The 56390-nt window shown below is 65.5% G+C and carries 55 protein-coding genes and 1 riboswitch (2 of these 56 cut by a window edge); of the genes, 30 read left to right on the forward strand and 25 right to left on the reverse strand.

Annotation, left to right across the window (positions count from 1 at the left end; genetic code table 11):
* The 5 genes from G572_RS25915 to G572_RS0110270 form a co-directional block, all read right to left on the reverse strand.
* Positions 1-139, reverse strand: the start of a protein-coding gene (locus G572_RS25915; protein WP_084650024.1) for a hypothetical protein. It extends 281 nt beyond the left edge of the window; 139 of the gene's 420 nt are visible here — the first part of the coding sequence; the start codon lies at positions 137-139; the stop codon falls past the left edge of the window.
* A gap of 425 nt (positions 140-564) precedes the next feature.
* A complete protein-coding gene (locus G572_RS0110260) occupies positions 565-1671 on the reverse strand; it encodes a serine hydrolase (RefSeq protein WP_029058398.1) in 1107 nt (368 codons plus the stop codon).
* Between the two features lie 46 nt (positions 1672-1717).
* Positions 1718-1891, reverse strand: a complete 174-nt coding sequence (locus G572_RS26655; RefSeq protein ID WP_245566196.1) for a carbonic anhydrase — start codon at positions 1889-1891, stop codon at positions 1718-1720.
* 4 nt (positions 1892-1895) lie between these two features.
* Complete coding sequence (locus G572_RS26660; protein WP_245566197.1) at positions 1896-2819, reverse strand: carbonic anhydrase; 924 nt, start codon at positions 2817-2819, stop codon at positions 1896-1898.
* 365 nt (positions 2820-3184) lie between these two features.
* Positions 3185-4528: an MFS transporter gene (locus G572_RS0110270; protein ID WP_029058399.1), complete on the reverse strand. Its 1344-nt coding sequence runs from the start codon at positions 4526-4528 to the stop codon at positions 3185-3187.
* A 214-nt stretch (positions 4529-4742) separates the two neighbouring features.
* On the opposite strand from G572_RS0110270, the gene G572_RS23390 reads away from it, so the two are divergent.
* The 12 genes from G572_RS23390 (at position 4743) to G572_RS0110330 (ending at position 14900) form a co-directional block, all read left to right on the forward strand.
* Positions 4743-6176, forward strand: a complete 1434-nt coding sequence (locus G572_RS23390) for a M20 family metallopeptidase (protein ID WP_051242153.1) — start codon at positions 4743-4745, stop codon at positions 6174-6176.
* Between the two features lie 365 nt (positions 6177-6541).
* Positions 6542-6742: a hypothetical protein gene (locus tag G572_RS0110280; protein WP_029058400.1), complete on the forward strand. Its 201-nt coding sequence runs from the start codon at positions 6542-6544 to the stop codon at positions 6740-6742.
* Positions 6739-7971 carry an FAD-binding domain-containing protein gene (locus tag G572_RS0110285; protein ID WP_029058401.1) on the forward strand — a complete coding sequence of 411 codons (1233 nt, stop codon included), beginning with the start codon at positions 6739-6741 and terminating at the stop codon, positions 7969-7971. The genes G572_RS0110280 and G572_RS0110285 overlap by 4 nt, the downstream gene beginning before the upstream one ends.
* 62 nt (positions 7972-8033) lie before the next feature.
* A riboswitch (TPP riboswitch) is annotated at positions 8034-8138 on the forward strand.
* A gap of 130 nt (positions 8139-8268) precedes the next feature.
* A complete protein-coding gene (gene thiD / locus G572_RS0110290) occupies positions 8269-9126 on the forward strand; it encodes a bifunctional hydroxymethylpyrimidine kinase/phosphomethylpyrimidine kinase (protein ID WP_051242155.1) in 858 nt (285 codons plus the stop codon).
* Positions 9123-10136 (forward strand): glycine oxidase ThiO, encoded by a 1014-nt coding sequence (gene thiO / locus G572_RS0110295; protein ID WP_029058403.1) that lies wholly within the window; start codon positions 9123-9125, stop codon positions 10134-10136. The genes thiD and thiO overlap by 4 nt, the downstream gene beginning before the upstream one ends.
* Positions 10105-10302, forward strand: a complete 198-nt coding sequence (thiS, locus tag G572_RS0110300) for a sulfur carrier protein ThiS (protein ID WP_029058404.1) — start codon at positions 10105-10107, stop codon at positions 10300-10302. Before thiO ends, thiS begins: the two co-directional genes overlap by 32 nt.
* Before the next feature lie 3 nt (positions 10303-10305).
* Positions 10306-11079, forward strand: a complete 774-nt coding sequence (locus tag G572_RS0110305) for a thiazole synthase (protein ID WP_029058405.1) — start codon at positions 10306-10308, stop codon at positions 11077-11079.
* Positions 11076-11675: a thiamine phosphate synthase gene (locus tag G572_RS0110310; RefSeq protein ID WP_029058406.1), complete on the forward strand. Its 600-nt coding sequence runs from the start codon at positions 11076-11078 to the stop codon at positions 11673-11675. The genes G572_RS0110305 and G572_RS0110310 overlap by 4 nt, the downstream gene beginning before the upstream one ends.
* A gap of 38 nt (positions 11676-11713) precedes the next feature.
* Positions 11714-12649 carry an ABC transporter substrate-binding protein gene (locus G572_RS0110315; protein ID WP_029058407.1) on the forward strand — a complete coding sequence of 312 codons (936 nt, stop codon included), beginning with the start codon at positions 11714-11716 and terminating at the stop codon, positions 12647-12649.
* Positions 12646-13341 carry a thiaminase II gene (tenA, locus tag G572_RS0110320; RefSeq protein WP_029058408.1) on the forward strand — a complete coding sequence of 232 codons (696 nt, stop codon included), beginning with the start codon at positions 12646-12648 and terminating at the stop codon, positions 13339-13341. Before G572_RS0110315 ends, tenA begins: the two co-directional genes overlap by 4 nt.
* 9 nt (positions 13342-13350) lie before the next feature.
* Positions 13351-14109 (forward strand): ABC transporter ATP-binding protein, encoded by a 759-nt coding sequence (locus G572_RS0110325; RefSeq protein WP_029058409.1) that lies wholly within the window; start codon positions 13351-13353, stop codon positions 14107-14109.
* Positions 14106-14900, forward strand: a complete 795-nt coding sequence (locus tag G572_RS0110330) for an ABC transporter permease (protein ID WP_051242157.1) — start codon at positions 14106-14108, stop codon at positions 14898-14900. The genes G572_RS0110325 and G572_RS0110330 overlap by 4 nt, the downstream gene beginning before the upstream one ends.
* 12 nt (positions 14901-14912) lie before the next feature.
* Here the strand turns inward: G572_RS0110330 and G572_RS0110335 are convergent, their stop codons facing one another.
* Positions 14913-15587 (reverse strand): thiamine diphosphokinase, encoded by a 675-nt coding sequence (locus tag G572_RS0110335; RefSeq protein WP_029058411.1) that lies wholly within the window; start codon positions 15585-15587, stop codon positions 14913-14915.
* Positions 15588-15680: 93 nt separating this feature from the next.
* Here G572_RS0110335 and G572_RS0110340 point away from each other — a divergent pair, with 93 nt between their 5' ends.
* Both G572_RS0110340 and G572_RS0110345 read left to right on the forward strand, forming a co-directional pair.
* A complete protein-coding gene (locus G572_RS0110340; RefSeq protein WP_029058412.1) occupies positions 15681-17024 on the forward strand; it encodes an NAD(P)H-dependent oxidoreductase in 1344 nt (447 codons plus the stop codon).
* A 366-nt stretch (positions 17025-17390) separates the two neighbouring features.
* On the forward strand, positions 17391-19562 hold the full coding sequence (locus G572_RS0110345) for a CHASE3 domain-containing protein (protein WP_156884551.1): 2172 nt from the start codon (positions 17391-17393) through the stop codon (positions 19560-19562).
* Between the two features lie 78 nt (positions 19563-19640).
* On the opposite strand, the gene G572_RS0110350 is transcribed toward G572_RS0110345, so the two are convergent.
* Positions 19641-21032: an L-serine ammonia-lyase gene (locus G572_RS0110350; RefSeq protein ID WP_029058414.1), complete on the reverse strand. Its 1392-nt coding sequence runs from the start codon at positions 21030-21032 to the stop codon at positions 19641-19643.
* Between the two features lie 123 nt (positions 21033-21155).
* A complete protein-coding gene (locus tag G572_RS23395) occupies positions 21156-21872 on the reverse strand; it encodes a GntR family transcriptional regulator (protein ID WP_037546600.1) in 717 nt (238 codons plus the stop codon).
* A 245-nt stretch (positions 21873-22117) separates the two neighbouring features.
* Here G572_RS23395 and kynU point away from each other — a divergent pair, with 245 nt between their 5' ends.
* The 8 genes from kynU (at position 22118) to G572_RS0110395 (ending at position 29616) form a co-directional block, all read left to right on the forward strand.
* The gene (gene kynU, locus G572_RS0110360; RefSeq protein WP_029058415.1) at positions 22118-23353 is read left to right on the forward strand and encodes a kynureninase; all 1236 of its coding nucleotides are present in this window, start codon (positions 22118-22120) and stop codon (positions 23351-23353) included.
* The gene (gene kynA, locus G572_RS0110365; RefSeq protein ID WP_051242161.1) at positions 23350-24216 is read left to right on the forward strand and encodes a tryptophan 2,3-dioxygenase; all 867 of its coding nucleotides are present in this window, start codon (positions 23350-23352) and stop codon (positions 24214-24216) included. Before kynU ends, kynA begins: the two co-directional genes overlap by 4 nt.
* Positions 24217-24259: 43 nt before the next feature.
* Positions 24260-24886 carry an arylformamidase gene (kynB, locus tag G572_RS0110370; RefSeq protein ID WP_029058417.1) on the forward strand — a complete coding sequence of 209 codons (627 nt, stop codon included), beginning with the start codon at positions 24260-24262 and terminating at the stop codon, positions 24884-24886.
* Positions 24887-24974: 88 nt separating this feature from the next.
* Entirely contained in the window at positions 24975-25745 is a 771-nt protein-coding gene (locus G572_RS0110375; RefSeq protein WP_029058418.1) for an ABC transporter ATP-binding protein, read from the forward strand.
* Positions 25742-26449 carry an ABC transporter ATP-binding protein gene (locus G572_RS0110380; protein WP_029058419.1) on the forward strand — a complete coding sequence of 236 codons (708 nt, stop codon included), beginning with the start codon at positions 25742-25744 and terminating at the stop codon, positions 26447-26449. Before G572_RS0110375 ends, G572_RS0110380 begins: the two co-directional genes overlap by 4 nt.
* Positions 26450-26454: 5 nt before the next feature.
* The gene (locus G572_RS0110385; protein ID WP_029058420.1) at positions 26455-27327 is read left to right on the forward strand and encodes a branched-chain amino acid ABC transporter permease; all 873 of its coding nucleotides are present in this window, start codon (positions 26455-26457) and stop codon (positions 27325-27327) included.
* 14 nt (positions 27328-27341) lie between these two features.
* Positions 27342-28298: a branched-chain amino acid ABC transporter permease gene (locus G572_RS0110390; RefSeq protein ID WP_029058421.1), complete on the forward strand. Its 957-nt coding sequence runs from the start codon at positions 27342-27344 to the stop codon at positions 28296-28298.
* A 118-nt stretch (positions 28299-28416) separates the two neighbouring features.
* Complete coding sequence (locus tag G572_RS0110395) at positions 28417-29616, forward strand: ABC transporter substrate-binding protein (RefSeq protein WP_029058422.1); 1200 nt, start codon at positions 28417-28419, stop codon at positions 29614-29616.
* Between the two features lie 130 nt (positions 29617-29746).
* Here the strand turns inward: G572_RS0110395 and rirA are convergent, their stop codons facing one another.
* On the reverse strand, positions 29747-30214 hold the full coding sequence (gene rirA, locus G572_RS0110400) for an iron-responsive transcriptional regulator RirA (protein ID WP_029058423.1): 468 nt from the start codon (positions 30212-30214) through the stop codon (positions 29747-29749).
* A 110-nt stretch (positions 30215-30324) separates the two neighbouring features.
* Positions 30325-30915 carry a TetR/AcrR family transcriptional regulator gene (locus G572_RS0110405; RefSeq protein WP_029058424.1) on the reverse strand — a complete coding sequence of 197 codons (591 nt, stop codon included), beginning with the start codon at positions 30913-30915 and terminating at the stop codon, positions 30325-30327.
* Between the two features lie 156 nt (positions 30916-31071).
* Here G572_RS0110405 and G572_RS23400 point away from each other — a divergent pair, with 156 nt between their 5' ends.
* From G572_RS23400 to G572_RS26665, 5 genes are all read left to right on the forward strand, one after another.
* A complete protein-coding gene (locus tag G572_RS23400; protein WP_051242163.1) occupies positions 31072-32298 on the forward strand; it encodes a YbfB/YjiJ family MFS transporter in 1227 nt (408 codons plus the stop codon).
* Positions 32299-32455: 157 nt separating this feature from the next.
* Positions 32456-33187, forward strand: a complete 732-nt coding sequence (locus tag G572_RS23405) for a TetR/AcrR family transcriptional regulator (RefSeq protein WP_245566198.1) — start codon at positions 32456-32458, stop codon at positions 33185-33187.
* Positions 33180-33974, forward strand: coding sequence for an enoyl-CoA hydratase/isomerase family protein (locus tag G572_RS0110420; RefSeq protein WP_029058425.1), 795 nt, complete (start codon positions 33180-33182; stop codon positions 33972-33974). The genes G572_RS23405 and G572_RS0110420 overlap by 8 nt, the downstream gene beginning before the upstream one ends.
* Before the next feature lies 1 nt (position 33975).
* The gene (locus G572_RS0110425; RefSeq protein ID WP_029058426.1) at positions 33976-35535 is read left to right on the forward strand and encodes an AMP-binding protein; all 1560 of its coding nucleotides are present in this window, start codon (positions 33976-33978) and stop codon (positions 35533-35535) included.
* Complete coding sequence (locus tag G572_RS26665; RefSeq protein WP_245566199.1) at positions 35532-36368, forward strand: MaoC/PaaZ C-terminal domain-containing protein; 837 nt, start codon at positions 35532-35534, stop codon at positions 36366-36368. The genes G572_RS0110425 and G572_RS26665 overlap by 4 nt, the downstream gene beginning before the upstream one ends.
* Positions 36369-36443: 75 nt before the next feature.
* Here the strand turns inward: G572_RS26665 and G572_RS0110440 are convergent, their stop codons facing one another.
* The 7 genes from G572_RS0110440 to G572_RS0110470 form a co-directional block, all read right to left on the reverse strand.
* Positions 36444-36656 carry a cold-shock protein gene (locus G572_RS0110440; protein ID WP_029058427.1) on the reverse strand — a complete coding sequence of 71 codons (213 nt, stop codon included), beginning with the start codon at positions 36654-36656 and terminating at the stop codon, positions 36444-36446.
* A gap of 269 nt (positions 36657-36925) precedes the next feature.
* On the reverse strand, positions 36926-37723 hold the full coding sequence (locus tag G572_RS0110445) for an alpha/beta fold hydrolase (protein ID WP_029058428.1): 798 nt from the start codon (positions 37721-37723) through the stop codon (positions 36926-36928).
* The gene (locus tag G572_RS0110450; RefSeq protein WP_029058429.1) at positions 37720-38778 is read right to left on the reverse strand and encodes a branched-chain amino acid ABC transporter permease; all 1059 of its coding nucleotides are present in this window, start codon (positions 38776-38778) and stop codon (positions 37720-37722) included. The genes G572_RS0110445 and G572_RS0110450 overlap by 4 nt, the downstream gene beginning before the upstream one ends.
* A 9-nt stretch (positions 38779-38787) precedes the next feature.
* Entirely contained in the window at positions 38788-39816 is a 1029-nt protein-coding gene (locus G572_RS0110455) for a branched-chain amino acid ABC transporter permease (protein ID WP_029058430.1), read from the reverse strand.
* A complete protein-coding gene (locus G572_RS0110460) occupies positions 39813-40538 on the reverse strand; it encodes an ABC transporter ATP-binding protein (RefSeq protein ID WP_029058431.1) in 726 nt (241 codons plus the stop codon). Before G572_RS0110460 ends, G572_RS0110455 begins: the two co-directional genes overlap by 4 nt.
* Entirely contained in the window at positions 40531-41364 is an 834-nt protein-coding gene (locus tag G572_RS0110465; protein ID WP_051242165.1) for an ABC transporter ATP-binding protein, read from the reverse strand. The genes G572_RS0110460 and G572_RS0110465 overlap by 8 nt, the downstream gene beginning before the upstream one ends.
* Positions 41365-41472: 108 nt before the next feature.
* A complete protein-coding gene (locus tag G572_RS0110470; RefSeq protein ID WP_029058433.1) occupies positions 41473-42654 on the reverse strand; it encodes a substrate-binding domain-containing protein in 1182 nt (393 codons plus the stop codon).
* A gap of 313 nt (positions 42655-42967) precedes the next feature.
* Between G572_RS0110470 and G572_RS0110475 the strand changes: the two genes are divergently transcribed.
* On the forward strand, positions 42968-43306 hold the full coding sequence (locus tag G572_RS0110475; RefSeq protein ID WP_029058434.1) for a BA14K family protein: 339 nt from the start codon (positions 42968-42970) through the stop codon (positions 43304-43306).
* A gap of 95 nt (positions 43307-43401) precedes the next feature.
* Here G572_RS0110475 and G572_RS25455 read toward each other — a convergent pair whose 3' ends face one another.
* The 3 genes from G572_RS25455 to G572_RS0110490 form a co-directional block, all read right to left on the reverse strand.
* Complete coding sequence (locus G572_RS25455; RefSeq protein WP_029058435.1) at positions 43402-44796, reverse strand: diguanylate cyclase; 1395 nt, start codon at positions 44794-44796, stop codon at positions 43402-43404.
* Positions 44797-45053: 257 nt separating this feature from the next.
* On the reverse strand, positions 45054-46286 hold the full coding sequence (locus G572_RS0110485; protein WP_029058436.1) for a TIGR03862 family flavoprotein: 1233 nt from the start codon (positions 46284-46286) through the stop codon (positions 45054-45056).
* Positions 46283-47083 (reverse strand): glycosyltransferase family 2 protein, encoded by an 801-nt coding sequence (locus G572_RS0110490; RefSeq protein WP_029058437.1) that lies wholly within the window; start codon positions 47081-47083, stop codon positions 46283-46285. Before G572_RS0110490 ends, G572_RS0110485 begins: the two co-directional genes overlap by 4 nt.
* A gap of 373 nt (positions 47084-47456) precedes the next feature.
* On the opposite strand from G572_RS0110490, the gene G572_RS0110495 reads away from it, so the two are divergent.
* Positions 47457-48665 (forward strand): porin, encoded by a 1209-nt coding sequence (locus G572_RS0110495; RefSeq protein ID WP_029058438.1) that lies wholly within the window; start codon positions 47457-47459, stop codon positions 48663-48665.
* A gap of 183 nt (positions 48666-48848) precedes the next feature.
* On the opposite strand, the gene G572_RS0110500 is transcribed toward G572_RS0110495, so the two are convergent.
* From G572_RS0110500 to G572_RS0110520, 5 genes are all read right to left on the reverse strand, one after another.
* Positions 48849-49943 (reverse strand): ABC transporter ATP-binding protein, encoded by a 1095-nt coding sequence (locus G572_RS0110500; protein WP_029058439.1) that lies wholly within the window; start codon positions 49941-49943, stop codon positions 48849-48851.
* 45 nt (positions 49944-49988) lie between these two features.
* Positions 49989-51680 (reverse strand): alpha-glucosidase, encoded by a 1692-nt coding sequence (locus G572_RS0110505; protein WP_051242167.1) that lies wholly within the window; start codon positions 51678-51680, stop codon positions 49989-49991.
* Positions 51681-51687: 7 nt separating this feature from the next.
* Positions 51688-52518, reverse strand: coding sequence for a carbohydrate ABC transporter permease (locus tag G572_RS0110510; RefSeq protein ID WP_029058441.1), 831 nt, complete (start codon positions 52516-52518; stop codon positions 51688-51690).
* The gene (locus G572_RS0110515; protein ID WP_051242169.1) at positions 52518-53477 is read right to left on the reverse strand and encodes a carbohydrate ABC transporter permease; all 960 of its coding nucleotides are present in this window, start codon (positions 53475-53477) and stop codon (positions 52518-52520) included. The genes G572_RS0110510 and G572_RS0110515 overlap by 1 nt, the downstream gene beginning before the upstream one ends.
* A gap of 143 nt (positions 53478-53620) precedes the next feature.
* Entirely contained in the window at positions 53621-54907 is a 1287-nt protein-coding gene (locus G572_RS0110520) for an ABC transporter substrate-binding protein (RefSeq protein ID WP_037546489.1), read from the reverse strand.
* Between the two features lie 704 nt (positions 54908-55611).
* Between G572_RS0110520 and G572_RS0110525 the strand changes: the two genes are divergently transcribed.
* Positions 55612-56390: the 5' portion of a substrate-binding domain-containing protein gene (locus tag G572_RS0110525; RefSeq protein ID WP_029058444.1), read on the forward strand. Its footprint extends 244 nt past the window's final position; 779 of the gene's 1023 nt are visible here — the first part of the coding sequence; it begins with the start codon at positions 55612-55614; its stop codon lies off the right edge, out of view.

Raw genomic sequence — 56390 nt, forward strand, 5'->3', positions numbered from 1 at the left:
CTCCGAGCGGCATCCCACCTGCAAGCTCTTCAAGCTTGGCGCGTTCCGCAAAAGTCAGGCGCAGCGAAAAGGGCGGGGGATATTTCGGCTCTTTCTCGGAAGCCGCTAACCTATTGAAATTACGGTCCAGAGGGTTCATCGTCGCACCTCAGACCATTAGTGTCTAAATGTCTGAGATGGCGTTCCCACTCCTCAAGCGCTTCAAAGAGAGAGTTTAAACTTTCTCCCTGTGGGTGCGCCATTTCTTCCCCTCTGCACGACTTAAGCGCTGAAAAACGCAGCCGATCGCCGCCTGAATTGCGGTCAATAGGAGAGCGTGAGGCGCAGGTGAGCAAGAAGCCTGGAAACGGCGGCGTTTGGCGTTGGAAGAGTTTGAATCGCTTTCGGTCGAGTGCTTGCGACACGAATGAGTTTCGGCCTGATATGGCGGGAGCGTGGCCCCTTGTCGCCATTCAGTGACGTTTTTCCGGATCGCAGACCCTGCCGTTCCCGTTCGGTCCATGAACCGCAGCCTCGTGCCTTGGTGCGATGTTCCCGGTGTGCCTGCAGGCGCTGCGCCGCAGCCTAGCGAGGGGCGAGCGTGGCAATCAGCCGATTTGCGACACGGGCCATTGCCGTTGCAGCGGAGAAGTCGAACTGGTTGATGGCGATGAACACGCCGACGCCGCGCGAGGGTGCAAAGGCAATGTAACTGAAGACGCCGTCGGTTCCACCTGCCTTCTGGATCACCAGCGGACGGTCGCCGTCCGGCATCATGATGACCCACCCGAGCCCCATCGCGTCCATATGCCCGGATTCATCCATGCCCGAGACCGGATCCAGTCCGTCCCGGATCAGCCAGGCGGCGTGGCTGAGGGCGCGGGCTTCGGCGCCCACCTGCCCGAAGCGATCGAGGTTCCAGTGAAGATATTTGACCATGTCGTTGGCCGTGGTGTGCAGCGACGAGGCACCGAAGCGGTTCGGGGTCGGCTCGCCCGGATCCATTTCGACGCCGTTCCAGTCATAGCCCGTCATGACATTGTCTCCCCGGGGCCGGGGAAATCCGGTGGCCTCAAGGCCGATCGGGTCGAGCACCGTCTCCTGAAGGAGGTCGGAATAGGATGTTCCGGACAGTCCCGAGAGCGCCATCGCCAGCACATCGAAGGCGACGTTGGAATAGAAGATGCCGGTCTGGGGGGTGAACAGCAACGGATCGCCCGCGAGGTTGGCCGCAAAGGATTCGTCGCTGTAGCGCGCGACGCCCGCGACGGGCACGAGTTCGCGCGGCAACCCGCTGGCGTGTGTGACGAGGTCGATCAGACGGATCTCGCGCCCCTCGCGCTCGGGCAAGGCCTCGATGATACCGACATGCGGTCCGGCGGGGTCGGTCAGAGCGGCATTGCCGGCGGCGACCGTATGGGCGAGCGCGAGGCCGGTAAAGGTCTTGCTGATGGAGCCGACGCCGATCTGTGTGTCGCCATCCGGTTCCCGACCGCTGCCTTTACTGACCTCGCCGAAGCCGAAGACCGCGGACTTTCCATCCCGCACTGCGGCGATGACCAGCCCCGGAACGCCGCTGTCGAGATGGAATATCTGGCCGGTGAACGCCACCGCCTCGTTTAGAATTGCATCTTCTGCGGATGTGGGAGTGGCGACCAGAAGCGCAACGGAAGCAGCAATGAACGGTTTCATCGTCAATCCGGGGTTTGAGTATGAGGGGCGATGCTATCGGGGCAATCTAGAGCATTGTCACCCTGCCTGTGGCTATTTCATAGATGCCGGCGACGGCGTTGAGTCTGCCGGCGGCATGGGCTTCCGACAGGATCGGCCCTTCTGTCTTTGCCAGTTCGGCGTTGCGCCGGGCGTTTTGGGCCGTCGACGCTGCCAGCAGGTCATCGGGTGCGCTGTCCATCACCTCATAGACGGCCGGTCGGATCGCGTTGACGAGACTGGGCAGGTTGCCCCGGGGGGAGTTCACGGTCGTTGATTGAAGCGATCGTGGCCTCAACGGCGCCGCACGCTGTATGGCCAAGCACCACGATGGTCTTGATGCCCAGTACAGCCACGCCGTATTCGAGTGTCGCCAGACCCTCTTCGCTGATGAAATTGCCCGCCACGCGAATGACGAACAGGTCTCCCGGTCCCTGATCGAAAATCAGTTCTGGCGCCACGCGGGACTCCGAGCAAGTGACAATGGCTGCGAAAGGCTGCTGCCCTTGGGCGCGGGCCGCACGTGTGACGGAATGATCCGTATTGATCGCCGCATTGTCGACATAGCGCGCATTGCCGTCCATCAGACGCTGCAGCGCCGCCTCAGGTGAGTCAGGCGCTGCTTTGAGCTCCCCGGCTTGTGCACATCGGAGCTGAGAAACTTGTCTCGACGGCAAGGCCCACGCCGCAGGATCAAGCGCTCGCGCAGCCTCAAGGAGCTCCCGTTCTGAGAAACCTATATAGGCTGTTTGCGTGCCTGCCGGCACGTAGATGTCGAAATCGGTTCGCTCAGGCATGAAGAATATGCTTTCCGTACAGCTAGCCGCGTGGTCGGAAAAGCGGAACGCCATACTCGGCGTGGAGTATGAAATTCTGCAGAAATCCGCAGGAGTGGAGCCCAGCTTCTGGACAGCTGCAAACTGGTGCTCTTGTACGATCTGCTGGCTTCCCAGGTCCAGAGTATGCATCTGCGACACCTGGCCGCCGCGACTGAGCTGATAGCACGCCATGGCAACCCAAGGCTGCATGGTCGCCTGTGCGGCGGCGTCCTCGATTGTCTTCGCGCGCAAGGCGTTGCCAAAGGCCGCGCCGTCCTGCGCCGCTGGGGACGCGTCAATCGGGACTGTCATGCGAGCTTGTTCCATATGAAGCGGTGACCGTCCTCTCAACCTATTCTGCGGCAACCGATATGGCGAGCATCGAGAAGGCCTCTTCTCGACGGGCGGAATGTGCACGTCCTGCGGTTGGTGTCGCAAGCGAACCGGCGGCTCCCGGCCCCCAAATTTCCGGTCACACACTTGCGGCCGTGCTGGCGCCGTCGTCGGCAGATTGAGGCTTTGGCCCTCCCGACTGGATCGAGAGCGCATGCTGGAATTTTGAGGACTATGGCGTAGATAGGGTTGCGATCTTCACCCGGTGCGGCGCGCCGTTTCTCCCTGGAAATTCCGATCCGGATCCCGCCTGACGCGGTGAGAAGTCGGCGCGAACCGCGCGGTCACGGTTTCTTCTCGGCCGTGACGGCCTCGGCGGCCAGTTCGACTTCCGCCGCCTCCATTTTCGCTTGTTCGTCCGCTTCGTCTTCGGCGGCGGCTTCGCGTTCGGCCTCCGCGTTCTCCGCCGCCCAGACGCCGGCGGCTTCCACCGCCACGGGCGAGGCGGTCGGCAGGACGCCGAGGTAGCTTTCCGTTTCCTCCGTGGGCACGACGGCGCGCTGCGTCATGCGATAGAGCGCATAAAGCGCGATGGCCGCGAAGGTGACGCCGAGCGACGGCCAGAAGGCGAAGGGGCCGAGCTCTTCCATCGCCCAGCCGGTCGCAAGCGGGCCGGCAATGGCGCCGAGCCCGAAGGTGAAGACCAGTCCGCCCGAGGCCGCCGGCATGTCTTCGGCCGAGAGCGTGTCGTTGGTATAGGCGAGGAACAGCGCATAGAGCGGCGTCGTCACCCCGCCGGCGAAGAAGGCGGCCGTCATCAGCGCCACCAGCCCGCCGCCGGTCACCCAGCCGAGCAGGCAGGCGGCCGCGCCCATGCAGGACGCGCCGAGGATCAGCTTGCGCCGGTCCATGCGGTCCGACAGCCAGCCGATCGGGTATTGCAGCACCAATGCGCCGGCAAAGAGCATGGCGACGAAAAGCGCGATCTGCGAGGCGGTCATGCCGATCTGCGAGCCGAAAACCGCGCCCATGCCCGATTGCGTCGCATAGACGCTGCCGAGCAGGAAAATGCCGACCGTTCCGAGCGGGGAGCCGGCGAACAGGCCCCTGAGCGACATCGGCCGCGCGACCTCCACCGCCGGCACATGGGCGACCGACAGCAGGATGGGTGCAAAGGAGACCGACACCAGGATCGAGGCGCCGATAAAAAGCACGGAGGTGCCGGCATCGCCCAGGGTCAGCAGGCCTTGCGCGCCGATGATGCCGAGCGTCTGCGCGATCATATAGGCCGAAAGCACCTTGCCCCGTGTCTCGTTGGTGGCGGCGTCGTTGAGCCAGCTTTCCGCCGCCACATAGATCCCCGACATGCAAAAGCCGACGAGCACCCGCAGCAGCGTCCAGGCGATGGGGTCGGTGAAAAGCGGAAAGGCGATCAGCCCGGCCGACATGAAGCTTCCAAGGGCCGCGAAAACCCGCACATGCCCGACGCGGCGGATCAGCGCCGGCGTGAAGCGCGCGCCCGACAGGAAGCCGGTGAAATAGCCCGAGGTCACGATGGCAAGCTCGGCCGCGGAAAAGCCCTCGATGCCGCCGCGCAGGCCGATCAGCGTGAAATGCATGCCGTTGCCAAGCATGATCAGCACAATGCCGAGCAGCAGCGCCCAGACCCCGGCCAGAACCTGAAACATCACCCGTCCTCGTCCCGTCCGTGACCGTTCCCTGCGCTCCCAGCCTTGACACAGGCGACGATGTGCAATCGTCAATACAGCGTCGCATTCCTGTCCGATTGCGACAATTCTGACGCTGCGTAAATTTCGGGCATTCCTCGACAATCTATCCAAGCGTCTGAAAACGCTTTAGCTTTGCCCGCAACCAGAGGAACGGGCAGGGAGACGCCGGAACATGACGACACGGAACGGGGCGGTGGAACGGGCTGCGCGCTACTTCGACGAGGGCAATTTTCGCAAGGATCTGGCGCGGCTCGTCGCCTTCGAGACGGAGAGCCAGAACCCGGCGCAGGCAGCCGAATTGCGCCGCTACATCGACGAGATGGCCAAGCCCTGGCTGGAGCGTCTCGGCTTCACTTGCGAGGTGCTGGAAAACCCCGATCCGCGCGGCGGCCCGCTGCTCTACGGCGAGCGCGTCGAGGATCCGGCGCTTGAGACCGTCTTCACCTATGGCCATGGCGATGTCATCCGCGCCCAGACCGAGCAGTGGCGCGAGGGCTTGCATCCCTTCGCGCTGGTGGAGGAGGGCGACAAGCTCTACGGGCGCGGCACGGCCGACAACAAGGGCCAGCACCTGATCAATCTCTCCGCGTTGGAAGCGGTGCTTGATGCGCGCGGATCGCTCGGCTTCAACGTCAAGATCGTTCTCGAAATGTCGGAGGAAACCGGCTCGCCCGGTCTCGCCAAGCTTTTTGCCGACAACCGCGAGCGCTTCGCCGCCGACGTGCTGATCGCCTCCGACGGGCCGCGTCTGGAACCCGACCGCGCGACGATGTTCATGGGGTCGCGCGGCGGCGTGAATTTCGATCTCAAGGTGCATTTGAGGGACGGCGCGCATCACTCCGGCAACTGGGGCGGGGCGCTGGCCGATCCGGCGACGATCCTGGCCCATGCGATTGCGGCCATCGTCGATCGGCGCGGCTCGATCCGCGTTCCCGAATGGCGGCCGACGAGCCTGACGCCGGAGATCCGCGCCACGCTCAAGGGCCTGCCGGTCGATGGCGGCGACGGGCCGAAGGTCGACCCCGACTGGGGCGAGCCGGACCTGACACCGGCGGAACGCGTCTTCGGCTGGAATTCCTTTGCCGTTCTGGCGATGACGAGCGGCGTGCCGGAGGCGCCGGTCAATGCGATCTCGGGCGAGGCCCGCGCCCACTGCCAGCTGCGCTATGTGGTCGGCACGGACCCGGACGACATTCTCCCCGGCCTGCGCCGCCATCTCGACCGCGAGGGCTTCGACATGGTGGAGATCACGCCGGCGGACCGGGTGTTCTTCCGCGCGACACGGCTCGATCCGGCGAACCCCTGGGTCGGCTTCGTCGCCGCCTCGCTGGAAAAGACCGCAGGCCAACCTCCGCATATCCTGCCCAATCTCGCCGGCTCGCTGCCCAACGACACGTTTTCCGAGGTGCTCGGCCTGCCGACGGTCTGGGTGCCGCATTCCTATCGCGGCTGCTCGCAGCATGCGCCGAACGAGCATGTCATCCAGTCCACCTGCCGCGAGGCGCTGCAACTGATGGCGGGGCTGTTCTGGGACATCGGCGAGCGGTCGATTTCGACCGGCCGAAGCAAAAGCGGCGAGCCTGTTGAACAGGGATGGAAAGAATGACGATTTCTCAATATGTTGCGCCGATCTGACACGATGACCCAGGTCGTCATCCCGGACGGAGCGTGAGCTGCGATCCGGGATCGGCGAGGCACGATGTTTCGGCTCTTGTCTTGCCAAGAAAACTGGATTGTGGCTCCCCGATACCGGGTCGCGGCTCGCGCCTTGCCCGGTATGACGCGGGAGTGGCGATACCCTCCGTAAGCCCGCCCGCAAGGTCTTGAGAGGCCTGTTCCGTCCGCCCGCGATAGCCGGCGCCTCGCCGCGTTGTGTGATCTCCGGTCGGCGATGGTCTGTGCCAAAGTGTCGCGGGCGCGAACCGCGTCGGTGCACCGGGCGTAAAAAACTCATCCAGACGGGAGGACAGGATGATTGATTTTCGCACCCCTTACGACCCGCGCGATCTGTCGCGCATGATGAGCCTTCAGGCCAGTTATCTTCGCCAGGACGGGCTTGTGATCGAAGCCCGCGCATTGGCGAAGCGCGCCGATGAATTCGGCGCCTATGCGATGCTCATGCAGGATCTCGGCACGTTGCCGGTCCGGTCGGAGACCGGCGCCCGCACGTGAGCAAGACGACCTTCCCCGCATCGCGGGCGGAGGCAACGGCGCGGCTGGCGGCGTTCCTTCCGCACGCCGGAAAAGACTACGCCCGGCTGCGCAATCACGACCCCGGTCCCGATGCGCCCTCGCATGTGTCGAAGCTTTCGCCCTACGTTCGCCACCGGGTCCTGACCGAGGCGGAGCTGGTCCGCGCCGCCGTCGACCGGCATGGTGAGGGGAGGGCTGAAAAATTCATTCAGGAAGTCTTCTGGCGCACCTACTGGAAGAGCTGGCTCGAGCTTCGCCCGGGCGTCTGGGACGCCTATTGCGCCGCGCGCGACCGTGTTCGGGCCGAAGTCACCGCCGACGCCGATCTCGCGGCGGATCTCGCCCGCGCGGAAGTCGGGCGCACCGGGATCGACTGTTTCGACCACTGGGTGCGGGAACTGGTCGAGACCGGCTATCTGCACAATCACGCGCGCATGTGGTTCGCCTCGATCTGGATTTTCACGCTGAGATTGCCGTGGGAACTGGGCGCCGATTTCTTCCTGCGCCATCTGCTCGACGGCGATCCGGCCTCCAACACCCTGTCCTGGCGCTGGGTCGGCGGGTTGCAGACGCGCGGCAAGACCTATCTGGCGCGCGCCGACAACATCGCGGCCCACACCGGCGGACGGTTCGACCCGCAAGGGCAGCTGGCGCAAGAGGCGCTTCCGCTCGACGGCCCGCTGCCACCCGTGCCGCGGCCGATTGCGCCCGGTCCAAGGCTCGGGAACGATGGCGGCCGGACCGGGCTTCTTGTCTTCGACGACGATGTCGACGTGCAAGAGCTGGCCGAACGCGTCATGCCGGTTGCGGTCGCCGGTGTTTCCAGCGCGGCGGCGCGCTCCGATGCGCCCGTGGCGTCGAATGTGCAGGACTTTGCCGCAGGCGTTCTGGACGATGCCCTGTCGCGTCTGTCGGTTCCCGGTGCGCGTGTGCATGAAACGGTCCTGACACCGGAGGGGATTGCGGAGACCGCCCGGCGCTGGGCGCGCGAACACAGGCTCGACCGCGTCGTCGCGCGCCATGTCCCGGTCGGGCCGGGGCGCATCATCGCGGATCGCATTGCCGGAGCGCTCCAGCCGGGCGGTGTCGCCTTCGTTCAGGACATGCGCGGCTACGATGCCCGCGCCTGGCCGCTCGCCACCACGGGCTTTTTTCCTTTCCGGAAACACATTCCGGATCTGGTCGCCGCGCTCGAGACCTCCGACTGAGCGCGGGGCAGCTCTGCGTTCGCACCGCTTGACCCGCCCGCGGCCGTCTCCTATCGTCGCCTTCGATTTCGTTGGGGTGCCCGTCGGGGCTGAGAGACGCGAAGCTGCGTCAACCCACTGAACCTGATCCGGGTCGTACCGGCGGAGGGAACGAATGAAGCGCCGTCAGGCGCATGGCCGCAATGTGACGCGGTCTTTCGGATCTCCCTTTTCGCCAGAAAACCCGCCCGGATCGCGACCTTTGGTTTGCGCGCGCACGGGCTCTGCCGTGTTCGACGCGGGGAGAGCGGGTGAGACATGGACGCGACGACACGCGACCGTAGGGCAGACACAGCGCGCGGCAAACCGGCAGCGCCGGCCATCGCGCTGACCGTCGCCGGTTCCGACAGCGGTGGCGGCGCAGGCATTCAGGCCGATCTCAAGGCGTTTTCCGCGCTTGGCGTTTATGGCGCCAGCGCGATCACGGCGATCACGGCGCAAAACACGCGGGCCGTCACCCATATTCACGACATTCCCCTCGATGTTGTCGCCGGCCAGATCGCCGCTGTGCTCGACGATCTCGACGTGGCGGCGGTGAAGATCGGCATGCTGTCCTCGCCGGAAATCGTCGAGACGGTCGCCGGGGCGCTTGTCGGCTACGACGGTCCGGTGGTGCTCGATCCGGTGATGGTCGCCAAGTCCGGCGCGCAATTGCTGCGGGACGAAGCCGTTGCCGCCGTGCGCGATATCCTGTTGCCGCGCGCAACGCTCGTGACGCCCAATCTGCCGGAGGCAGCCCTTTTGCTCGGCGAGGATCCGGCGAGTGACCTTGCAGCTGCCGAGTGCCAGGGCCGCGCGCTTGCAGCCCTCGGTCCGGCCGTCCTGATGAAGGGCGGACATGCGAAAGGCGCCGTTTGCACCGATCTTTTGATCGCCGGCGATCTTCCCTCGCTTCAACTCAAGGCGCGGCGGCTTGAAACGAAAAACACCCATGGCACCGGCTGCACCCTTTCGGCGGCGATTGCGGCGGGCCTCGCGAAGGGGGCAGGTCTCGCGCAGGCCGTGCGCGACGCTCACGCCTATCTGCATGGCGCGCTTTCCTGCGCCGATGAACTGAACGTGGGCTCCGGCCATGGCCCGGTGCATCACTTTTATCGCCAGTGGGAGCGCGCATGACTCAGGTCTCGGTCATCGGAGCCGGCGTCGTCGGCCTGACCTGCGCCACGGCTTTGACGGAAACCGGCCACGACGTCACGGTCTTCGACCGGGCAGACGGTCCGGGGCCGGCCTCCTGCTCCTGGTGGGCGGGCGGGATGCTCGCGCCCTGGTGCGAGGGCGAGAGCGCGGAAGAGCCGGTGGAACGGCTCGGCGCCGAGGCGCTCGACTGGTGGGCGGAGCGCGTCGACGGTGTCGCGCGCAACGGCAGTCTCGTGGTCGCGCCGGCGCGCGATGCGGCGGACCTGCGCCGGTTCGAGCGGCGGACACGAAACGCGGAGAAGATCGACGGCGAGCGGGTCGCGGAGCTGGAACCCGATCTCGCCGGCCGCTTCCGCCAGGCGCTGTTCTTTGCGCGCGAAGGCCACCTCGATCCGCGTGCCGCCCTTGCCGGACTGCGGCAGCGGCTGGCGGAGGCGGGCACGCAGGTTCGCTACGGCGAGGACCGCGATCCCGAAACCGCGCCGGGCGATATCGTCGTCGACTGTCGCGGGCTGTCGGCGCGCGGGGACGTCGCCGGGCTGCGCGGGGTCAAGGGCGAGATGCTGGTGCTGCGCACGGCGGAGGTGGCGCTGTCGCGCCCCGTGCGGCTGCTGCATCCGCGCATTCCGCTCTACATCGTGCCGCGCGGCGAGGGCGTCTTCATGGTCGGCGCGACGATGATCGAAAGCGACGAGCGCGACCGCATCTCCGCCCGCGCCATGCTGGAGCTTCTGGGCGGCGCCTATGCGCTGCATCCGGCCTTCGCGGAGGCCGAGATCCTGGAAATCGGCGTCGATGCGCGGCCCGCCTTTCCCGACAATCTGCCGCGCCTGACGCGTGAGGGGCGCGTCCTCCGTGCCAATGGCACCTATCGCCACGGCTTCCTGCTCGCGCCTTCGCTTGCCGCGCAGGCCACCGGGCTTGTCACCGACCCGTCCTCCCAACCGGAGTTTTTCCATGAGCATCATCGTCAACGGCGAACCGCATGACCTTGCGCCGTCTTCGCTGGCGGCGCTCCTGACCGATCTCGGCTATGGCGAGGCCATCGTCGCAACCGCTCTCAACGGCGATTTCGTGCCGGCGGAAGCGCGCGACGAAACGCCGGTCGCGCCCGGCGACCGCATCGAGATCCTCGCGCCGATGCAGGGAGGCTGAGCCATGCTCAAACTCTACGATCACACGGTCGAAAGCCGGCTGCTGCTCGGCACCGCGCTCTATCCCTCGCCTGCGATCATGGCAGACGCCATGCGCGCGGCGCGCTGCGACATCGTCACCGTGTCGCTGCGCCGGGAATCGGGGGCGGCACGCGCCGGGCAGGATTTCTGGGGCTTTATTCGGGATCTCGGCATCCGCGTGCTGCCCAACACCGCCGGCTGCCACACGGTCAAGGAGGCGGTGACCACGGCGCAAATGGCGCGCGAGGTCTTCGCCACGTCCTGGGTCAAGCTCGAGGTGATCAACGACGCCGACACGCTCCAGCCCGACGTCTTCGGTCTGGTCGAGGCGGCGCGGATCCTCGCCGATGACGGCTTCCAGGTGTTTCCCTATTGCACCGAGGATCTCGGCGTTGCCGAACGGCTGGTCGAGGCCGGCTGCGAGGTGCTGATGCCCTGGGGCGCGCCGATCGGCTCCGCGCGTGGCCTCAACAATGTCTACGGGTTGCGGTCGCTGCGCGCGCATTTTCCCGACATTCCGCTGATCGTCGATGCCGGTCTCGGGCTGCCGTCGCATGCGGCGGCCGCGATGGAGCTTGGTTATGACGCGGTGCTTCTCAACACGGCGGTCGCCAAGGCCGGCGACCCGGCGATGATGGCCGACGCCTTCGCCCGCGCGGTCGAGGCCGGCCGGCTGGCTTATGCAGCCGATCCGCTGGAGCCGCGCGACATGGCCGCTCCCTCCACCCCCGTTCTCGGCAAGGCGTTCCTGGAATGAAACTCGATCCCTTTTACCCCATCGTCGACAGTGCGGCCTGGGTCGCGCGCCTCGTCCCGCTCGGCGTGCGGCTGGTGCAATTGCGCATCAAGGACCGGCCCGAAGACGAGATCCGCGCCGAAGTCCGCGAGGCGGAAGCGCTTTGCCGCCGCCACGACTGCCTGCTGGTCGTCAACGATTTCTGGCAAATCGCCATCGAGGAAGGCTGCCGCTTCGTGCATTTGGGTCAGGAAGACCTGGCCGACGCCGACCTCGCCGCGATCCGCAAGGCGGGTCTGGGTCTGGGCGTCTCCAGCCACGACCATGCGGAACTGGAAACGGCGCTCGCCGCAACGCCCGACTACATCGCCCTCGGGCCGGTCTATCCCACCATCCTGAAGAAGATGAAATGGGCCGAGCAGGGCCTCGACAAGCTCACCGAATGGAAGGCGGCAATCGGGGATATCCCGCTCGTCGCCATCGGCGGCATGAGCGTGGAGCGCGCGCCCGGCGCGTTTGCCGCCGGCGCCGACATCGTCTCCGCCGTCACGGATATCACTCTCAACGAGGACCCGGAAGCGCGGGTCCGCGCCTGGCTTGACGCAACGCGCGTCTGACTCAATCGCTCTCAAGTTTCACGAAACGAGGCACGAAAATGCGAATTCTTGCACTGATTTTGTCGATAGTGATCAGCATGCCGGCCATGGCAGCCGACAAGATGACGCTGCTGCTCGACTGGTACGTCAACCCCGACCACGGTCCGGTGATCGTCGCGCAGGAGCTTGGCTATTTTGCCGATGCAGGCCTCGAGGTCGAGGTCATCGCCCCGGCCGACCCGTCCGCGCCGCCCAAGATGGTGGCCGCCGGCAAGGCGGATCTGGCCATCTCCTATCAGCCGCAGATCCACCTGCAGGTGGCGGAAGGCCTGCCGCTGAAGCGCGTCGGCACGCTGGTCGCCTCGCCGCTCAACTGCCTGATGGTCCGCGACGACGGTCCGGTCAAGACCATCGCCGACCTGAAGGGCCGCAAGGTCGGCTATTCGGTCGCCGGCGTCGAGGAGGCGCTGATGGTCGCCATTCTGGCAAAGCACGGGCTGACGATGGACGATATCGAGATGATCAACGTCAACTGGTCGCTGTCGCCGTCGGTGATGTCGGGTCAGGTCGACGCGGTCATCGGCGCCTACCGCAATGTCGAACTCAACCAGATGGAGATCGAGGGCGTGAAGGGCCGCTGCTTCTTCATCGAGGAAGAGGGCACGCCGACCTATGACGAACTGATCTATGTCGCCAATCCGGAGCTGATGGACACCGACATGATCGCCCGTTTCCTGGAGGCGACCGAGCGCGCGACCCAGTATATCGTCAACCACCCGGAAGAGAGCTTCCGCATCTATTCCGGCACGGCCAAGGAGCTGCAGGACGAGCTGAACGAGCGCGCCTGGTTCGACACGATCCCGCGCTTTGCGCTGCGTCCGGCCGCCCTCGACCATCGCCGCTACGCGCGCTTCGAGGCATTCCTGAAGGACGCGGGTCTGATCGAGACGGTCAAGCCGGTCTCCGACATCGCCATCGACGTGACCGCACCATGAGCGAGGCACCCGATTTCGGATCGCCGGTCTATGCCGCCTGGCGGGCGTCGGCCGGACCGGCATGGCCGGCCTATACCGGTCACGCCTTCGTCAAGGGCCTTGGCGACGGCACGCTGCCGCGCGATGCCTTCCTGCATTATCTCAAGCAGGACTACATCTTCCTGTTCCACTTCGCCCGCGCCTGGGCGCTGGCGGTGGTGAAGGCGGATACGATCGCGGAGGCGCGCCTGGCGGCGGCCATCGTCGACGGGCTGGTCAATACGGAGATGTCGCTGCATGTCGAGATCTGCGGAAGGGCCGGTATCGCGGAGGCGGATCTGCTCGCCGAGGAGGAAGCGCTGGAGAACCTCGCCTACACCCGCTACGTCACCGATGCCGGGCTTTCGGGCGATTTTCTCGATCTGATCGCAGCCCTTGCCCCTTGCGTGATGGGCTATGGCGAGATCGGCTTGCGGCTTCAGGAAACATCCGCGCCCGACACGCCCTATCGCGAGTGGATCGAGACCTACGCCGGTGACGACTATCAGGCGCTTTGCGCCAAGGTCGGCGCGCTGATCGAGACGGCGACGGTCGCCCGCCTCGGCGCGCGACCGCAGGACACGCCCCGCTTCGCGGCCATCGCCGCGCGTTTCCGCAACGCGACGCGGCTTGAGGTCGGCTTCTGGGGCATGGGGCTCCGGGGTCATGTGTGAGGGGCATCCGTGACAAAGGCTGAGACGCCCGTTTCCCCTGTCGGTTCCGCGCCCTCACTCCGGCTCGGCGGCGATTTTCGTCATGCCGGCCGACCGTTGTTTTCCGGCCTCGATCTGCCGGTGGCGGCGGGGCGCTGGACCTGTCTGCTCGGGCCGTCCGGTGTCGGCAAATCGACGATCCTGCGGCTTTTCGCCGATCTCGATACCGGCGGCAGTTTCGACGGCGAGATTTCGGCGAGCGACGGCGCGCCGGTTGCCGGCCGGGTCGCCTTCATGGCCCAGACGGATCTGCTCGCGCCCTGGCTCGATGTCATGGGCAATGTCACGCTCGGCAGCCGCTTGCGCGGCGAGCGGATCGACCGGGCGCGCGCCCGCGATCTCATCGAGCGCGTGGGCCTTGCCGATCACGTCGAAAAGGCGCCGGCGCGGCTTTCGGGCGGCATGCGGCAGCGCGTCGCGCTTGCCCGCGTCTTGATGGAAGACCGGCCCATCGTGCTGCTCGACGAGCCCTTCGCGGCGCTCGATGCGCGCACGCGTGCGGAAATGCAGGATCTCGCCTTCGACACGCTGAAGGGCCGCACGGTCTTGCTGGTGACACATGATCCGGCCGAAGCCGTGCGCCTTGGCCACCGGATCTTCATTCTCGCGGAATCCGGCCTGTCGGAGATCGAGGCGCCCGCGCTCGACCCCGTGCGCCCCGTCGAGGCGCAAGAGACAATGGACATGCAGGTGCGGTTGTTTCGCGCGCTGAGAGGAGAGCCGGCATGAGCGCGGGACGGGCATTCTCCGAGGAGGTGACGAGACTGCAGCGCGTACGCGATGCGGTGCTCGCCGCCGGTGTGGCGCTGGCGCTGTGGCAGGCGGTGGTCTGGGTGACCGCCGTGCCGCCCTTCATCCTGCCCGGTCCCTGGCGTGTGGCGGAAAGCCTTGTCGCCAATGCCGGGCTGATCGCGGAAAACGCGTGGGTCACCATCGCCGAAGTCATGATCGGGCTGGTGCTCGGTGCGGTCCTCGGCGCCGCGACCGCGCTGCATTTGATGATGTCGCCGCTGGCGCGCCGTCTGGCGCTGCCGATCATGGTGTTCAGCCAGGCGGTGCCGGTCTTCGCGCTGGCGCCGATCCTGACGCTGTGGTTCGGCTACGGCATGGCCTCCAAGATCGCGATGGCGCTGCTGATCATCTATTTCCCGGTGGTCTCGACCTTCTACGACGGGTTGCGCCGCACCGATCCGGGCTTGCTCGATCTCGCCCGCACCATGGGCGCGCCGCCCGCGCGCACACTCCTGTTCCTGAGGCTTCCGGCGGCACTTCCGGCTTTCGGGTCGGGCTTGCGGCTTGCGGCGGTCTACGCTCCCATCGGGGCTGTCATTGGCGAGTGGGTCGGCGCCTCCAAGGGGCTTGGCTACCTCATGCTGCTTGCCAACGGACGCGCCAAGACGGACCTGATGTTCGCCTCGCTCTTCGTGCTCGCGCTCTTTGCGGTGGTGCTCTATGCCGCCGTTTCCGCTTTCACGCGGCGCATGACGCGCTGGTCGAGCGAAACGACCGACGGGGCCTGAGCGTCCCGTCCGTCACGCGTTCGCGGCGGTTCCATCGGCGCCGGGGCGGGCCAGAAGCACCGCCGTGCCGGAGCGAAGCGACACGTTGACACCGGCGTCATTGCCGGCGGCAACGCGGTTGGACAGCGTCAGCGACTGGCCCATCGTCACGTTGCGGTCGATGAGCGGCCAGTCCACCCCGCCAAGGCTCAGGGCCGCCAGATCGGAAAAGGCGAGCACGGAAAACAGAGTGCCCGCCGGCAGGCCGACGGTCTGATTGCCTTGCATCAGCGGCCAGGCTTCCTCCGTGCCGCTGGTCATCATCACCGGCAGACCGCCGGCGTGCAGGCTGATGCCGTGCAGCAGATTGTGGACCGCGTGGTCGGAGCGCGGTCCGCCGAGCGCGCCGGCGATGACCAGACGGCTCGCACCGCGTGCCAGCGCTTCCGCGACGGCGAGTTCGCCGTCTGTCATGTCCTTGTCTTCCGGATGGGACTGGCGCGGAACATGCGCCCAGTCGCGGGCCAGCCGTTCGTCGCTGGAATCGAAGTCCCCCACCCACAGTTCCGGCGTGACCCCGAGTGCGGCCGCGTGGCGCATGCCGCCATCGGCGGCAATCACGCGGTGGCCGGCGATCTGCGCGGCGAGACGCGGGGTCGGCGTGATCTCTCCGCCAAGCAGGATGAGAAAGGGCGTGTCGTCTTGCATGTCGCGCCGTCGGGTCCGGTTTCGCTGTCAAATCGATCGTCGCCTTGTACCACGGCGATTTTTTCGCGCATTGTGCGATCAAGGGAGGACACAATGAATCTTTCGCACATGCTCGCAGACCGCGCCGAGGCAGGAAACCCGGTGCGTGTCGCCCTGATCGGCGCCGGCAAATTCGGCTCCATGTATCTGACCCAGGCGCGGCTTACGGCGGGCGTTCATGTCGCCGCCATCGTCGATCTCGATCCGACCCGCGCCCGCAGGACGCTTGCAACCTGCGGCTGGCCGCAGGAGCAGGGCAACGCGCCCTCGCTCGACGCGGCGATGGCCTCGGGCGCGACCTTCGTCACCGACGCGCTGGCGCCGGTGCTGGCCGACGGCCGCATCGACGTGGTGATCGAGGCGACCGGCGACCCGGCCGTCGGCATCCGCCATTGCCTTGCGATCATCGACGCCGGCAAGCATGTGGTGATGGTCAATGTCGAGGCGGACGTTCTGGCCGGCCCGCTTCTCGCCCGCAAGGCGAAGGCTGCCGGTGTCGTCTATTCGCTCGCCTGGGGCGACCAGCCGGCGCTGATTTGCGAGCATGTCGACTGGGCGCGGACCTGCGGCTTCAAGGTCGTCTGCGCCGGCAAGGGCACGCGCTATCTGCCGGGCTATCACCAGCTCACGCCCGATACGGTCTGGGATGTGCTGACGCAATATCTCGACATCACCGACCGCAGCATGATCAACCCGAAGATGTTCAATTCCTTCCTGGACGGCACCAAGTCCGGGATCGAGATGACGGCGGTCTGCAACGCGACCGGCCTGGTGCCGCAGCCGGACGGACTGGCGTTTCCCCCGGCAAGCCGGTTTGAACTCTCCTCCGTCTGCAAGCCGAAGGACGCCGGCGGCACGCTGGCGCTGTCGGGAACGACGGAGGTCGTCTCCTCGCTCACCCGTGCGGGCGAAAACGTGCCGCACCATCTGGCGATGGGCACCTTTGTCGTCATCGAGGGCGAGACGGATTACGCCCGCCAGTGCTTTCGCGAGTACCACATGCTTGAAGACGAGAGCGGGCGCTTCGCCACGCTTTACCGTCCGACCCACATGATCGGAATGGAACTCGGGCTTTCGGTCGCCTCGGCCGTGCTCAGGCGCGAGCCGACCGGCGTGCCGGGCGCTTTCGTGTCCGATGTGGTGGCAACCGCAAAGGGGCCGCTCAAGGCCGGCGACACGCTCGACGGCGAGGGCGGGGCAACCGTCTGGGGCAAGCAGCAACCGGCGGCGGTCTCGCTGGCAAAGGGGTTCCTGCCGCTCGGTCTGGCAAGCGGCGTGCGGCTCACCCGCGACATCGCGGAAGGCGAGATGCTCACCTGGGACAGCGTTGCCATCGACGCCGACGATCCGGCGGTCAGGATCCGCCGCGAGATGGAGGCGGCCTTTTCGCCGGCCTGAACCCGGGAAGCGGACCCGCACCGAGACGACGGGTGACGCGTGGGCAGGGCCCGCGCGCGCCTGTCTGCGACCGGGTGCCGTCGGGTTCGCGCAAACCGGGTGCGGTCCGGACTTCGCAGGCGCAGAAGGTGCGGTCTCTTTTCTCTCTTGGTGGTTTTCTATTGTTCGAAAGTAAAATTGAAAAGAAGTCATCGATAGAAATTACAATTACGCAGTTGCGATAATAATATCTGTTTGTTTTTTCCGTTTTTGGATTCTCCTATTCACTTGTTTTTTAGCGAATCGGGTGAATTTTGGCAATTGCGTTAAGTATCCCAGATATTGCGCGTGATATTTTTCGATTTCCTCCAGGAGGCGGAGCCTGAAATGAAGTGGTCGTCCATCAAGATGAAGCCCAAGATTTTGTTGGGGATGTCCTTTCCGATCCTTCTCTTGATCGTGATCGGTATCCTGTCGATCTCGAGCCTTGGAAAACTCAAGACGGCCTCCTCCTGGGTCGATCACACCTATGAGGTTATTGGGCAAGCCCAGAACGTCATCGCTTCGGCCGTGAATATGGAAACCGGCATGCGCGGTTATCTGCTTGCCGGCGAGGATGCGTTTCTGGAGCCTTACAGGGCCGGCGAAACGACGGCCTATGCACAGATCGACAGCCTTCAGGAGACGGTCTCGGACAATCCGGGGCAGGTCGCCAGACTCGCGGAGGTCGAAAACCTGCTGCGTGAGTGGCAGTCCGACGTCACCGAGCCGGCAATCGCCTTGCGCCGTGAGATCGGTGATTCAAAGACCATGAACGACATGGCGAAACAGGTCGGGCAGGCGCGCGGCAAGACGTATTTCGACACGTTCCGGGCGCAGATCGCGACCTTTATCGAGCGCGAACGCACGCTCCTTGCCGAACGCGAGGCGGAATTCGAGCGCCTGCTCGGCGAGCCGGTGGTCGCCGCCGGCAATGCGAAAGCAGCCATCGACTGGGTGACCCATACCTTCAAGGTGATCGGGGCGGCCAATGAGATCATCGCGGCCGCCGTCGACATGGAAACCGGCATGCGCGGCTATCTTCTCGCTGGCAAGGAAGCGTTTCTGGAGCCTTACGTGGCCGGATCGGCGCGGTTCGCCGAACTGACGTCGGCGCTGCGCGAGACGGTAAGCGACAATCCGCCCCAGGTCGCGCTTCTGCGCGAGGTCGAGACAACGGTCGCGAACTGGCGGAACGAGGTGGTGGAGCCGATGATCGCGTTGCGTCGTGAGATCGGCGATGCGCCGACGATGGATGACATGGCACGGCGTGTCGGCGAGGCGCGGGGCAAGGTCTATTTCGACCGGTTCCGAAAGTTGATGGCCGATTTCTCTGCGGAAGAAGAAGCGCTCAAGATCGCCCGCCAGCAGCAGAGCTCCGAGACCGAGGCCGACACGCGCATGCTGATCATCGGCGGCATCGCCATCGCGGTCGTGCTTGGCGGCGGTCTCGGCTTGCTGATCGGCGGCGGGATTTCCAGACCGGTCACCCGCATGACCGCGGCAATGGGCCGGTTGGCCGACGGCGACAAGACGGTGGAGATCCCCGGTGCCGACCGCGGGGACGAAGTGGGCGCCATGGCGGCGGCCGTTCTGGTGTTCAAGAACAACATGATCAAGACGGAGGAACTGGCGGCGCGCGACGCGGATGAGGTCCGGGCACGGGACGTGCGCGCGAAGCGGATCGACGAGATCACCTGGGTGTTCGACGTGGGGGTGTCGGAACTGCTCGGCGCGGTCGCCGGTGCCTCGACGGATATGGAAAGCACCGCCACGTCGATGTCCGGCATCGCCGACGACACCAACAACCGGGCGACCGCTGTCGCCAGCGCCGCCGAACTGGCATCGGCGAATGTCCAGACCGTGGCAAGCGCGACGGAGGAGTTGTCGAGCTCGATCCAGGAGATCGCACGCCAGGTCTCGCAGTCGGCCGAGATCGCCGGCCACGCCGTCGATCAGGCGTCCCAGACCGACGAACAGGTGAAGGGCCTGGCGTCGGCGGCCCAGCGGATTGGCGAGGTGGTCAGCCTGATTTCCGCCATTGCGGAACAGACCAACCTGCTGGCGCTGAACGCCACCATCGAGGCGGCGCGGGCAGGTGAAGCCGGCAAGGGCTTTGCCGTCGTCGCAGCGGAGGTCAAGGAACTGGCGAGCCAGACCGCCAAGGCGACGGACGATATCGCCCGGCAGATCGGCGGTATCCAGAGCGAGACCGACGGAGCCGTCGCTGCGATCCAGTCGATCGGGACCACGATCGCCGAGATCAACGAGATCGCCGCCGGCATTGCCTCGGCGGTGGAGGAGCAGACCTCCGCCACCCGCGAGATCGCGCGCAATGTCGAGGAAGCGGCGGCGGGGACCGGCCAGGTGACCTCGAACATCCTGCAGGTCACGCGCGCGGCGGGCGAAACCGGTGCGGCGGCGGTCAAGGTGACGGCGACCGCCGGCGAATTGAGCGACAAGTCCACACAGCTCAAGACGCGGGTCGAGACCTTCCTCGACGACGTGCGCAGCGCCTGAGTTCAGGCCTGCCGGCGGGACGGTCGGGCCGGTCGTCCCGTCGCACCCCGGACGGGCCGGTCGAGACCGGGTGCCGCCTCAGCACTCCACGACGTTGACCGCGAGGCCGCCCTTTGAGGTTTCCTTGTACTTGTCGGTCATGTCGAGGCCGGTCTGGCGCATGGTCTCGATGCAGCTGTCGAGCGGCACGAAATGGCTGCCGTCGCCGCGCAGCGCCAGCGAGGCGGCGGTCACCGCCTTGACCGCGCCGAGCGCATTGCGCTCGATGCAGGGCACCTGGACCAGCCCGCCGATGGGATCGCAGGTCATGCCGAGGTGATGTTCGAGCGCGATTTCGGCGGCGTTTTCCACCTGCTCGTTGCTGCCGCCAAGCGCTGCGCACAGGCCGGCCGCAGCCATCGCCGAGGCCGAGCCGACTTCGCCCTGGCAGCCGACCTCCGCACCCGAAATCGAGGCGTTGGCCTTGATGATGCCGCCGATGGCGGCAGCGACCAGCAGAAAGGTGCGAATGCCCGCCCGGCAGCCGTCGGGGCAATGGTCGAGGTAATAGCGGATGACGGCGGGAACCACGCCGGCGGCGCCGTTGGTGGGGGCGGTGACCAGTGTGCCGCCGGCGGCGTTTTCCTCGTTCACCGCCATGGCATAGACGCCGAGCCAGTCCATCACCGTGTGCTGGAAGGGGCGGTTCTTGCCGGCTTCCCCCAGGAGTTTCTCGTGGATCTGGCGGGCGCGGCGCTTCACCTTCAGTCCGCCCGGCAGTTCGCCCTCGCGCGCCAGGCCGCGCTGCAGGCAGGCGTTCATCGCGTCCCAGATCCGGTCGAGCTCCGCATCGAGGTCGAAGTCGATCCCCTGAGGCGCGCGGGCCGCCTCATTGGCGCGTTTCATGTCCGCGATCGCAAGCCCGCTGTCGGCCCCCATCTTCAGCATTTCCTTGGCCGATCCGAAGGGGTAGGGCGCGCCGGCTTCCTGCGTCTGGGTCATCAGGTCGTCCTGGGCGGCAAGCTCCTCCGCGCTGACGACGAAGCCGCCGCCGACGGAATAGAGCGTGTCCTCGGCGATCGCCTTGCCGTTGGCGTCGAGCGCGCGAAAGATCATGCCGTTGGCATGGCCGGCCAGCGGCGGGCCGTAGTCGAAGACGAGATCATTCGCCGGATCGAAGGCAATCGGTCCGATGCCGTCGACCTCCAGCGTGCAGTCGCGGGCGAGCCGCTCCATCTCCGCGTCGACGTCGTCGGGATCGATGGTCGCGGGGTCGTGGCCGGCAAGGCCCAGGCAGATCGCCCGGTCGCTGGCATGCCCCTTGCCGGTGAAGGCGAGCGATCCGTGCAGCGAAACCGCGATGCGCGCGGGCGCGAGGCCGCCGTCACGCAGCTCCTGCAAAAACCGTCCGGCGGCCACCATCGGTCCCATCGTGTGGGATGACGACGGCCCGATGCCGATCTTGAAGATGTCGAACACGCTGATGAACACGAACCCCTCCCGCTTCTGTCATCGCTGCCGCGCGATGGCGGCGGGCGGGATCATGGCGTGCGAATCGCGGCCCGTCATCCGTGCAGTGCGGCAATGACGCAAACAAAAGGATGCGTGACGTTTTCAGGGGCTTGAGGCGTCGTCCGGCCACAGGAACGCATAGATGGCGAGCGAGAAACCGATGTGCTCGCGCAGCAACGCCACGGCGGCCGCTGTGTCGCGGTCCAGCGTTGCCTCCATCATCCGGGTGTGATGGGCGAGGCCGAGCGTGCCCCTGACCAGTTCGGTAAAGGCTGTGCGCGCGGCCGTATCCAACTCGCGGTGGGCGGTCGGATCGAACAGCATGTGGCGGTGGTGACGGCGCAGCTGCTCGGTGATCTGGCGCTGAAAGCGGTTCAGGCAGGCGGAGGCGCCGGCCGACAGGAGCGCGTCGTGAAAGCTCTCGTGACGAAGCTCCCATTCGGCCATGGCGGAGGCGCCGACGCCGGGGCCGGGCACCGGCGTGCGGGCGAAGGCGTGATGGGCGGCGACGATGCGGCCCTCCCATTCCGCGTCGCCGGAGGCGATGGAGCGGGCAAGCAGGGCTTCCTCCGCGGCCTGGCGCCCGACCTGGAGATCGCGGATCGAGGACGCGGAGACGGGCGCGACCCGGTAGCCCCGGTTGCGCTCCGAGACGACCAGACCTTCCGCCTCCAGCCGCGACAGCGCCTCGCGCAGCGGCGTCCAGCCAAGGCCGTAGCGCTCGGTCAGCGTGGCGACAACCAGCGGCGAACCGGCGAGCAGCGCGGCGTTGAGAATGTCGGCCTTGAGCCGTTCGAAGGCCTCGTCTGTCTTTGCCATTCCCGGTGTCCCTTGCGGCGGTTTTGAACCCGCGATGCGGTCGCTGTTGCATCCGGCCGAAGCGATCGCGGCCGAAAATGTGCAGCAGAAAATATAATACAAGAAATTATATATAATATATTGAGCTCCGTCATCCTGCTTGCTAGGGTGACGGCACTTCATCCACCGCCGAAGGTCGCCCAAAGCGCTTCATCCGGCGGGAGGCGCCGCGCAGGCGGTGCGACCGAGTGACCAGGACGACCGACATGCTCACGACCCAGGGCGCGGATGCGCGCCGTCTCGACGAGAACGATCCGCTCGCCGCGAAGCGCGACCTTTTCACCATTCCCGACGGTGTTTTGTATCTCGACGGCAATTCGCTGGGCGTGTTGCCGGCCGCCGTGCCGGCGCATGTCCAGAAGGTCGTGCAGGAGGAATGGGGCACCAGCCTGATCCGGGCCTGGAACGATCATGACTGGATCGACCTGCCGCAGCGCGTCGGCGACAAGATCGCTCCGATCGTCGGCGCCGCGCCCGGCACGGTCACCGCCTGCGACAACACCTCCGTCAATGTGTTCAAGGTGCTGGCGGCCGCGCTTGCGCTGCGTCCGGACCGCAAGGTGATCCTTTCCGACAACGGCAATTTCCCGACCGATCTTTACATGGCCCAGGGGCTGCGCGATCTGCTGGATCGCGGACATGAGTTGAAGATCGTCGACCCCGAGGCGGTCGAGGGCGCGATCGACGAAAGCATCGCCGTCGTGATGCTGACACAGGTCGACTACAAGACCGGTCGCCTGCACGACATGGCGGCGCTGACGAAACGCGCGCATCAGGTTGGCGCGCTGGCCGTCTGGGATCTGGCCCATTCCGCCGGCGCTCTTCCTGTCGAGCTTGACGCCTGCGGTGCCGATTTCGCGGTCGGTTGCGGCTACAAGTATCTGAACGGCGGCCCCGGCGCGCCGGCGTTTCTCTATGTCGCAGCCGGCCTGCAGGACAAGGTCACGCCCCCGCTCACCGGCTGGATGGGCCATGAGGCGCCGTTCGCCTTCGATCTCGACTTTCGCGCCGACACCGGCATCGGGCGCATGCGGGTCGGCACGCCCCCGGTGCTCTCGCTCTCCGCGCTCGACAAGGCACTCGACGCCTTCGCCGATGTCGACATGGGCGTGTTGCGCAAGAAATCGATCAGCCTGAGCGAGTTGTTCCGGGCCGAGATCGAGCGCCGTTGCCCGGAACTGGAGCTTGCCAGCCCGCGCGACCCGCATGCGCGCGGCAGCCAGGTCTCCTTCCGCTTCGAGAACGGTTATGCCCTGATGCGGGCGCTGATCGCGCGCGGTGTCATCGGCGATTTCCGTGCGCCCGACGTCGTGCGTTTCGGCTTCACGCCGCTCTATCTGTCGCATGCCGATATTCTGGCCGCTTGCGACATTCTCGAGGACATCGTGAAGACCCGCGCCTGGGACACGCCCGAATTCCACAAGAAGGCCAAGGTGACATGAGCGATACATCCGGGCCGCGCGACAAGCTGTTGACACCCTTCGATCCGGAGACGGACGGGGCGGAGATGGAATTCGACGGGCGCATGTCCTATGGCGACTACCTGTGCCTCAACCGGATCCTGACGTCACAAAATCCCCTGTCCGAAGCGCACGACGAGATGCTGTTCATCATCCAGCATCAAACGTCGGAGCTTTGGATGAAGCTCGCGATCCACGAACTGGTCGCGGCGAAACGGCAGATTGCCTCCGACGACCTGCCGCCGGCCTTCAAGATGCTGACGCGGGTGGCGCGGATCTTCGAGCAGCTGACCGGGGCCTGGCAGGTTCTGCGCACGATGACGCCTTCCGAATACACCGACTTTCGCGAGGATCTCGGCCAGTCCTCCGGCTTCCAGTCGCATCAGTACCGGGCCATCGAGTTTCTCGCGGGAAACAAGAATGCCGCGATGTTGCGCCCGCACGAACATGTGCCGCGCGTCCATCACTGGCTCAATGAACTGCGGCTGGAAACCAGCATCTACGACGAGGCGATCCGGCTGTTGGCGCGCTCGGGCTTCACGATCGACGCGGAACACCTCGCACGGGATCCGGGCGAGCCCTATTCGAAGAACGCCAGCGTCCATGCCGCCTGGATCGAGGTCTACAAGGACCCGCGCCAGCACTGGCCGCTGTACGAGCTTGCCGAGAAGCTGGTCGACTTCGAGGACTATTTCCGGCGCTGGCGCTTCAACCATGTCACCACCGTGGAACGTGTCATCGGCTTCAAACGCGGCACGGGAGGCACCTCGGGCGTGAATTACCTGCGCCGGATGCTCGATGTTGTCCTTTTCCCGGAATTGTGGAATATCCGCGCCGATCTGTGACCCTGGATGGCGAAACCGCGCCGCCCGCACCTGAGGAGACACCGTGTCCCGTCTGATCGACATCACGCCGTCGCTTGCGCCGGGTGTCGCCGTCTTTCCGGGCGACGCGGCCTACCGGATCGAGCAGACCTTCGCCATCTCGCCGGACTGCCCGGTGAATGTCGCGAGCGTGTCGCTGTCCACGCACTGCGGCGCGCATGCCGACGCGCCGCTGCATTACGACGCGCAAGGCGCCGACATTGCCTCGTTGCCGCTTGAGGATTTCATCGGTCCGGCACGGCTGATCGATGCGCGGGGGGAGGGGCCGCTGTGTCAGCCCGGCGACATCGCCGACCGGCTCGACGGCGTTCCGCCGCGCGTGCTCCTGCGTCTCGCCGACGGACTGGATCCGGCGCGCTGGCCCGAGGGGTTTCGCGCGCTGGCGCCTGAAACGGTGGAGCTTCTGGCGGCGAGGGGCGTGCGGTTGATCGGCGTCGATGTGCCGTCGGTGGATCCGGAAACCTCCAAGGCGCTTCCGGCGCATATGGCGGTGCGCAAGCACGACATGCGCATTCTGGAGAATCTTGCGCTCCATATGGCGGATGACGGGGATTATGAGTTGATCGCGCCGCCATTGAAGTTAGAAGGACTTGATGCGGCGCCGGTGCGCGCCGTCTTGCGACCTCTCTGAAGAAGAGGCGCAAGGGGGGACACAACGAAGGCGGCGCAACGACAGACCGCCAGAACACACGAGGGAGGCGATGGGCTTGGGAGAGCTTATGCTGGAGGTGGACCGCCTGGTCATGGACTATGGCGGGTTTCGCGCGGTCGATCATTGCTCCTTTGAGGTGCATGAAGGGTCGATCACCGGACTGATCGGCCCGAACGGGGCCGGCAAGACCACATTGTTCAATCTCATTGCCGGAGCGTTTCCCCCGACCGAGGGGTCGATCCGCTATCTGGGCAAGACGATCACGAAGCTTTCCACCGACAAGCGGTTCCATCGCGGTCTGGTGCGGACCTTCCAGATTCCCCATGAGTTCCATCGCCTGACCGCGTTGGAGAACCTGATGATGGTGCCGCCGGCGCAGGCGGGCGAAAGCCTCGTCGCCAACTGGCTGAGCTATGGCCGGGTGCGCGAAACCGAGGCTCGCGTGCGGGCACGCGCCGAGGAGGCGCTGGATTTCCTGGAGCTTTCGCATCTGGCCAACGAGCGCGCCGGCAATCTGTCCGGCGGTCAGAAGAAGCTCCTGGAACTGGGCCGCACCATGATGACGGATGCGCGGCTGGTGCTCCTCGACGAGCCGGCCGCCGGCGTCAACCGCACGCTTTTGCGCAAGCTTGAGGAAAAGATCGCGATCCTGAACAGGGAGCGCGGCTACACCTTCATCCTGATCGAGCACGATATGGAAATGATTGAGAAACTCTGCGATCCGGTGATCTGCATGGCGGAGGGGCGGGTGCTGATCCAGGGCGATTTCGCAACCGTGCGCTCCGACCCCAGGGTGCTGGAAGCCTATCTGGGCGAGACGGTCGGAGACGCTGCATGAGCGACATTCTCGTGATGCGGGACCTGGTTGGCGGCTATGGCGATGCCAACGTCCTGCAAGGCGTGTCGATGCGCGCGGCCAAGGCGGAGATCGTCGTGATCGTCGGTCCCAACGGCGCCGGCAAGTCGACCGCGATGAAGGCGATCTTCGGCCTTCTCAAGGTGCGTGGCGGGTCGATCACCGTTGACGGCACCGAAATCACCGGCTGGGAGCCCAATCGCATCGTCGAGGCCGGCGTGTGCTACGTGCCGCAGGTCAGCAACGTCTTTCGCGAAATGACGGTGCACGAGAATCTGGAGATGGGGGCCTTCCTGCGCACCGGCGATCTGTCGGCTGCCTACGACCGGGTCTACACGCTGTTTCCCGACCTGAAGGAACGCCGCAAGGCGCTCGCCGGCAACCTGTCGGGCGGTCAGCGGCAGATGGTGGCCATGGGCCGCGCGCTGATGCTGGAGCCGAAGCTCCTGCTTCTCGACGAGCCGACGGCGGGCCTGTCGCCGCGCTACATGGAGCAGATCTTCCAGATCTGCCGGGACGTGCGCGACACCGGCGTCACCATCGTCCTGGTCGAGCAGCACGCCAAGCAGGCGCTGGCCTTCGCCGATCGCGGCTATGTGCTCGCCGCCGGCGCCAACCGCCACGAAGGCACCGGCGCGGATCTCCTCGCCGACCGCGACGTCGCAGACATGTTCCTCGGAGGGTGAGTGCGATGGGCGCGCTGGAAATCATCAACTTCTATCTCGTGCCGGGCATCGTGATCGGCTCGATCTATGCGCTGGGCGCGGTCGGCATCACGCTCGTCTTCTCCATCCTGCGCTATGCGCATCTGGCGCATGGCGATCTGGCGACGCTGGGCGCCTTCCTTGCGCTGGGCGCCGTGACGCTTGGCGGGGTCTCGCCCTATGTCGCGCTTCCGGTCGCCATGGTTCTGACGGCCGCGGCCGCCGTGATGATCGACAAGGCCTTCTACGCCTATCTGCGGGAACGGCCGAAAATCGTCACCGTGATGGCCTCGCTCGGCGTGGCGCTGATGGTGCGGGCCATTGTCCAGGTGGTGTGGGGCGTGGATTCGGAGACCTATACCCGCGGCATCGTGCGTCCCGACGTATGGTTCGGTATCCGCCTCCGCGACCGCGAGCTGATCACCATCTTCGCGATGATCGGCCTGGTGCTGGCGCTTCACGTCTTTCTCCAGCAAAGCAAGTGGGGCAAGGCAATGCGGGCGATGTCCGACAATCCGGATCTCGCGTTGCTGTCGGGCGTCGACAACAAGAAGGTCGTGATGCTGACCTGGATCATCGTCGGCGGCCTGTGCGCGGCCGCCGGCGTCTTCCTCGGGCTCAACTACGAGCTCAAGGCGATGATGGGCTGGACCATGCTGCTGCCGATGTTCGCCGCCGCCATCCTGGGCGGTGTCGGGCGCGTCGAGGGTGCGGTCCTGGGCGGGTTGATCGTCGGCATCGCGGAGGAGATGTCGACGCTGTTCCTGCCGACCGAATACAAGGCCGCGACGGCCTTTGCGATCCTGCTGCTCATGCTGCTTGTGCGCCCGACCGGGCTGCTCAAGGGCAAGGTTCTTTAGGGGGGACGGCTGACATGGAATGGATCGGTCTTGCCAATTATGCCGTCTTCATGGCGATTTTCATCTGCATTTATGCGTTGCTGTCGCTGGGGCTGAACATCCAGTGGGGCTTCACCGGCCTCTTCAACGCGGGCATCGCGGGGTTCTTCGCCGTCGGCGCCTATACCTCCGCAGTCCTGACGTCGCCGGCCGCCGAGGGACGGCTCGGCGGGTTCGACCTGCCGGTGCCGATTGGGTGGATCGGGGCGATGGTGGCCGCGGCCCTGATCGCCTGGCCGATCGGAAAGATCTGTCTGAGGTTCCGTTCCGATTATCTGGCCATCGCCACCATTGGCGTCGCCGAGATCATCCGTCTGGTGATCAAGTCGGAGGACTGGCTGACCAATTCGGCGCGGGGCATCACCGATATCCCGCGGCCTTTCGGCGATCTTCCCTACGTCTACTCGCAGCTCGCCTATCTCGCCATCGTCGCCAGCGTGTTGTTCGTCGCCTATCTGATGGTGGAACGCCAGATCGCAGCGCCCTGGGGGCGGATGATGCGCGCCATTCGCGACAATGAGGACGCCGCCCGCGCCATGGGCAAGGACGTGCCGTTCCGCCGGCTGGAGGCCTTTATCTTCGGCTCCGCGCTGATGGGACTGGGCGGGGCGCTGTTTGCCCATTTCAACCGCACGATCACGCCGGAGGCGATCGATCCGATGATCGCGACCTTCCTGGTGTGGATCATGTTGATCCTCGGCGGTTCGGGCAACAATCGCGGCGCGATCCTGGGTGTGGCCGTTGTCTGGATCATCTGGTCGATGTCGGAGATCGTCACCGACCAGCTGCCGCATGAATATGCGGTGAAGGCGAAATACATGCGCGTTTTCCTGATCGGGCTGATGCTGCAGCTGGTGCTGCGCTTCCGTCCCGAAGGGCTTTTGCCGGAGCCGCAGGGGACGCGCGCAGAGATGTCTGAAAAGTCGAAATGAAGCTTGTGGGGACGGCACGTTTCGGTTGAGACTGTCGCCTCAGACGGGACCGGAAAAACGGATCCCGGCAAGACGTGCGGCTCCAGGCCGCAGCGTGAATCATAAGTGGAGGTGAGTGATGAACAAGTTCCGTACCGCCCTGGCCGCGACGCTGCTCGGCGCGACGGCGATGGCCGCACCGGCACAGGCCGACGTGAAGATCGGTCTTCTGGGCGGGGTGTCCGGTCCGATCGCGGCAATGGCGCCTGCGATGATCGACAGTGCCCGCCTTGCCGTCCAGCAGGTGAACGACAACGGTGGCATTCTCGACGGCGAAAAGCTGGTCGCGGTGATCGGCGACAGCGCCTGCAATCCGCAGAACGGCACCGATGCGGCCACCAAGGCGGTCAACATCGAAAACGTTGTCGGCATTGTCGGTCCGCATTGCTCGGGCTCGGTTCTCGCCGCGGCCAACTCGGTCACCATTCCCGCCGGCGTCACCATCATCTCGCCGTCCGGAACCTCGCCGGAAATCTCCGGTCTCAACGACAATGACACCGTGTTCCGCACCGTGCCGTCCGACGACTTCCAGGGGCGCGCGCTTGCCCGCACGCTGCTCCTGCGCGACACGGCCAAGGTCGCCGTTGCCTATCTCAACAACGACTACGGCAAGGGCCTTGCCGAATCCTTCCGCGACGAGTTCGAGGGCAATGGCGGCGAGATCGCCGGCTTCGCAGCCCATGAGGGCGAGAAGGCTTCCTACCGTTCGAACCTGGCCGAGCTTGCCTCGGGCGGCGCCGACACGCTGGTGATCTTCGATTACGGCGACGGCTCCGGTCTCACCATGCTGCGCCAGGCGCTGGAAAACGGCTTCTTCACCAACTTCGTCGGCGGCGACGGCATGAAGTCGGATGCCCCGATCAAGGAGCTCGGCGCGGAAAACCTGACCACCTTCCTCTCCTCGGCTCCGGTGGGCGAAAAGTCGGATTCGCTTGAGATGTTCGGCAAGGCATTCGCCGAAATCGGCGGCGACCCGGCGGCGATCTTCGCCACGACCTCCTATGACGCGGCCTTCATGCTGGCGCTTGCCATCGAAAAGGCCGGCGGCGACAAGGCCAAGGTCTCCGCATCGCTGCGCGAGATTTCCAACGGCGAAGGCGAGCCGATCCGCGCTGGAGAATGGGCGAAGGCCAAGGAGCTGATCGCAGCCGGCACCGCCATCGACTACAAGGGCGCGGCCGGCGACCACAACTTCGACGACAAGGGCGACGTTCCGGGCACCTATGCCCTGTTCAAGGTCTCCGGCGACAACTTCGAGGTCGTGACGGAAATCCAGTAAGCCGCTGTCGCGCGCGCTGATTGAGCGCGAACGCAAAAAGAAGGCCGCCGGGACATCCCGGCGGCCTTTTCACTTCATCGCTTCGAACGCTGGTGTCCGGGCTCTCGCGCCGTCCAGCCGGTCGCCGCGTTTACGAAACGCGGGCGGCTGTGCCGTCCGTGGCCGCGTCGATGTTCAAAAGGAAGCGGATTTCGCCCCTGTCCTCTGCCAGCTCCGCGATCGTATGCGCGTCGAGCACATTCATGAAGGCTTCCAGCGCTTCATGCAGCAGGCCGTTGAAGCCGCAGGATGTGATCAGCGGACAGTCCTTGCGCCCCGATTCGAAGCATTCCGCCAGGAGAAAGCTTTCTTCCGCGGCGCGTACCACGGCGCCGACGGTGATCTCCTCGGCCGGCCGCGCCAGCATCAGCCCGCCGTTGCGCCCGCGAAGCGTGCGCACGAACCCGTTGCTGACCAGGACCTTGAGGATCTTGAACAGATGCGTTTCCGACATCTCGAAGCTGGCCGCGATGTCCGCGACCCGGCTGGGCTTGTCGGGATTTGCCGCACAATAGATCAGGGTGCGGACCGCGTAGTTGGTTTGCTGAGTAAGACGCATTTTCTAGATATGCGTCGCGACCGGGGCCGCGTCAACGGCGGGATGCGAAAATCCTGCAGGCAAGGCTCAGGTTTCGGTCGTTTTGCGGATCTTGCGCAACGCAGCTCCGGCTAGGCTGCCGGGTCCTGCCGCACGAGCACCCGGATCAGCGACGATGAGATCTCCCGCAATTGCGTGTCGTCCTGATGGACGCGTTCCATCACGGCCAGGCCGCGGGTGAAGGTCACCAGGAAGCGCGCCGTCTCGCGCGGTGGGAGCACCAGCCGGTCGGCAAGAAAGGGCTGTCGCAACGACGCCTCGATGGTGTCTTCCAGCTCCTGAAGCCAGGCGCGGATGCGCTCGCGCACCGCCGGGGCGGTTTCCTGGCTTTCGGCGGCGGTGCGTGTCGAAAGGCACCCGCGCGCCGGAGACCCGCACGCCAGGCCGGCCAGCACGTGATCGACGAAGGCTGAAAGCGCGGTGTGCGCGTCCGGCTGCTCCAGCGCGGCGCGAACCCCGCACAGGTAATCCCGGGCGTATTGCTCGAAGGCCGTCAGGAAGATCGCATCCTTGCTGCCGTAGGCATTGTACAGCGAGCCGCGATGCACCCCGGTTGCGAGCGCAAGGTCGATCATGGAGGTGGACGCCAGTCCCTTGTGACGAAACACGTCCAGCGCGCGTTGCATTACCGCGGCTTCATCGAATTGTCTGGTTCCGACCATGCGCATGGACCTCGGCCGACATTATTCTTGACAGTAATGTCAATCTTGACAGGATAGTCAAGGATGGCTGTTCCGGCAAGACCGCAGCTTGGCTGCCGCCGGGACGGGAGGAGGGAGCGGCGGCGGGGATCCCGGTGGACCCTGCGGGAGGGTACTATGGAAAATGCGGAGGCAAACGGTCGCGGCGCGGATGACGCGCGCATGGAGTTCGCGACCGCGATTGCGCTGTCTACCGGCGCCGCACTTGCCCTTGGTCTGTCGCGGTTTTCCTATGCCCTGCTGTTGCCGCCGATGCAGGCTGACCTCGCCTTGAGCTATGTCGAGGCGGGGGCGCTGAACACGGCGAATGGCGTCGGCTACATCGCCGGCGCGGTGACCGCGCCCTGGGCGGCGAGCCGGTGGGGCGCGAAACGGACCTTTCTCGCCGGCTTCCTTCTGAGTGCGCTGGCCTTGCTTGCAAGCGGCCTGTTTCCGGACTTCACGGTGCTGTTTCTGGTACGGACCTTCGGCGGTCTCGCCACGGCGCATACTTTCGTCATCGGGGCGTTTCTGGCGGCCGCGATCTGCCGCTCGCCCGACCCGGGGCGCAGGGGGACGATGGTGGGGATCTATGTCGCGGGCGTCGGGGTCGGGATCGTGCTGGCGGGGATCGCCGTGCCGCTGGCAACCGACGGCATTGCCGCGCGCTGGACCCACGGCTGGATCGCGCTCGGCGGTCTCGGGCTGGCGGGGCTGCCGGTCGCCGCCTGGGCCGTCCGCGACATTCGCGAACCGACGGGGGGCAGTTCACCGCTCCTCGCACTGCCGGCATTCCGCCGCATCGCGCCGACCTTCTTCGGCTATGGTCTCTTCGGCGCCGGTTACGTCGGCTACATGACCTTCATCATCGCCCTTCTTGGCAACCAGGGAACCTCCGACACGCAGATGTCCTCCTTCTGGATGGTTCTCGGGCTGGTCTCGGCGGTGTCCACGCTCATCTGGGGGCGGGTTCTCGGCGCGTTGAAGGGCGGGCTCGGTCCGACCATCGTCTTTGCCGTGGCCATGGTCGGCACCCTGGCCGTCCTGGTCTCTTCCGGGCCTGTCGCGATGTTCGTGTCGGCGGTGATCTTCGGCGGCAGCTTTCTCGCCGGACCGACGGCGATCACGATTGTCGCCCAGCGGCAACTGGCCCCCCGCGACTGGACGGCCGCGATCTCGCTGTTGACGCTCAGCTTCGCGCTCGGGCAAACCGTTGGGCCGCTCGTCGCCGGTGCCGTGTCGGATGCCACGGGGACGATATCGGCCGGCTTTTGGGTCTCGCCGGTCTGCCTGGGGGCAGCGGCCTGCATCAATGCCCTGCAGCGCCCCTCCGGCGATCGCGCAACGTCCCGCGCGCAAGCGTAGCACGGCGGAAACGCCATCCCTTCCGGTCCTTCTGGCGCGTGCATCCCGGGGAAAGGCGCTCCCCGCGCGGCCTGCCCAGGCCGGCAAACCCCTTGCGTCAGCCTCTCAAAACATGAATAGTGATTCATAATTCATGTTGGGAGGCGGCGGAGAGACGGTGAGCAATCCGAAGGAAACCGGTTCGCGACCGGAGAAGGGGGCGGCGGGCTCAAGCCGGAGCCGGGCGAAATCCGCCGTCGCGGCCCAGACAGCGGCTGCGGGCCGGCGGCCGGAGCCGGCGGCGCCCAAGCCGAAGACCGCGCGCGGCGAGGCGACCAGGCGCGCCATCCTGTCGGCGGCGGAAAGGGTCATCGGCGAGCAGGGCTTCAACGAGGCCTCCATCGGGTCGATCACCCGCGAGGCGGGCGTCGCGCAGGGCACATTCTACATCTATTTTGCCAGCAAGGACGATGTCTTCTCCGAGCTTGTCGCCGACATGGGGCGCATGCTGCGCCATGCGATCAGCGAGGCGACCGCGGGCATCGCCGACCGGCTGGACGCGGAGCGTGCCGGCCTGCACGCGTTCCTGACCTTCGTCGCCGCCCATCCCGAGCTTTACCGCATCGTTCAGGAGGCGCAATTCGTCGACCACAAGGCCTATCTCGCTTACTTTCGCACCTTTGCCGAAGGCTACCGCGAGGGGTTGGCGCTGGCGGCGGAAAACGGCGACATCCGCCCGGGCGACGCGGATATTCGCGCCTGGGCGCTGATGGGCATCGCGCGCTCGCTCGGCGAGTATTCCGTCGTCTTCGGCAGCGCTGCCTCGATCGATGAGATGGTCGATACAGCGCATGAGATGATCGTCCATGGCCTCGCTGCCGTTTCGGACCGGGGGGACGGCCATGCATGATCTTGCGCAATTGCGGGTCGAGGCGGGTGTCGCAACGCTGACCCTCGACCGGTCCGGACGCGGCAATGCCCTGGTGCCGGAACTGCTCGACGCCATGCGCGACTGCCTCGCGCGGGCGGCCCGCGCGGATGTGCATGTGCTTGTCCTGAACGCGAAGGGGCGTGCGTTCTCCGCCGGCGGCGATGTCGCGGGGTTTGCCGGACACGGCGCGGACACGCAAGCGCTTCTGGCCTATTCGGCGGACATCGTGGGCGCCCTCAACCGCACCATCCTCGATCTGCTCGCCTTTCCGGCACCGGTGGTGGCGGCCGTCAACGGCGCGGTGACCGGCGGGTCGGTGGGGTTCGTGCTTGCCTCAGACATTGCGGTGATGAGCGAGCGGGCGTTCCTGCAGCCGTACTACGGCGACATGGGGTTTGCCCCCGACGGTGGCTGGACAGCGCTTCTGCCCGAGCGCATCGGCGCCGCCAAGGCATTGGAAGTGCAGTATCTCAACACGCGGCTCGATGCGCGCGCCTGTCGCGATCTGGGGCTGGCGAGCCGGGTTGTGTCGCCCGAGGAGCTGGAGGGCGAGACCGATGCGCTGGTGAAGGTGATTGTCTCCAAGGACCCCGCAAGCCTGAAGGCAAGCCGCGCCAACGTCTGGTCGCCGTCGCGGCGGGCGCGGGTCGCCGCCGCGCTCGAGCGTGAGCGCGCCGGCTTCCTGCGGCTGATCGCGCGTCCCGAAACGGCCGCCCGCATGGCAGCCTTTCTGGCACCGGCGGCTTTTGCGGAGAAAGGACGCTGACATGGACTGGCTTACCGACATGGCGGCCCAGCGGGCGGAACTGACGCCGGACCGCCCGGCCTTCACCGATCACGCGAGCGGCTGGACGCTCACCTTCGCCGAGGTGAATGCGCGCGCGGACCGGATGGCGCGGGCCTTTGGCGCGCTCGGCCTCGGCGAGGGCGAGCGCGTCGCGGTGCTGTGCCACAATCATCCGGATTTCTTCGTTCTGTTGTTCGCGGCCCAGAAGTCGGGCGTGATCCTGCTTCCGCTCAACTGGCGGCAGCCGCCGCCGGAACTGGCGCCCGTGCTGGAGCAGGCCGGTGCCCGGATCTTGCTGCATGACGCGGCCACCCGCGAGGCGGCGGCAACCCTTTGTGACGGAACGTCGGTTCGTCGCCTCGGCTTTGCCGATGCATCGCGGGGAGCGGGGGAGGAGAGCCTTGGCGATGTGGCCGAAGGCCTTGCGCCGACTGCAGCTCCGGCCGCGTCCCGGCGGATCCCCGCCGAGGCGCCCTGGTATCTGCTTGCCACTTCCGGCACCACAGGTGCACCCAAGCTGGTGGTCCAGACACCGACGATGGCCTGGGCCAATGCGGTGAACTACAGCCAGGCGACAGGATTGTCCGGCGACGACACGGCGGTGAACTTCCTGCCGCTCTTCCACACCGCCGGCATCAACCTGATGACGCTGCCGCTTTTTCTCGCCGGCGGTCATTCCATCGTGTTGCGCAAGTTCGAGGCGGAAACCGTGCTGGACCTCGTGGGTCGTGGCCGGATCACCGCCTTCTTCGGCGTTCCGGCGATCTACCAGGCACTCGCGCTCGATCCGCGCTTTGAAACCGTCGATTTCGCGCCGCTGCGCTCGCTCGGCTGCGGCGGGGCGCCGATGCCCGCGCCCCTGCTGCGCACCTATCTGGCGCGCGGCGTGACCGTGTGCAACGGCATGGGCATGACCGAGACGGGGCCGACGGTGTTCCTGGCCGATGCCGCGCGCGCTCCGGAAAAGATCGGCTCCGTGGGCAAGGCGCAGATTCTTACCGAGGTGCGTCTGGTTTCGCCGAACGGCGCGGTCGTCGAAGGCGCCGGGGAGGGGGAACTGCAGATCCGCGGACCGGGCGTCACGCCAGGCTACTTCGAGAACCCCAAGGCGACCGCCGAGGCCTTCGCCGAGGGCGGATGGTTGCGCTCCGGCGACATCGCCCGTCGGGACGCCGACGGCTATTACGCCATCGTCGACCGGATCAAGGACATGTATATCTCGGGTGGCGAGAACGTCTATCCGGCGGAGGTCGAGAACGTGCTTGTCACCCATCCGGCGGTGCTCGATGCGGTGGTCCTCGGCGTTCCGGACGAGAAATGGGGGGAGGTTGGCGCCGCCTATCTGATCCCGCGCCCCGGCATGGGGATCGATGCCGCCGCGCTGGTCACCTGGTGCCGGGAACGGCTCGCCGGCTACAAGGTGCCCCGCCACATCGAAATCGTCGATGACCTGCCGCGCACCGCCGCCGGCAAGGTTCAAAAACACATCCTCAAGATGCAACACGCCGAGACCGGCAAGGAAGAAAGGCAGGGCCGATGACCGCGTCCCACGCAGACGACGCCGTGTGCGGCGAGCCCTCGGAAATCGTCGTTCGCTGGACACCGGTGCAGGTCGATTTCGACCGCTTTGCGGCACTGTCCGGCGATGACAATCCGATCCATGTCGACCCGGCGTTCTCCGCGCGCACCCGGTTTGGACGCACGGTGTCGCACGGCATGCTGCTCTATTCCAGGCTCTGGGCGCTGATCCGCACCCGATGGCCCGGTTGCCGGCACGCGCTGCAGGACCTGATGTTTCCCAATCCCGCCTATGCGGAGGAGGAACTGACGATCGCCGTTGTGCCGGGCGACACGGATGCCGATGACCTTGCGATCACGATCCGGCGGGTGGCGGATGACGCGGAGGTGCTGCGCGGACGGTGCCGTCTGGGGGATGCGCCGGGCGCTGGAGCAAACGGCCCCGAAACGTCCGCGCCCGACGGGCCGGACCGGGACACGCCGCAACAGGAGGCGCTGGCGGTCGGTCGGAGCGCGGAACTCATGCGGCTTTATCCGAGCGCGCAGGCCTCCGACTTTGCAGCACTTGCCAGGCTGGACAATGTGCCCGACACGGTGCCGGAACCGCTGATCGGCGGGATGTTTTCCTATCTGCTGGGCGTGAAGCTGCCGGGCTTCGGAACCAACTACCTCAAGCAGGAAATGACCTTTCATGCGCCGGCGGGCTTCGATGTTCCGTTGCGGGCGCGGGTCACGGTCACCCGGCTTCGCCCGGAAAAGCACCTCGTCGACCTGGAAACGGTCTGCGAGACGCTGGACGGGGAGGTCATCTGCACGGGGCGTGCGCTGGTCTACGTGGAAGACGTCGGCGCCTGAGGGCGGGACAGGCACAAAAAAACACCGCCGGCGGGCCGGCGGTGTTCTCGTCAGGGTCGACGTGCCGGGAAAGGCTCAGTCGAGCGCGAGCTGCGCGGCCTGGAGGCCACGGCCGCGACGATCTTCTTCCGTCACGAAGGTCAGCGTGGTGCCTTCAGCCGGAACGGCCATGCCCGAACGTTCGAAAGCGGTGATGTGAACGAACACGTCCTTGCCGCCTTCGGCCGGCGTGACGAAACCAAAACCACGATCATGGTTGAAGAACTTGAGGGTGCCTGTCTGGCGCATGGGAAACTCCTGTCCCGAGTCTTAGTTTAAAGAGCGCAAGTAAGCGCACTTGCTTGCGCGAGCGTGGCATTCAGAAACGGGAAAGGCAGTTCTGTCCGACAGAACCGGTCTTTTGGACCGGGTAAGGCGCCGCATACCGAAACTTTCTTAACCGGGGTTCGAATTTTCAAGCCCGCTTGTGAAGGACCAAAGTCCAACGACGGCATGGTAGTCGAAACGGGCCATTCCGGCAAGGGCATTGAGAATTGACGTAGGGTTTTCCGCGCGCGTTACTGGGCCTTGCAAAGCTCGGCAAGGAGCGCGTTGTACGCCTCCGGGGCCTCCAGATGGGGGGCGTGGCCCGCGCGCGGGACGGGAACGATGCGGCCCTGTTGCAGACGCTCAAGCTGCCATTCGGCGGCGTCTCCGGCGTAGAGCTGGCTCTGGCCTCCGGGCGTCAGGGTGACGGGGATGTCGATCCGGCCGACGAGGTGGCGAAAGTCCTGCGCGGTGAGCGATCCCCACATGGCGGCGAGCGCCGGCCCGTTCGCCTTGCGCATCTCGGCTTCCGCGAAGCCGACGAGCTGTTCCGGCGCGTCCGGCGCGAAGCTGCGGCGCGCGGTGGCGCCGACCAGACGCGGCCATTGGCTGAAGACCGCGCGGGCAAAGTCCCGGCTGCGCGCGGCATCGAGGCCCGAGCGCGTGCCATGCGCCCAGTCCGCGTCGTTCAGCACCTTCGGCGACATGTCCTCCACCACGAGATGGGCGAGACGGCTCGTGCCGTGGCGTTCGATCATCGACCAGGCGACCAGCGCACCCATCGACCAGCCGACCAGCACGACGTCGTCGAGGTCCTCCGCCGCAAGCAGCTGCTCGAGCGCATCGGCGGCCGCCCCGATGGTCAGGTCCCCGGTTTGGGCGCTTTCACCATGGCCGGGAAGGTCCGGGGCGATCACGCGGGTCTTGCGGCCGAGCGCCTCCATCTGCGGACGGAAGAAGCCGCCATGGCACGACCAGCCGTGCAGCAGCACGAGCGGGCGCGCGTCCAGCCTTCGGCTTCCGGCCACGCGCGGGTGAAGAAGGGTCATCCGCGGCTCCGCAGCCGGCCCACGACGCCATCGGGAAAGAAATAGACGGAGACGATGAAGAGCACGCCAAGCCACATCAGCCAGCGTTCCGGGGCGACGAGATCGGGAATGAGCGGCAGCATGCCGGTGGCGTGTTCGGCCGCCCCCATCAGGCTCTGCAGATAGGTCTGCGCGAGGATGAAGAGCGTGGCGCCGATCATCGCGCCATACATGGTGCCCATGCCGCCGATCACCACCATCAGCAGGATGTCGATCATGATCTCCATCGAGAGTGTCGTCGCCGGTCCGGTGTAGCGGATCCAGATCGCAAGCAGCGCGCCGGCAAGCGCGGCAACGCAGGCCGACAGGACGGTGGCGGCAGTGCGGTACCAGATCACCCGGTAGCCGATCGCCTCGGCGCGGAAGGCATTGTCGCGCACGGCCTTCAGCGTGCGGCCGAAGGGCGAGTTGACGATCCTGAGAAGCCCCAGGAAGAGCACCAGCGCGGAGACGAAGACGAGATAATAGGCGAGCAGCCGGCCGTCGATGCGCACGTCCAGGATGCGCATGTCGAGAAGCTTGAAGGCCGGTGTCAGCACGCGCGGGATACGATAGGTGAGCCCGTCCTCGCCGCCGGTGATCGTGGAAAGCTGCGAGACCAGCACGGCGAAGGCGCTGGCGACCGCCAGCGTCACCATGGCGAAGAAGATCGCCTTCACCCTGAGCGAGAACAGTCCGATGGCAAGCGCCAGCGCACCCGCCACCGCGGTGCCGCCGAGAACGCCGACGAGGATCGCGGTGAAGGAGGCCCCGAGCGCGGAGAGCGACAGCGCCACGCCATAGGCGCCGATGCCGAAGAACATCGTATGCGCGAAGGAGACGATCCCCGTGTAGCCGAGCAGCAGGTCGTAGCTTGCCACCAGCACGATGAAGATGCAGATGCGCGCCGCCGTATCGAGCGACTTGGTGCCGGGAAACAGGAAGGGCGCGAAGGCCAGCGCCAGCGCGATGACGATGAGAACGAGCGCCAGCGGTCGCGAGTTCGGGCGGTCGCCGGAAAGGAGCCTGTCGATCATGGATGCATCCTACTTCGCCTTGACGACGGGATAGAGCCCCTCGGGCCGCCACATCAGCACGCCGACCATCAGCGCGATGGTGGAGACGAGAGCGACCTTGGGGGCCAGGAACGTCATGTAGTTTGAGAGCAGGCCGACCAGCAGCGCACCGATGAAACAGCCCTCGATGGAACCGAGCCCGCCGATGATGACGACGATGAAAACCAGCACCATCAGGTCCGATCCCATATGCGCGGTGATCGTCTCGTTGTAGAGACCCCACATCACGCCGCCGAGGCCGGCGAGTGCCGACCCGACCATGAACACCACGAGGAACAACCGGCGGATGCGGTAGCCGAGCGCTTCGACCATCTCGCCGTTTTCGACGCCTGCACGCACCAGCAGGCCGACCTTGGTCGATCTCAGGACGTGACGCATGCCGAGGAACAGCACCAGGCCGATGGCGACGGCGAACAGGCGGTATTTCTCGATCACCGCATCGAAGACGATGACCGAGCCGCGCAGCGACTGCGGCCGGGCGACATGGATCGCGTCCGGCCCCCACACCACATGGATGAGCTGCTGGGCGACGATCAGCCCGCCCATGGTCACCAGGATCTGCTTCAGGTGATGACCGTAGACGGGTGCGACAATGACGCGCTCGAAGGCGAGGCCGAGCACGCCGGTCACTGCCATGGAGGCGAGGATCGCGAGAAAGACGGCGGCAAGGTTCATGATCACCGCCGGGTTTTCGGTCCAGCCGGCAAGCCAGGCCAGCACGGTGAAGCCGACGAAGGCGCCGACGGAGACGAAAGCGCCGTGGCCGAAGTTGATCACGTCCATCAGGCCGAAGACGACCGTCAGTCCCGAGGCCATGATGAAGATCATCAGACCCATGGCGAGCCCGGCCACCGTCAGCGTGAGCCATGTTGCGGGATCGGCGATGGCGATCAGCCCCGCCAGCGCCATGACGGGTGCAAGCAGCAAGGGTGCGGCCTTGCGCAGCCGGTCGCCGGCGGACGCCGCCACCAGCTTGGGTCGGATCGCGGTTTCGCTCATTGGTGCACCTCCAGGCTCAGTCCCATCAGCCGTTCCTGCATCCCGGCGTCGCCGGAAAGCTCGGCCATGTCGCCGGCATGCACGACGCGGCCGTCGTCCATCACCGACACCGTGTCGCCGAGCGCGGAGGCCATGGCGAAATTCTGTTCCACCAGCAGGATGGTCGTGTCCGTCTCCTTGAGTTCACCGAGCGCGCGCGTCATCGCCGTGACGATGGCCGGGGCAAGCCCCTTGCTCGGCTCGTCGATCAGGATCAGCCGGCGCGGTTCGATGATGGCGCGCGCAACCGCGAGCATCTGCTTCTGCCCGCCCGACAGGGTGCCGGCGGGTTTCTCCCAGAAGGTTGCGATTGGCGGGAACAGCGCCTTGATCCAGGACAGACGGGTCGCATCGAAGGCGCCCTGCGTTGCCGCAAGCTGCATGTTCTCGCCGACCGTGAGGTCGGAGAAGACCCCCATGTTCTCCGGCACATAGGCAATGCCGGCGCGCGAGATCGCAGGCGTCGGCGTCCCGCCGATCAAGCGCCCGTCGAAGCGGATCTCGCCCCGGCTTGGCTTGAGAAGCCCCATGATCGTGCGCAAGGTGGTGGACTTGCCCGCGCCGTTGCGGCCCAGAAGCACGCTGACCCCGCCGCGCGGGACCACGAGGTCGACACCTTGCAGGATGTGATAGGGGCCGATGTGGGTGTGGACGCCGGAAAGCGTCAGAAGCGGATCAGCCATGAGCGGTTTCCTCCGCGCCCGGTTTCGGTGCCGGTTCCGGTGCCTTGCCGAGATAGGCCTCCTGCACGATGGCCGAACGCATCACCTCGCCCGGGTCGCCGTCGGCGACGAGTTCGCCGTTGTGCAGCACGATGATGCGGTCGGCGAGGGAGCGGATCACGTCCATCTTGTGTTCCACCAGAAGGATGGTGCGGTCGCGGTCGCGCTTGAGGTCGCGGATCAGGTCGAGAATGACGGGAACCTCGTCGACACTCATGCCCGCGGTCGGCTCGTCGAACATCAGCACCTGGGGGCCGAGCGCGATCATCAGCGCGACTTCCAGCTTGCGCTGGTCGCCATGCGGCAGGGCGGAGACGGCAAGCTCGCGCTTTTGCAGGAGATTGACCTCCGACAGAACATGATCGGCGCGTTCCGTGAGTTCGACATGGCTGTCGGCGCGCGAGAACAGATCGAAGCCCCGGTTGGCGCGGGCCTGCACGACGAGGCGGACGTTCTCGCGTACGGTGAGGCTTGGAAACAGGTTGGTGAGCTGGAAGGCCCGTCCGATTCCGCGGGTGCAGCGTTCGGCGACACTCAGCCTGGTGATCGTTTCGCCGTTGAGGCGGACCTCTCCGGCACTTGCCTTCAACTGCCCGGAGATCAGGTTGAAATAGGTGGTCTTGCCGGCGCCGTTCGGCCCGACGATGGCGGTCAATGTGCCGCGCTGGAACGCGCAGGAAACATGATCGACCGCCACATGACCGCCAAAGCGGATCGTCAGGTCCCGGGTCTCGAGCACCGGTGGCTCGACGGGTGGCGCCTGGCCGGCAGGGTCTTCGCGCGTCACGGCTGCATCTCCGAAAGAGGGCGGAAAACGGCGGCGCGGCCGCCGTCTCACAGGCCAGAAGGCGGGAGAGGGAGGCGGCGCGTGTGCCGCCTCCCTCTCCGGGGGACGTCAGCGTCCGTTGCGCACCGGGATCGACATGTCCTCGATCTTCAGTTCGCGAACCAGCTCGGGAATGCCCCATTCGACGTCCGGATCGACCCGGATCTTGAAGTGGTACATCGACTGCAGCGCCTGATGGTCCTCGGCACGGAAGGTCATCGTGCCCTTGGGCGTTTCGAAGGACATGCCTTCCATCGCCGCGATCAGCTCTTCGGTGTCGGTCGAGCCGGCCTTGCGGATGCCCTCGACCACGGCAATCGCCGCCGACATGCCTCCGGCCGTGAAGAAATCCGGCGGCGACTGGAAGCGCTTGTCGTGTTCGGACACCAGCCAGTCGTTTGCCGGGTTCTCCGGGATCTCGTGGTAGTAATAGGTCGCGCCTTCCATCCCGGGCAGGGCCTTGTAGGCTTTCATCGCCGCCAGGATGTTGCCGCCGGTGGCGATCTCGATGCCGAGCCGGTCCGGCTCCATCGCCTTGATCTTGCCGATCGGGTTGTTGCCGCCGGCCCAGATGATGAAGAGGAACTTGCGGCCCTCGACATCCTTCATGGCCTCGAAGATGCGCTGGGCGCTGGCGGTGAAGTCCTGCGTGTCGGTCGGTGCGTATTCCTCGAAGGCAAGCGTTGCGCCGGTGCCGGCGAGCGCTTCCTTGAAGGCGGCGACGCCGTCGCGGCCGAAGGCATAGTCCTGCGCAAGCGTCGCGATGGTCACGCCCTCCTGGCCGAGCGCGACGGCATTGGCGATCGCGTCCTGCGAGGAATTGCGCGCGGTGCGGAAGATGTAGCGGTTCCAGTTTTCGCCGGTGATGCTGTCGGCGACCGCCGGCTCGACGATCAGGAGCTTGCCGTATTCCTCCGCGACCGGGAGCATCGCAAGCGCCACGCCCGACGACACGGGCCCGACCGCAATGTCGACCTCGTCGTCGCCATAGGCTTCGGCAAGGGCCGCGCGGGCGATGTCGGGCTTGAGCTGGGTATCCTTCTCGATCACGACGATCTTGCGACCGTCGATTTCCATCGTCCCGTCGGTGGCATATTCAAGTCCCATCATGAAGCCGGTGTGGGACTGTTTCGCATAGGCCTCGAGCGCGCCGGTCTTTCCGTAGACATGGGCGATCTTGATGTCGTCGGCCATGGCCGGCGCGCCCGCGAGCGCGGCCGCCACAACGGCGGCGGCGTAAAGATGTCTCATGATGTCTCCTCCCGTTCGACGTCCGGTCGGCGCTTGGCATGAGCGGGTCGCGGCGTCTGCCAATATATGACGCATGATTCATGTTTCATGTCAATTCGACCCGAGCGCGCCTCTGTCGCGCGTTCGCTCTCCCGCAAGCAGCCGAACACGGCGGACGGCGCCAGGTGGCTGCGTGCACCCGGTTTCGCCAATGCGGAGAAGCGTGATGGCTGTCACATCAAGCCCTGGCGCTTGCTTCTATCTTCAAGGCATAGGCGGACGACAGAGCCGCAGGGAAAAGTCGAACGGAAGCTCAGACAGAGGGAATGCAGTCATGATGAAGAAGATCGCAGTCACCGGTTTTGCAATTGCCCTGACCGCCGGCGCCATGCTCGCGACCGGCTCCTCCGATGCCGAAGCGAAGAAGTGGCATCACCAGAACGGCTGGGCCGCGGCGGGCGGCTTCGTTGCCGGCGCCGTGATCGGCTCGGCCCTGTCCCAGCCGCGCTATGTCGCTCCGGCGCCGCAGTATGCGCCCGCGCCTGCCTACTATGGCCGGCCCGCGCCCTGGTCGCCCGCCTGGTACCGCTATTGTTCGTCGAAGTATCGCAGCTTCAACCCGGACACCGGCTACTTCCGCACCTATTCCGGGAACTACAAGTTCTGCCGTTGATTCGCCGCAGCGAAGATCAGGCAAGGAAGGGCCGGTCAAACCGGCCCTTTTTGCGCAATTGCGAGGTCTGTTCGCGGGGAACCGCAGGCAAGCGGTCAGAGCCCGGCCGGCCGGGACACAGGATCGAGAAACCCGGAGACCGTGCGGTCGCGGCCATTGTCCTTGGCCCGGTAAAGCAGACGATCCGCCCGGGCGAAAGCGACGTCCATCGTTTCGCCATCGCGATATTCGGTCACGCCGAGCGACATGGTGAGCGCGACCTCGCAGCCCTCGACCGTGATCGGTGTGGCATTCAGCAGCTTGCGCATGCGCTCGGCGCGTTCGACCGTATCGCTTGGGGAGGTGTCGGGAAGGAGAACGAGAAATTCCTCACCGCCGAGGCGCCCGAGGAATTCGGTGTCGCGCAATTGCGATTTGATGCGTCGGCTGAATTCCTTCAGCACCTCGTCACCGGCGAAATGCCCGAGATCGTCGTTGACCTTCTTGAAGTTGTCGATGTCGAGGATCATCAGGCCGAGAGGCTTGCCGCGCGCCCTTGACCGGGCGCCGCAGTCGCGGGCGGCGGACAGGATGGCGCGTCGCGACATGGTTCCGGTCAGCTCATCGCGGTGCGCCAGTTCATAGAGCTCCGCCTGGCGCTCCTTCAGTTCGGTGATATCGACACGAAAGCCCACCGTTCCGCCGTTCGGCAGGCGCTTTTCCAGCACCCGCACCCAGCGTCCGTCCGGCAGAAGCTGTTCCACCGGACCGGTCGGGTTCGCGTGGGCCGCCAGGCGCTCCGCGATCCAGGCCTCTTCCTGCCCGATGGCTTCCGCATACTGACGGCAGCGCACGCCCTCGCGGATGATTTCCTCGAAGCTGCGGCCCGGCCGGATGACATGGGCCGATTCCGGATAGGTTTCGCGATACTGTTCGTTGCAGATCGTCAAGCGGTCGTGCTCATCGTAGAGCACGAAACCGTCGGGAAGCGTCTCGATCGCTTCCACCATCACCTTCCAGGCATCGCGCGCGGTTCGTTCTGCGTGTTCATGATGTATCTCGCGAACCGCCAGATGCGCCATGTCCTCCAGGGACTGCCGGTCGATTTCCGTGTCGCGGACGGGTGACCGGCTCGCAAGGCACAGGGTGCCGATGGTGTTTCCGGCTGCGTCGCGAAGCGCGGTCCCGGCAAAGAACTGCAGGCCGAGCGCGGCGAGATCGACAGCCGGGTCGGCGGCCGATCTGCCTTTGCCTGCATGCTGGATCAACGGTGTGCGGCTCTTCAGGACGGCCGCTGCAAGCGCCGGCGCGGCGGCGCGCAGCGGTTCACATAGACCGTTGGAAAGAAAGCTCAGGCCATCGCGTGGTTCCCGAAGCGTCAGGAAAGCGCATTCAACGGAGCAAAGCCGCTTGAGGAGCCGGAACAGTCGCGCCAGAGACGTGGCCGATGCATGGCCCTGCGCGCCCCCTGTTCGCTCAAAGGCCGATAGGGCGGTCTCTGTCAAAGGCATCAGCCTGGGAGGTGGGTTGCCAATAATCAAGATACCGGACCCCAACGAGCGAAATAAGAACAATCCCCAAAATACGCCGAGAAAAAACGGTAACGGCAGAATGTAAATGTTCGATCAATCTGGAGTGTATTTTTGTTGTAGTATTGAGTTAATTGGCTAAGATGATGACTCAATCGGTCATTATTACAATGAGAAAGTCTGCTTTTCGGCCGGTCTGGATTTCCCCTGCGCGAGGTTTTTCCTCTGGGGTGCCGCCGTCATGGGGGGCTTTCGGTGTGGTCCAGCCGGGTCAATATGGCGCTTGCGGCGGCCGTCCCTGTCGCGAAACAGGCCTGCAGCAGATAGCCGCCGGTCGGCGCTTCCCAATCGATCATTTCGCCGGCGACGAAGACGCCGGTCCGGTCCTTGAGCATATAGCCGTCGTCAATGCCGCTCCAGGCGATTCCGCCTGCCGAGGAAATGGCCCGCGCCATGCCGGCAACTCCGGTGACGGGAAGCGGCAGCGCCTTGATGCGGGCGGCCAGCGCTTCCGCGCCTTGCGGTCGTTCGCCGGCCTCGCGAAGCAGCGCAACGGCTGCCGGTGCGAGGCCGGTGGTCTTTCTGAGGTGATTTGACAGGGAGGTCTTTCCGCGCGGGCGCGCGAGCCTTGCCGCAAGCGTGCCGACGTCGAGGTCCGGGCGGAGGTCGAGCGTCAGCGTCGCAGGGGCAGATGTGTCCGCAAGTGCACGGCGGATGTCGGGACTGAGCGCGTAGACACCGCCGCCCTCCAGCCCGCTCGCCGTGATCATCGCCTCGCCGCGAAGGGTGCGGTCGCCGACGCTCAGCGCGATCCGCTTCAGGGGGACGCCTTGAAAGCGGTCGGCGAAATGTTGCGACCATTTCACCTCGATGCCGCAATTGGACGGGGAAAACGGGACCCTGGCGATCCCCGCGGCATCCGTCGCGGCACTCCAGGCTCCGTCGCTGCCAAGCCTTGCCCAGCTTGCGCCCCCGAGCGCCAGAAGCACGGCATCCGGCGCGGGATGCGTTTTCGGGCCCTGCGGCGTGTCGAACGACAATGCGCCATCGGCGCCAAAGCCCGTCCAGCGCCAGCGGGTGCGGATGGTGACGCCGTTGGCGGAAAGCCGCGCCAGCAGGGCGCGTAGGAGGGGCGAGGCTTTCATCTGGCGCGGAAACACGCGCCCGCTCGATCCGACGAAGGTCTCGATGCCGAGATCCTCGCACCAGGCCCTGAGTGCCTCCGGCGGGAAGGCCTCGATCGCTGCCCGGAGCCGCGGTTCCGCCTCCCGGTAGCGTGAGAGAAAGGCGTCCGCCGGTTCGCTGTGGGTCAGGTTCAGCCCGCCGCGCCCGGCCATCAGGAACTTGCGCCCCACCGACGGCATCCGCTCGTAGACGGTGACACCGACGCCCCGGGCCGACAGCCTGTCGGCGGCGATCAGGCCGGCGGGACCGCCTCCGACGATCGCGACATCTGCGGAAGAGGATGTCATTTGCTTGTGTCCTGTGTGTCGCTTTTCGCCAGCAGTTCGGCCTCATAGGCCTTGGCCAGGCGCAGAAAGCGCGTGTAGGCGAAATTCGTCGAGATCACGAGACCCCACCAGCCGTAAAGCGCGTAGCGGCGCAGCAGATAGGCCTTGAGGAACGCGAAGGGAAACTCGGTGACAAGCCGCCATCGGGCGATTCGCCGTCCGCGCGCCGCCATATCGTCCGCCTGCATGGTGGAGTAGCGGTTCATCTTCTCCACGTGAAAGGCGACGGAGCGAATCGAGCGATGTGCCATCGCCGCCTTTAGCTGGGCGACGTGCGCGCCTTCGGGCGGCCGCACCGTGTCGTGCACGGGCGATGCGGAGAAACGGCCTTTCGTGCGGTCGTAAAGCCGGATCTGGTTGTAGCCATAAGCGAAAGGCGCGGGACCGGCCTCATGCGCGAAGACATCCTTGATGCGAACCCGCCAGAACGGCGTCTTGAAAAGCGCGCCGCTTGCGGAAAGTGCCTGGATCTCCCGGCCGAGGGAATCGGTTGCCGCCTCGTCGGCGTCGAGATTGAACAGCCAGTCGTTGCTGCACTGGTCTTCCGCAAAGCGTTTTTGCGCGCCGTAGCCCGGCCATGGATTGACCAGGACGCGCGCACCGAGAGATTCTGCAACGCGTACCGTCTCATCCGTTGACCCGCTGTCGACAACGATCACCTCGTCGGCGAATGATTCGACGCTGCGAATGGCCCGCCCGATCCGGTCTTCCTCGTTGTGCGCTATTATAAAGACGGAGATTGGCGTGGCGGCGGTCATGCAAAGAGGCCCTTGTCGCTTGTCGAGGCAGCCGGAAACCGGCTTGCGCGCGATCCTTAGCGGGTTCTCCGGTCATGGTTCAAGCGAATGCGCCCGCCGCAGGGCCCAACGCCGCCATGCCCGCGAATTCGGGCGACAAAACCGGTTTTGGCGGAAAATCGCGCTTTCCCGGCGATAAGTGCTAACAAGGCCTTAACGGGGTGTGCCCACAAAGACACACTGTGTCCGTACAGTGCCTCTGGAAGGCATTTGCCGGTTGCGAGGCGCGCACCCCGTCGCTTAAAACAAACTCGAGCTCGCGGGGAAGCTTGCTCAATTCTTCATCTCCTCTTGGCCAACAGGGCCTTGCAGGAAACAACGACGAGGTCAGGAAATGAACATCAAGAGCATCCTGCTCGGCGCTTCCGCAGCTGCCCTGGCAGCCACGGGCGCACAGGCCGCCGACCTTCCGGTCGCTCCGGAGCCGGTCGACTACGTTCGCGTTTGCGACGCTTTCGGCACGGGCTTCTTCTACATCCCGGGTACCGAGACCTGCCTGAAGATCGGTGGCGGTGTCCGCGCTGAATTCCGCGTGTTCGACGTTCTCGACAACGGCGGTTCCGCTTGGGACAATCGTTCCGACGACAGCACCGGCATGCGTGCTCGCGGTTACATGAACTTCGACAGCCGCACCAACACCGAGTATGGCCTGCTGCGCACCTACGTGGCTGCGTACATCACGGTCGACAACTCGGGCGGCGCTGGCCTGACGCTTGACGAAGCCTTCATCCAGCTCGGCGGTTTCGTCGCTGGTCGCACCGGTTCGTACTTTGACTTCTACACCGGCGACAACTGGGGTTCGGTCCTGAACCAGGGCTTCGCGGATAACGGCGACGTCAACCTGTTCGCTTACACCTTCCAGTTCGGCAACGGCTTCTCGGCCTCGGCCTCGGTGGAAGTTGGTTCGGACCGTCGCGCCAACATCTTCGCTCTGGGCCTTCCGGCTGCGGGCTTCGGCTACGGCGGTGACAAGGTTCCGGATTTCGTCGCCAACCTGCGCGTCGACCAGGGCTGGGGTTCTGCTCAGCTGATGGGTGCCCTGCACCACGTCTATGGCGTCGCACCGGGCTTCGCTCCTGTGTCTACTGGCAAGGGCAAGCTTGGCTGGGCGATCGGCGCCGGCGCCACGTTCAACCTGCCGATGATCGCAGCTGGCGACAGCTTCTCGATCCAGGCCGCCTACTCGCAGGGCGCAGTCGGCTACGTGAACGCCAACTTCGCGAACGCCGCGTTCTCCGACGCGTCCTACACCGCAGCGGGTGGCCTGAAGCTCTCCAGCGCTTGGGGCATCGGTGCAGGCTTCACGCACTTCTGGACCCCGGCGATCTCCTCGTCGCTGACCGCGAACTACTCGCGTCTCGACCAGGCTGCCGGCGGTGCCGACTTCAACGAGATCAACGTTCAGGGTAACGTTGGCTGGCGTCCGGTTTCCGGCCTCTATGTCGGTGCCGAGCTCGAGTACCGCAACCGCGACTTCCGCGCGGCTGGCGCTGCTTCCGACGACGCTCTGGTCGGTATCCTCCGCGTGCAGCGCACGTTCTAATTCAATCCTCACGGATTGGATGAAAGCCCGGCGGGAAACCGCCGGGCTTTTTCTTTGCCGGGTCGCGCAAGCTTCGTTCGAATGGCTGCGTGACAGGACATGAAAAAGGGCCGTCCGGTATCCGGGCGGCCCTTTCGTCTGTGAACAACATGATGCTTGCCGGTTCAGCCGATGGCGGCGGTCTCAGGCGAGACGCCGAACGGCCTGTCCATCCGCGCCGAAGACATGGCAATCGCTGCCCTTCAATCCGATCCGCACAGTGCTGTCGATCGACTGCGGCGCGTCGCCGCCGGCACGCGCGGTAAGCAGGGTTCCGTCGGCAAGACGCACATAGAGAAAATGGCTTTCCCCCAGCTCCTCCACGACTTCCACGGTGCCGGAGATCGCCTGGTCCGTTTCTCCGTCGGCATGAAAGAGATGCTCCGGGCGGATGCCAAGCGTCACCCGGTCGCCGGCAGCGAGCGCGGTGGCGTTGACGGCCGCGAGCACCTCTCCGCCGCCGGGCAGCGCGAGCCTTGCCCCATCGTTGCGCGGTTCCAGCACGTCGCAGGCGATAAAATTCATCTGCGGCGAGCCGATGAAGCCGGCGACGAAGAGGTTCTGCGGATGATGGTAAAGGTCGAGCGGAGCGCCGACCTGTTCGACCTTGCCGGCGGAGAGCACCACGATCTTGTCGGCCAGCGTCATGGCCTCGACCTGATCGTGGGTGACATAGACCATTGTCGCGTTCATGCGCTCGTGCAGCTTGGCGATCTCGATGCGCATCTGGACCCGCAAGGAGGCATCGAGATTGGAGAGAGGTTCGTCGAACAGGAAAACCTTCGGGTTGCGCACGATGGCGCGTCCGATGGCGACCCGCTGGCGTTGTCCGCCCGAGAGCTGTTTGGGCAATCGCTCGAGAAGGTCCGCCAATTCCAGCGTTTCGGCCGCGGCCCGTACCTTGGTCTCGATGTCACCCTTGTCGGCCTTTGACAACTTCAGGCCGAAGGCCATGTTTTCGTAGACGGTCATATGAGGGTAGAGCGCGTAGGACTGGAACACCATCGCGATGCCGCGTTCCTTGGGCGTCTTTTCGGTAACATCCTCGCCGTCGATTTCCAGCGCGCCGGCGGTGATGTCCTCAAGCCCTGCGATCAGGCGCAGGAGTGTGGACTTGCCGCAGCCGGATGGCCCGACGAAGACCACGAACTCCCTGTCGCGGACGTGCAGGTCGATCCCGTGGATCGCCTCGACCCGTCCGAACGACTTGCGCACCTGCCTGAGAATGACCTCCGCCATATCCGTCCTCCGTTCCCCCTCCGCCACGGCGCTCGGGCGTTGTTGCTATCGCGTCCGCGAGCGGGAAATTTGCGCGAAAACCGCATCGAACGGTTCAAGGCGTAGCTGCGTTACATCGCCAGCCAGCTCGATTTCGCCGGTGAAATCGGGGGCGTCGAGGAGCCTGGCGCAAGAAAGACCGTCAAGCGCCGCGCGCGCCGGCGTCGGCCCGAGATTGAAGGCGCAAAGCATTTCTTGTCCGTCAAGGACACGCAGGAAGGCGAGGATCGGCTCCGGGGTATCGAGCAGAACAATGTCCCCGGACACCAGCGCCGGCTGATCGCGCCGCCAACTGAGAAACCGCCGGGTGCGGTGGAGCGACGATGCCGGATCGGCCTCCTGTCGGGTGACGGAGCGCGCGCGGTGTTCGTCGGGGATCGGCAGCCAGGCGGTGGCCCGGGAAAACCCCGTTTGCGGCGCGTTGTCGTCCCACGGCATGGGGGTCCGGCAGCCGTCGCGTCCGCGAAACTCCGGCCAGAATTCCTTGCCGTAGGGGTCCTGGATATGTTCGAAGGCGACCTCCGCTTCCTGCAGGCCCAGTTCCTCGCCCTGATAGAGGCAGGGCGTGCCGCGCAGGGAGGTGACAAGGGCGACGATCAGCGGCGCGAAGGCTTCGGGCGGATGCACTCCGCCCCAGCGCGTGACCACTCGGGGCACATCGTGGTTCGACACCGCCCAGCTCGGCCAGCCGTCGCCAATGCAGGATTCCATCGCGCGAATAGTGCGGCGGATATAGGCGGCGGAGGAATCGGTTGTCAGAAGGTCGAAGCCATAGGCCATGTGTAGCCGTTTTCCGGCTTGCGTGTAGGCGGCCGTCGTTGCGAATGGGTCGTGGTCTGAACCGATCTCGCCAACCATCGTCACATGGCGATAGCTGTCGGTCAGCGCGCGCAATCGCTCCAGGAAAACGAGGTTTTCGGGCCGGGTCTTGTCATGAACATGGTCTTGATAGGAGTAAGGATTGGACCGTTCGACGCCGGAGATCGGCTTTCCCGGCGGCAGCGGCGGATTGTCCCTGAGCGCCTTGTCGTGAAAATAGAAGTTCACGGTATCGAGGCGAAAGCCGTCGACGCCGCGCTCCAGCCAGAAACGGGCGGCATCGAGCACCGCATCCTGGACTTGCGCATTGTGAAAGTTGAGATCCGGCTGGCTCGTCAGAAAATTATGCAAATAGTACTGACGGCGGCGGGTGTCCCAGGCCCAGGCCGATCCGCCGAAGATCGACAGCCAGTTGTTGGGCGGGGTGCCATCCGCGCGTGGATCCGCCCAGACGTACCAGTCGGCACGGGCGTTGTCGCGACTTGCACGGCTTTGCTTGAACCAGGGATGCCGGTCTGAGGTGTGCGAAATGACGAGATCGATGATCACCTTGAGATCGCGATCATGCGCGGCGGCAATCAGCCGGTCGAAATCCTCCAGCGTTCCGAAGATCGGATCGACGTCGGTGAAATCCGACACGTCGTATCCGAAATCATCCATCGGGGACGGGTAGAAAGGCGAGATCCAGATGGCATCGACCCCGAGGCTCTCGACGTGGTCGAGCTTGGCGGTGATACCGGCCAGATCGCCGATGCCGTTTCCGTCGGTGTCGTAGAAGGAGCGCGGATAGATCTGGTAGATCACAGCGCCGCGCCACCAGTCGGGGTGGGTTGCGTGGCGCGGACCGGTTGCCGGCTCGGTGACGGACAGTGGAAGCATGAACGGACTATCCCTTGACGGCGCCGGCGGTAAGGCCGGAGACGATCTTGCGTTGGAAGATCAGCACGAGGACCACGAGCGGCACGGTGACAATGACGGAGGCGGCCATGATGTTGCCCCAGGGCAATTCATGCTGGCTGGCGCCGGTGATCAGCGCAATGGCGACCGGCACGGTGCGCATGTCATTGGAAAGCGTGAAGGTGAGGGCGAACAGGAACTCGTTCCACGCCGCGATGAAGGCGAGCAGGCCGGTGGTGACCAGCGCCGGCCACATCAGCGGCAGGAAGACGTGGCGCACGATCACAAGGGACGAGGCGCCGTCGACCACGGCAGCTTCCTCCAGCTCCTTCGGCAGGTCGCGCATGAAGGTGGTCAGCACCCAGACCGTGAACGGCAGGGTCAGGATCAGGTTCGAAAGCATCAGGCCGGGCAGCGAATTGTAGATCCCCAGAAGCCGGATCAGCTCGAACATGCCGGAGAGCACCGCCACTTGCGGAAACATGGAGACCGACAGGATGGTGAAGAGCAGCAAGCCGCGTCCGCGGAAACTGACACGCGCCAGCGCATAGGCGGCGGTGACCCCCAGAAACAGCGACAGCGCAACGACGACGCTCGCGACCACCACGGAATTCAGGATGTTGCGCGCAAACGGCTGCTCGGCGAAGACCGAGACATAGTTGGCCGGATTGAAGCTGCTCGGCCAGTAGGTGACGGTGAAGAGTTCCGAACCGAAGCGGAACGACGACAGGATCGCATAGTAGAACGGAAAGACGGAGAAGACGACGATGACGACGACCAGCGCGTAGAGGCCGAGCGTCTTGAGGGGGGAGCGGCGCATCATCTCGTCTCCCCGCCGAGCCGGACCTTGCCGAGCGTGATGGTCGCGATCGTGAGCGCCGCGATCACCAGGAACAAGAGGGTCGAGGCTGCGGAACCGTAGCCGACTTCCTGGAAATCGACGAGCTGCTGGCGTGCATAGACCGACATTGACATCGTGTCGGAGGAATTCGACGTTAGCACATAGATCAGATCGAAGATGCGAAGTGCGTCGAGGGCACGGAAGATCACCGCGACCATGATCGCCGGCTTGATCAGCGGCAGGGTGACCTTGAAGAACACCTTCACGGGATGAATGCCGTCGACCCTTGCGGCTTCGTAGCAGTCGGAGGGCAGCATTTGCAGCCCGGCGAGGATCAGGAGCGCCATGAAGGGGGTCGTCTTCCACACGTCGACCATGACGACCGCCCACATCGCGGTTTGCGGATCGGCCGTCCAGGCGACCGGCTGGGAGATCAGCCCGATGCCCATCAGGATGTCGTTCAGGACGCCGAACTGGTCGTGCAGCATCCAGCCCCACATCTTGGCGGAGACAATGGTGGGGATCGCCCAGGGAATGAGAACGGCGGCGCGCACGAGGGCGCGGCCCTTGAAGTTGGCGTTGAGCACCAGTGCGACAATCAGCCCGAGCGCGGTTTCGATGGAGACGGAGACGGCGGAAAACCAGATTGTGTTCCACACGGCATTCCACCATGAGGGATCGACGATCAACCCATAGGCCTCGCCGTCATAGACCGAATAGTAATTTTCCAGACCGATGAACTGTGTGGCGGAGAGGTCCGCCAGACTGGCGTCTGTGAAGCCGAACCAGATGGTGCGCACGAGCGGCCATCCGGCGACAAGGGCCAGCACCACGATCATCGGCGTCAGGAACAGCCAGGCGGATCTCAGCCGCGACCGCGACAGGCGCGAGCGCCGGGCGGGCGTGGCGGCAGCTGTGGTCAGGGCGATGTCGCTCATCGGCTTTGGATCCGGTTTGTCCGCGCGGGCACCGCAGGAGGTGTCGAACGGGGCCGCGCGGGACGCGGCGGCGGGGGCCGCCGGTGAGACGCGGGCAGGCGGTCGAACCGCCCGGCCCGGGTGTTCGGGAACGGCGGTGGGGCCTACCAGCCGCGCCGCTTGATCCGCTTCAACTCGCTTTCGAGATCCGCCATTGCCGTTGCGGCATCGCTCTTGCCGGACAGAACGTCGTGCGAGGCGTTCCAGAAGGCGTTCGACACGCGATTGTACTTTGTGCCGGTCACGCGGGACGGCCGGGCAACGGCATTGGTGAAGGTCTCGTAGAGATCGCCGAAGAAGGGCGCGGCGGCAAGCACGTCCTCGTCTTCATAAAGCGCCGCGATCGTCGGGTTGTAGGTGCCCTCGATGGCGCGACGCTTCTGCTCGGCCTCGCTCGTCAGATACATCACCAGGTCGGCGGCGATCTCCGGATGCGCGGAATACTTGGACACCGAAAGCTGCCAGCCGCCAAGCGTACCGGTGTTCTTGCCGTCCGGGCCGCCCCTGGGAAGGGCGGTGACCCCGATTTTTCCCTTCACCGGGCTGTCCGCGGAATTGCCAAGACCCCAGGCATAGGGCCAGTTGCGCATGAAGACGGCATTGCCGGACTGGAACACCCCGCGTGCCTCTTCCTCGGCATAGTTGAGCACGCCGTCGGGAGAAATCTCGCCCACCCAGGAGCCGGCGAGTTCGAATGCCGCGATGGCCTTGGGATTGTTGATGGTGATCTCGCCGTCGGCGCCGACGATCTCGCCGCCGCCGAAACTGTCGACCCACTCGAGCGCGTCGCAGGTCAGCCCCTCATAGGCCTTGCCCTGAAAGACGAAGCCCCAGAGCGTGTCCATGCCCGCCGCGCGTTCGGCATCCTGGATGTATTTTGCCGTTTCGGTGAGCTCCTGCCAGGTCGCGGGCACCGGCCGGCCGTGTTTTTCCAGGAGGTCCTTGCGGTAGTAGAGAAGCCCGGCGTCCGTGTACCAGGGCATGGCGACAAGCGATCCGCCAACCGTGTTGTTCTCCACGATCGGCGCGAAATGCGCCTCCTCCGCGCCCTGCGAATAGGCGGCGAGGTCAATGAAGTGATTGCCGAGAATGCCGGGCCAGATGACGTCGATCTGGAAGACGTCGATGTCGTCCGCGCCGGAGGCCAGAAGCTGCTGATACAGCGCGAGCCGTTCCGTCGTCGAGTTCGGCGTCGACACGATCTTGACCGTATTGCCGGTCTTTTCCGCCCAGGCGTCAGCGCCGGATTTGCACAATTCCAGCTCGATGCCGACCGCGCCGCAGGATATCGAGATCTCGGCGGCCTGCGCGCCGGCGTGGCCGAAGGCGAGGGGAGCGAGCAAGGGCACCGCAAGAGCGGTCGCGGCCACTAGGGAATTGCGCAGCATCATGGTCCTCCGGTTGGGTTGCGGTCCGGTTTCTCGCTTGCGCGGCCGGCTTCTTGTCTTCTTCCGCCTGTCTCATTCGCGCCGACGCGCGCCGCTCGAGTGCCGCACGAACGCAGGCGGGATGCGTCCGTGCCTGGCGAAATGGGGTCCGAAAAGGGGGCGGATAACGGTGCGGGTCATGCCATGCAGCCCCGTTTCGTTCGGGGCGTTTTGCCTGAGCGAACCGTCAGCATTCGCGCCCCTCCCAAAGCGCTTTGGAGAAAGAGCGTGCCGGATCGCTCGATGCGTGTCAAGAGAGTGAATTATACCTTCGGTTGTGCAGGGCGGAATGGCAGATTTGCGATGCATCATGAAAATCGCTGGATATCGGTCTTTCAAAGCCCTTAGGTTAGAGGAAGCAGGTGCCGGTGGACCGGGAAGTCGGGGGTTTTCAGGGCGGCGGTTGTGACGTTCCTCAGGAATACGCTTGTAAAACCTGCTTCGATATATGAGCGCTTCCAAAGCGCTTTGGGTTCAGGGGTGCCAAGACGTGCGATGCGGCGGTTGCGCGGGGGGGGGCTGTCACGCGCAGGGCTGTGACGGCCTTGCGGGCGTCGGCTTGCAACGGGGCGGGCCGTTAACGGGGCGTGCTGTCTGATCGAAGCGCCCCGGTTGCACACGCACCGGGGCGAAAAGGACGACAGCGCCTTGTCGAAAAGGAAGATCGGGTGAACTTGCGGGAACTCTCCGCCCATCTGGGCCTGTCCCAGACCACGGTGAGCCGGGCGCTCAACGGCTATGGCGATGTGGCGCCGGCCACCCGGCGCAAGGTGGTCGAGGCGGCCGAGCGGGTCGGCTATCGCCCGAATTCCGGCGCCCGGCGGCTGGCCACCGGGCGTTCCCAGGCGCTCGGCATCGCCTTTCCCGTCGACCGAAATCTTTTGCTCGACCCGCATTTCATCGAGTTTATCGCAGGCGTTGCCGCCCATGCGGGCGAGCAGGGATATGACCTCACCGTCAGCCCCACCACGGGAACGGAAGGCGAGGTCTATCGCCGGTTCGCCCGCATGCGCACGGCCGATGCCGTGATCCTGTCCGGCCCTGTGCTGGAGGATCCGCGCATCGCGCTCCTGCGTGGACTGCAGCTGCCGTTCGTCGTGCACGGACGCACGCAAACGCCGCTTCCCTATGCCTTTGTCGACATCGACAATCACGGCGCGTTTCGCCAGGCCTGCCAACTGCTCCTCGACCTCGGTCACCGGCGGATCGGGCTGATCAACGGCGATGAAAGCCAGACCTTCGCTCGCGACCGGCGTGCGGGCTGGTCATCTGCACTGATGGCTGCGGGGCTGGTGGCTGCAACGGACGGCCTTGCGCGCGCCGGCGCGATGACGGAGGAAAACGGCTACCGCTTCGCCCGTGACCTGCTCGAAACGTCGCCACGGCCGACGGGGCTGATCTGCTCCAGCGTGCTGCTGGCGTTCGGTGCCTATCGCGCTGTCCGCGA

The organism is Stappia stellulata DSM 5886 (assembly GCF_000423705.1).
In the GTDB taxonomy this organism is placed as follows: domain Bacteria; phylum Pseudomonadota; class Alphaproteobacteria; order Rhizobiales; family Stappiaceae; genus Stappia; species Stappia stellulata.

Coding starts and splice junctions, on each gene's coding strand:
- G572_RS0110260 (WP_029058398.1), bottom strand. CDS start 1,671: ATGAAACCGTTCATTGCTGCTTCCGTTGCGCTTCTGGTCGCCACTCCC.
- G572_RS26655 (WP_245566196.1), bottom strand. CDS start 1,891: ATGGACAGCGCACCCGATGACCTGCTGGCAGCGTCGACGGCCCAAAAC.
- G572_RS26660 (WP_245566197.1), bottom strand. CDS start 2,819: ATGACAGTCCCGATTGACGCGTCCCCAGCGGCGCAGGACGGCGCGGCC.
- G572_RS0110270 (WP_029058399.1), bottom strand. CDS start 4,528: ATGTTTCAGGTTCTGGCCGGGGTCTGGGCGCTGCTGCTCGGCATTGTG.
- G572_RS23390 (WP_051242153.1), top strand. CDS start 4,743: ATGACGACACGGAACGGGGCGGTGGAACGGGCTGCGCGCTACTTCGAC.
- G572_RS0110280 (WP_029058400.1), top strand. CDS start 6,542: ATGATTGATTTTCGCACCCCTTACGACCCGCGCGATCTGTCGCGCATG.
- thiD (WP_051242155.1), top strand. CDS start 8,269: ATGGACGCGACGACACGCGACCGTAGGGCAGACACAGCGCGCGGCAAA.
- thiO (WP_029058403.1), top strand. CDS start 9,123: ATGACTCAGGTCTCGGTCATCGGAGCCGGCGTCGTCGGCCTGACCTGC.
- thiS (WP_029058404.1), top strand. CDS start 10,105: ATGAGCATCATCGTCAACGGCGAACCGCATGACCTTGCGCCGTCTTCG.
- G572_RS0110305 (WP_029058405.1), top strand. CDS start 10,306: ATGCTCAAACTCTACGATCACACGGTCGAAAGCCGGCTGCTGCTCGGC.
- G572_RS0110310 (WP_029058406.1), top strand. CDS start 11,076: ATGAAACTCGATCCCTTTTACCCCATCGTCGACAGTGCGGCCTGGGTC.
- G572_RS0110315 (WP_029058407.1), top strand. CDS start 11,714: ATGCGAATTCTTGCACTGATTTTGTCGATAGTGATCAGCATGCCGGCC.
- tenA (WP_029058408.1), top strand. CDS start 12,646: ATGAGCGAGGCACCCGATTTCGGATCGCCGGTCTATGCCGCCTGGCGG.
- G572_RS0110330 (WP_051242157.1), top strand. CDS start 14,106: ATGAGCGCGGGACGGGCATTCTCCGAGGAGGTGACGAGACTGCAGCGC.
- G572_RS0110335 (WP_029058411.1), bottom strand. CDS start 15,587: ATGCAAGACGACACGCCCTTTCTCATCCTGCTTGGCGGAGAGATCACG.
- G572_RS0110340 (WP_029058412.1), top strand. CDS start 15,681: ATGAATCTTTCGCACATGCTCGCAGACCGCGCCGAGGCAGGAAACCCG.
- G572_RS0110345 (WP_156884551.1), top strand. CDS start 17,391: ATGAAGTGGTCGTCCATCAAGATGAAGCCCAAGATTTTGTTGGGGATG.
- G572_RS23395 (WP_037546600.1), bottom strand. CDS start 21,872: ATGGCAAAGACAGACGAGGCCTTCGAACGGCTCAAGGCCGACATTCTC.
- kynU (WP_029058415.1), top strand. CDS start 22,118: ATGCTCACGACCCAGGGCGCGGATGCGCGCCGTCTCGACGAGAACGAT.
- kynA (WP_051242161.1), top strand. CDS start 23,350: ATGAGCGATACATCCGGGCCGCGCGACAAGCTGTTGACACCCTTCGAT.
- G572_RS0110375 (WP_029058418.1), top strand. CDS start 24,975: ATGCTGGAGGTGGACCGCCTGGTCATGGACTATGGCGGGTTTCGCGCG.
- G572_RS0110380 (WP_029058419.1), top strand. CDS start 25,742: ATGAGCGACATTCTCGTGATGCGGGACCTGGTTGGCGGCTATGGCGAT.
- G572_RS0110385 (WP_029058420.1), top strand. CDS start 26,455: ATGGGCGCGCTGGAAATCATCAACTTCTATCTCGTGCCGGGCATCGTG.
- G572_RS0110390 (WP_029058421.1), top strand. CDS start 27,342: ATGGAATGGATCGGTCTTGCCAATTATGCCGTCTTCATGGCGATTTTC.
- G572_RS0110395 (WP_029058422.1), top strand. CDS start 28,417: ATGAACAAGTTCCGTACCGCCCTGGCCGCGACGCTGCTCGGCGCGACG.
- rirA (WP_029058423.1), bottom strand. CDS start 30,214: ATGCGTCTTACTCAGCAAACCAACTACGCGGTCCGCACCCTGATCTAT.
- G572_RS0110405 (WP_029058424.1), bottom strand. CDS start 30,915: ATGGTCGGAACCAGACAATTCGATGAAGCCGCGGTAATGCAACGCGCG.
- G572_RS23400 (WP_051242163.1), top strand. CDS start 31,072: ATGGAAAATGCGGAGGCAAACGGTCGCGGCGCGGATGACGCGCGCATG.
- G572_RS0110420 (WP_029058425.1), top strand. CDS start 33,180: ATGCATGATCTTGCGCAATTGCGGGTCGAGGCGGGTGTCGCAACGCTG.
- G572_RS0110425 (WP_029058426.1), top strand. CDS start 33,976: ATGGACTGGCTTACCGACATGGCGGCCCAGCGGGCGGAACTGACGCCG.
- G572_RS26665 (WP_245566199.1), top strand. CDS start 35,532: ATGACCGCGTCCCACGCAGACGACGCCGTGTGCGGCGAGCCCTCGGAA.
- G572_RS0110440 (WP_029058427.1), bottom strand. CDS start 36,656: ATGCGCCAGACAGGCACCCTCAAGTTCTTCAACCATGATCGTGGTTTT.
- G572_RS0110445 (WP_029058428.1), bottom strand. CDS start 37,723: ATGACCCTTCTTCACCCGCGCGTGGCCGGAAGCCGAAGGCTGGACGCG.
- G572_RS0110450 (WP_029058429.1), bottom strand. CDS start 38,778: ATGATCGACAGGCTCCTTTCCGGCGACCGCCCGAACTCGCGACCGCTG.
- G572_RS0110455 (WP_029058430.1), bottom strand. CDS start 39,816: ATGAGCGAAACCGCGATCCGACCCAAGCTGGTGGCGGCGTCCGCCGGC.
- G572_RS0110460 (WP_029058431.1), bottom strand. CDS start 40,538: ATGGCTGATCCGCTTCTGACGCTTTCCGGCGTCCACACCCACATCGGC.
- G572_RS0110470 (WP_029058433.1), bottom strand. CDS start 42,654: ATGAGACATCTTTACGCCGCCGCCGTTGTGGCGGCCGCGCTCGCGGGC.
- G572_RS0110475 (WP_029058434.1), top strand. CDS start 42,968: ATGATGAAGAAGATCGCAGTCACCGGTTTTGCAATTGCCCTGACCGCC.
- G572_RS25455 (WP_029058435.1), bottom strand. CDS start 44,796: ATGCCTTTGACAGAGACCGCCCTATCGGCCTTTGAGCGAACAGGGGGC.
- G572_RS0110485 (WP_029058436.1), bottom strand. CDS start 46,286: ATGACATCCTCTTCCGCAGATGTCGCGATCGTCGGAGGCGGTCCCGCC.
- G572_RS0110490 (WP_029058437.1), bottom strand. CDS start 47,083: ATGACCGCCGCCACGCCAATCTCCGTCTTTATAATAGCGCACAACGAG.
- G572_RS0110495 (WP_029058438.1), top strand. CDS start 47,457: ATGAACATCAAGAGCATCCTGCTCGGCGCTTCCGCAGCTGCCCTGGCA.
- G572_RS0110500 (WP_029058439.1), bottom strand. CDS start 49,943: ATGGCGGAGGTCATTCTCAGGCAGGTGCGCAAGTCGTTCGGACGGGTC.
- G572_RS0110505 (WP_051242167.1), bottom strand. CDS start 51,680: ATGCTTCCACTGTCCGTCACCGAGCCGGCAACCGGTCCGCGCCACGCA.
- G572_RS0110510 (WP_029058441.1), bottom strand. CDS start 52,518: ATGCGCCGCTCCCCCCTCAAGACGCTCGGCCTCTACGCGCTGGTCGTC.
- G572_RS0110515 (WP_051242169.1), bottom strand. CDS start 53,477: ATGAGCGACATCGCCCTGACCACAGCTGCCGCCACGCCCGCCCGGCGC.
- G572_RS0110520 (WP_037546489.1), bottom strand. CDS start 54,907: ATGATGCTGCGCAATTCCCTAGTGGCCGCGACCGCTCTTGCGGTGCCC.